Raw genomic sequence first — 57,671 nt, forward strand, 5'->3', positions numbered from 1 at the left:
GGCAAGCGCCAGGAGGAGCGCGGGCAGGGATTTCATCTTGGTCAGTTCTCCAGGGTCTCGGCGTCGACGCGGTAGGAGGTCACCACGAAGCCCAAGGGGTTGGCCCAGACGTCCTGAAGGCGCTGGCGGGTTTCGGGTTGGAAGTCGTAGCCGACGGTGGCCACGTAAGACCGGGTGACGGTGCGGGTGTCGCGGGGACGGCGCAGCGTGCGGGTGAAGCGGACCTGGGCCACGCCGCGCTCGATCTGGTTCACGGACTTGATGACCACCTCGATCTTGGCGTCGCGCCCGTAGACGGTGATCGGGTAGTCTTCATTGGTGGACGACCAGAGATCGCGTAGCGTGCGCGCGGCATCGCCGTCGGAGCGGTCGAGCACCGAGTTGATGCGCTGCTCGCCATCGGTCAGGTCATAGGTCTCGCGATCGTCGACGTAAGATACGAGATTGGCCTGGATGATGGCGTCGCTCTCAGAGAGCGTCAGTGCCTGCACCGCCGCGACCCGGTCCATCTCGCCGGTCTCCTTGTCGACCACGACCACGAAGGTTTCAGTCGATTTGAGGGGAAAAAGACTCGCGCCCGCGACCATGCCGGCCACGCCGACCAGCACCCCTGCTGCCGCGACAAACCATGCAAAGCGCTCGCGTCGCCTTGGCCCGTAGATGAAATCCGCCTCGAAAGCGTCGCGGTCAGGCGAGGTGGAACTGGTCACAAGCTTCTTCACGTCAGTCGTCTTTCACATCAGGGTTTGCGGAAGGATTTGGCGGCGGAGAGGAGCGCGCCGGGGCTTTGGCGAATCATCTCGCCGGTCTTCACCACGCCCGCATTGGCCATCTGGTTCAGCTCATGTGGGGATTTGCCGGTGACAAGACGTGAGGTTGCGCCAGTGCCATACTCCCGCGTGTTCACAAAACCCTGGCGGGCGAGACCGGTCAGACCCGCGGCGTTGGAGGCAATGCCGACGACACCGGTGAGGTTTGAGGCGATGTAGGGCACCGAGGCCATGATCCCGGCGCTGAGGATTAGGATCACGAGAAAGGGCAGAATGAGGCTGACGGTCTCGACATCGCCCGGATCGGCGGAGGCGTCGCCTATGGCCTCGGCGATGGCGACGATGATGCCCGCGGCCCCGGCGGCGGCGACGGGCATGAGCGCGTAGCCGATGGTGGCGCGGGTCCAGGCCTCGAAGAGGGACTGGGTCGGTTTGAAGAGCGAAGTCACGATCATGAAGGGGGCGATCACGATCATCAGCGCGAAAACGATGCGGGCGAAGGCGATGATCCCGGCGGTTACGGCGGCAAAGACGGCGGAAAGGACGAAGAAGATGGCACCGAGGACCGCGCCGAAGACCCAGCCTGCGCGGTCGCCGATCGTATCGCCATAGGCGGTGATGCGGGCAACCATGTTGTCGAGGCTCTCATAGACCCCGGCTTCGTCGCCCGAGCCGGTGAGCGCGAGGATCGAGGCGCCGACGGAGTCGGGGACTTCTGTGACGATGCCATAGATGACGCTGAAGTTGTCCCAGCTCTGCGCGAAGATCCCTACGAGTGCCACCTTGATCCCGAAGGCAAAACCGGTGCCGAAGGGCAGGGGGCGGAGCTGCATCACCGCGTTGATCCCGAGAAGGACGACAAGGAGGGTCGCGCCCGCCGAGATGACATTGCCGACCGAGGCCGCCGAGGAGACAAAGCCGTCCTGCGCCACGGTGTTCACCGCAGCGTCGACCTGGCCGAGGATGTCGCGAATGACCCCCATTTACTCGGCACATGCCTCCGTAACCTGGGCTTCCAGCGCATCGGCTTTGGCGTAGAGATCCAGCACTTTGAACGGCAGGCGTGGGTTGTTCGAGGTCTGGAACCGGGGCAGGGCGGTGAGCGCCTGATGCCAGGTGAACTGACTCAGCAGGCAGGTGCAGGTTTCCGAAACGAGCGCTTCTTCGGCGATCAGGATGCGCAGGATGGCGCGGTAGCCATTGCGCAGGTACGCGGTCTCGGCCAGATCGGCGGGCGGTTTCGGGACGCGGCAGTCGTCGGCCTCGTCCCGCGCGACGACCATCGAGCTGAAGGGCGTGTCGCCGGATGGTTCGGTGTTCGGGGTCTTGGCCAGTGCGGCACTGTGAAGTGCGGCCAAGACAAGAGCGGCAAGACCAAGAGCCCGAACTGAAGCCAACTTGTGGGTCATGGACATTCTCATGGATCCACCGCCATCGAGCGGAACTTGCGCTCATCGGCGAGGGTCGCAGCATCGACGACGCCGAGCTGGCCAGCGCTGACGCCTTGCGCCGCTTCCAGCCGCCAGATCTGGGTCAGGATGATGCCAAGCTCGGCGGTGACGCGGGTGTTGAGATCAACCGCGGCTTTGAGGCCGTCCTGATCATCGATCAGCCCGACCATGGTCTCGAGCCGCTCGAGGCTTTGACCGGCCTCTTCATGACTTTCCTGCGCGGCGACCGACAACATGGCGCTGGCCCCGGCCGAGGCGGCAATCCGGTTGTCGGTAGGCTGGTCGGAGCCTGAGAGTGTCCCCAGGCGTTCCGACGTGAAACCGCTGCCAGAGAGCACCCGCTCGACCGAGGCCGAGAGTTCCGCGCCCGGATTGAAGCCGCTCAGGAAATCGCCGCTGGCCAAAGACTGCGCGGTATTGAGGGGCGCGACCAGCTTGCCGCGCAGCGCGCGGAACTCTTCGACAGTGGCGAAAAGTTCACCTAACCCGCTGCCCTCGATCAGCGAGGTCAGTTGCGCCTCGAGGTTGGTAAGCTGCGACAGCTGGGTTTCCAACTCCAGCCGCATGGTGGCGAGCTGCTGCATCTGGACGTTCAGGTCCTCGGCCATGTGCTCGAGCTGGGCCACAAGCTGACCAAGCTGCGATCCATCGAAAGTCGGGACACCTTGGGCTGTTGCGGGCGAGGCGAGCCTGAGTGCTGTGACCGCAGCCACGGTCAGGAGAAGATGTCTCATTCGGGAACTCCCATCTGCATGAAGTCGCGCTCGGCCAGCCGGTCGGCGACGAGGTGTTGCGCGTATGCCGCCTCGCGTTGCTGGTTTGCTGCCATCAGCCGGACACGAAGATTGAGGATGCGGCCGATCTCGGCCTTGGCGTAGGTATTGAGTTCCCAGGCCGCCTTGGCATTGGGCTGGGCATCGATCTGCAGGATGATCGCGCGCAGGCGATTGATGACCTGTTCGGTCGTGGCGGAACTGTCTGCGGCGTAATAGACGCCCGCCTCGGAGATGCTGGCATATTCGGCGAGGGCAAAGTCCGAGGGCGAGAGCGTGCCAAGCGCGTCGGCGCCCCCCACCACGGCCAGATATTCGTTGTAGAACTTTGAGATGTTGCGCACGTAGCCTTGGGTCTCGGCGAAGGGCGGCACGCCGCCAAATTCGATGACCCGGCCAGGGCCCGCGTTATAAGCCGCGAGCGCATGGGGGATATTGCCGAAACGGTTGAGCTGGGTCGTGATATAGCGCGCGCCGCCGCGGAGGTTGTCCTTCACATCATACCGGTCGACGCCGAGATCGGAAGCGGTGCCGGGCATGAGTTGGGTGAGGCCATAGGCCCCGACCGGGCTTTCGGCAGCGACGTTGAAGCGGCTCTCCTGCTTGATCAGGGCCTGGAAGAGGCAGCGCCACTGGGTGGCCGAGAGCCCGGCCCGGGCGACGCCGGGGGCGCCTGCGAACTCGCCGGCGACCTCGACGATCATCATCTCGACCGTCTCGCGGCCCTCGCCGAAGAGGCGGCTGTTCATCGGGCTTGGGTCGGTATTGGGATAGACAGCCGCCACCCCGAAATCCGCATTGCCCTCAAGCGCGCGGATATCGAAGCCGGGGCCGGTGATTGCAGAGGTCATCTCCTCGAGGACGCGGAGTTGGTCGGCCTGGACATCGGCCAGAGTGGACTCCGTCCGATCCTTGTCCTGCTGGACGCCCAGATCTTCGGCGAGCGCCGTCACCCGCGCTATGGCGCGGCCGATCGCGGAATTGTCCTGCGTCGGCACGCCTTGGGCGAGCGCGGGCAGCGCACCGAGGCCGAGGCAGAGCCCGGCGGATATGATCGCGGCACGGCTCATTCCGGACGCGGCAGGGGCTCGAAGCTGCAGTCAGACTTTGCAGCCTGCTGGACCGGAGCGCCTATGGTCGAGAAGGAAAGCGCGGAGCGCGTCACCTGTGGCTCGCCATTGCGCCCGAAGCAGGGCGAGGTCTGTTCGGTGTATTTCTCGCAAGCCGAGAGAAGGCCTGCGGCGGCGCAAAGCGCGAGAAGGTGTTTCGAACTCATATCACATGTCTCCAGAAATCGGGATTGGCGCGCCAATCAGCAGGCACGCGCGCCTCGCCGGTGGCGCCGCCGCCAAGGATGGGGAGGAGGTCGCCCAAGGCGGAGAGGTCCGCATCGACAAAGACGCTATCGCCCGCCGAGCGCACGAGCGCGATGCGCTGGCCGATGGTCGGCTGGATGAGTAGGGTCGCCTCCTTGGCGTTCACCCGCAGGAAGTCGTAATCCGAGATGGTGGCGCGGTCGTTCGGGAAGAGGATCTGGGTCGGCACCGTCTCGACGATGGTCTTGCCAACGCGGCTGTCGCGCAGCTGGCTCGGATACTGCGTCATCATGATCACGACGCAGTTCATCTTGCGCAGCGTTACCAGCCAGTTCTCCAGCCGTGCCCCGAAGTAGGGATCGTCGAGAAGCTTCCAGGCTTCGTCGAGCACGATGATGGTGGGGCGGCGATCCTCGACCACGCGTTCGATCTGGCGGAAGATGTAGGAGAGCACCGCCATGCGCTCGGTGGTCATGTCGAGGATTTCGGTCATGTCGAAGCCAATGATGTCGGAGGCCAGTTCAAGCCCGGCACCGTATTCCGGCTCATCGAACACCCATCCGTAGCGGCCGCCCGGGGCCCATTCGGCGACGCGGGACTGCAGCTCGCCATCGTCATCAAGCGACTGGAACAGCGTCTCGAAACTCGCGAAGCGTCTTAGCGAGCCCTCGGCATGGGCATTTTGCGCGACAGCACTCTGGATGTGTCGTGACTGCTCGCCGGTGAGGGTTCCGTTGCGTGTGAGAAGTGTCGCAAGCCAATCCGAGAGCCAGGCGCGGCCACGTTCGTCGATTTCGGTATCGAGCGGGTTCAGGCCCGTGGGCACGCCCGCGCGGATTTCGTTGTAGCGGCCGCCAAGGGCGCGGACCGCCATCTCGAGGCCGCGATCCTTGTCGAAGAAGAAAAGCCGCGCGCCGACCCGTTGCGCTTGGGCTGCGAGGAAAGCCGTGGTCAGTGTCTTGCCGGTGCCGGTGCGTCCCAGAACCAGCGTATGGCCGACGGTCGGTTCCTTGCCGGGGCTGCCCGCCTCGTGGAAATTGAAGCGATAACCGGAGGTGTCGACCGTCGGCAGGACCGAAATGGTATGACCCCAGGGCGACTGGTCACGTCCGCGTCCCTCGACGCTGCCATGAAGCGCCGCGAAATCCGCGAAATTGATCGAGGAGATCGGCGTCTTGCGCGCCCGGTAGCCGAAGTTGCCGGGCGATTGCGCGAAGTAGGTGGCTTTCAGCGCCATGTTCTCGCGCACGATGACAGACATGATCTCCTGGCCCACGCGTTTGATCTGGGCGGCGGCGCGTTCGAGCGTGTCGCGGTCTGGGGCATAGACGGCGATCGAGAGGTGATGATCGCCAAAGGCGATGCGCCCCGCCTCCTGGTCATCGGCGGCCTGACCCAGCTGTTCGCGCAGGGAGACGGCGGCATCGTCGGAAGCCTGCATCTGGCGGATGATCCGCTGTATCCGCTCGGCCATAATATTGTTCGGGATCGGGCTGAAGGAATTCGTCAGCACGATGTCGAGCGGCAGGTCGAGCGCGTCGAGCAGCGTCACATCGGTCAATGCCGGGTAGGTCTTCATCGAAAAGAGCGCGCCGTATTTGACCTGACCGGTCACGGCGTCGGTGAGGGTGACAACGTCGCCGTCGAAGGTCGCGCGGCAATTGCTCAAGGTATGCGAGAGGGGCAGGGCGCTTTGCCCGAAGGCGATGGGGGAGAAGCTGCCTGCGTTCAGCGTGTTGAGGTAGCCCAGCCACTCGCCGCCCGATTTCGTGAGCCTGACGGGGTTGGCCGAGGCAAGCGCAACCTCGAAGAAGCCCATGACCTCGTTCAATTCCTGCATCCGTGTCGCGCGGTCCTTGACCCAAGCCTTGCGGGCCAGCGCGCGCAGGAGCGGAATGCGCGCCGAAATGTCGGGCCGCCTGATGACGCTGAGATAGAGCTGGCGCTTGGCCGGTCGCAGGTCTTTGACATGGGCCTGCCAGCGCGCGTCGATCGCGGCTGCGAAACTGTCTCCCTCGATAGGGCGCATGCCGAGATCCTGCGGCACGGAGATCCGGTGGACGTAGAAACCGAAGGCGTTGCCGGTCTGGGCGACGATGGCTGCGACCGCGCGTTTGAGCGCATCGAGCCGGGCATCCTCGGTGGTCATCGGGTTCAGCCCGTCGAGGCGCAGGGTCGCCAGGAGATCGCCCTCGCGCAGGACCATGACATCGTCATCGGCGAGGGCAAAATACGGCAGGTGTTCGGCGAGATAGCTCTCCCGCGCGAACTCCCCGCTGCCGGCCTGGAGCAGAGCGGTTCCGTGAGTGGAAAGTGTGCCTGCATCAAGCGCCAAAGCTGTCGCCTCCGTGCAGGGCCCGGTTCTTTGTCGGGCGTACCGAGCCATAGGAGACGTGCAGCACCTCGAAAAAATGCGGCTCTCGGTCGGCGACGAACCAGAGGATCGGGTAGGCGACGAGCCCGATCAGGAAAAAGACCATCGACTTCGTCCAGATGAACGGCAGAACGACCCCAGTCGCCAGAACCACGAGGTATCCGACAGGGAGACCCAGATACTTGGGCGGACGGGCGAGGCCCAGAAAGAGGGGGGATCGTTCTGCCATTGGGTGATATTCCGGCTTAGAAGAAATTGTGTGTCCGGAGAGGGACCCGAGGCAGCGTTTGCGAAGCACAACGCGTTCGGGGCGCTCGTAGGACGCTATTTTGCCGGAATGTCACGAGAAGCCGTCGACGATGGTGCCGGCCGAGAAGATCAGCACGATCCCGATGATGACCGAGGCGAACCAGCCCCAGTTCAGCCGTCCCATCATACACATGAAGCCGGTGCCGATCACGGCGAGCGTGGCGACCGCGATACCGATCGGACCAGTCAGTGCGGCCTCGACGGTTTCCAGCATGGTCTGGATCGGCGACAAGTCTTGCGCGAGAGCGGGCGTTGCGAAAGCCGCCAGGGTTGTGGCGGCGGGCAAGAGGCGGCTGAGGCGATGTCGAAGCATGCGAGATTCCCTTGTTTTACTGAAGTTCGATGAGGACCGGCGCGCGGGCGGGCATCCGGTCTGCGATGCGGATGTCCGGAGCTGAAGCGGGAGGGCCTGCCAGCCGGGACCGGATCCGGTGGATGCGCGCGATGTAGTCGCGGGTCTCGGTGAAAGGCGGGATGCCGGAATACTCGACCACCCTGTGCGGCCCGGCATTATAGGCTGCCAGCGCCAGGTCGATGTCCTTGAAGGTGGCAAGCTGAGCGAGCAAATAGCGCGCCGCGCCATCGAGGTTCTGGGACGGATTGCGCGGATCGACCCCGAGTGCGCGCGCCGTGTCGGGCATCAGTTGCCCCAATCCATAGGCACCTTTCGGGCTCATGGCGGCCGGGTTGTAGCCGCTCTCTGCCTCGACCAGGGCGCGGAACAGGACCTGCCAGTCACCCGCCTCAAGGCCAACCTGGCGTAGAGCACGGTTACCTTCATGTCGGACTGCCGTAGCTTGGATCAGGGAGAGGATATCGTGGCGACCGGAAGGCGGCGCGGCTTCTAGTGACGCAAGTACGATCTCGGCCTCAGCCGGTTCGTCCAACCCAGCCCAAGCAGGGCGCTGGCCATGGAAGGTCCAGCCGGAGGTCCGGGCTGTGCCGTCGCGGCCGAAGGCGATGACGTCAGCCGCGCTCCTCGAGGGTAATACTGTAGTCAGGACCAAAGCGCAGATCGCGCCCGTCACCGAACTCGAGATGATGTTTGAAGAGCCCCGGCCATATGTTGAAATACCGCGGCTCAGGCCCGTGTGGGGTGATCCGGGTCGAGACCAGAATGGCTTCCGGTTCGCCCTCGCGCAGGTAGATGCACTGGTAGCGCGGCTTGCCATCGTCCGTGAACCCCACGAGTTCATACCGGCAGCGGTACGCGATGCCCTCCTCCTGGAGGTCTTTGACACCATCGATGGTGATCAGGATCTGGTTGCGCGCTATCGGCATGTTTGGACTCTCCCGTTGAGAGCCCTTCTACTTCACGACACTAAGGCCATAAAGTCATATAGAGTCAATACGACATATTGCAGAAAAATACAAATTGCACGATAGTTGCCGCAACTTTTGCGGGAGAGTGGCATGAAACGTCAGATGATGGCGGCGATAATCGGGGTGTTTGGTGCTCTTGGTGCCCCTGAGAAAGCGCAGGCCTATGATATCGACTGCGCCATCATGCTCTGTATGGCGGGAGGTTTCCCCCCGAGCGCGGTCTGCGCGCGGGCCTATCGCACCATGATTCGTCGGATCACGCCCTGGCCGAGTCTACCGCCCTTCGGGGTCTGCACCTTTGCCCATGTGCCGGTCGAGCTGGGTGGGCCTGGCGGGGAGGGCGAGCTCGACACCAACCTGCCGGAATACGAATGGCTGAACCGCACCCATGTGATCTGGTTCACCGGGCGATCCTACGAGCCGCGCGACGAGCCGCGTCAGTGGGATTGGTCGATCCGCTCCTGCGATCGCGAAAACCGGACCTGCCGCTACATCCAGCGTGTCTACGGCTCCCACACCCCCTGGCCCGCGACATTCGTCTCGGAAAGCGGTCAGGAGATCGCCTATCCGAACGGTGGTGGCCTCTGGCACTTCTACTCCCGCAGCATCATGGTCGAATACGGCGACTATGAGGGCAACTTGGGCCATTCGGAGTGGTTTTCCTACTGATCTGAGCTGTCACTGGGCGTCAGGGAAAACGGGCGCACGATGGCAAGACTGGCATCAAAGCGTTCCGGATCGACATGCCAACGACGGCTCACCGAGCCATCATTCCAACGGTAATCGGTGAACAGGTGAATCTTCTGCGTCCCGTCGTTCAGAAACCCTTCCTGGAAAGGCCAGCCTGTCTTTCTCTTCGCCATGTATCCGCGCCACTCGTACCGTTTTTGCCGTTATGTCTCTCGCGTTGGGGGACGGGATCAAAGCCTCAGGAAACGGACTTGCGCTTCGCGAAGAGTTCTTCGGGGTCGACATTGAGCGCCTTGGCGATGCGTTCGAGAAGGTCGAGGGAAGCCGCGAACTTGGCGTTCTCGACCTTGCCCATATGGCCGCGGCTCACTTCGGCCCGATGAGCAAGCTCCTCCTGGCTGAGGCCGCGGGCGCGTCTCAATTCCTGGATGTTCAGTGCTACACGGTCCCGCAAGTTCATGCCCGCGAAACGGGCACGATGCGCGAAATATCGCCACGCGATATATGTTACATTCGGAGGCGCAGAGAAGAAATGTTTGAGCGGCGCGAGATCGCCGAAATGGGATGCCTGCCGAAACGCAGGTCACGGGATTATCCGTCTCGCAAACATTTTGGGCCGTTCAATCGTTCTTTCTGAAAAGGGCGGCACCGGCAATACCGGTGCCGCCAGTTGGTCGTCCACAGGGAGGTTCAAGAGGACGAATTCTACAGCGAAATTTGAGGTCAGCCAAAAATCGCATAAGAGAACTTATGTTAGTTTTGTGGTTGTCGCGGCACCTCAGACAGCTTCGAGCGCGATTGCAATCCCCTGTCCCACGCCAATACACATGGTCGATAACGACTTTTCTCCAGGTTTGAGGTCCAGCATCGCTGAACCAGTGATGCGGGCACCTGACATGCCAAGCGGATGGCCGAGAGCAATAGCGCCGCCGTTCGGGTTCACGCGGGCGTCATCATCCGCGATCCCCAGGTGCCGTAGTGTGGCCAGACCCTGCGAAGCAAAGGCTTCGTTAAGTTCGATTACCGAGAAGTCTTCTTGTTTCAGTCCAAGTCGCGCCATCAGCTTTTCCGACGCCGGTGCCGGCCCGAAACCCATGATGCGCGGTGCGACGCCCGCGGTTGCGCCGCCCAAGACCCTTGCGATCGGTGTGAGGCCAAATTTTTTTGCGACGTCGCTGGTGGCAAGGATCAATGCTGCGGCACCATCGTTCACGCCCGAAGAATTCCCAGCGGTTACAGTGCCGTCCGCTTTTACGAAAGTTTTCAGTTGGGCGAGCGCTTCCAAAGTCGTACCCGCGCGAGGGTGTTCATCCTGTACGACGATCTTTGGCTCCCCCTTTCGCTGAGGAATCTCTACCGGGACAATTTCACGGGCCAAACGACCGTTCGCCATGGCATCTCTCGCCTTTCGCTGCGAACGCATGGCGAAGGCATCTTGGTCGGCGCGGTTGATGCTGAAGTCTTCCGCTACGTTTTCGGCCGTTTCAGGCATGCTGTCGACGCCGTATTGACTCTTCATCTGTTTATTGACGAAGCGCCAGCCGATGGTGGTGTCTTCAGCAGAATTTTCGCGCGAGAATGCAGTTGTAGCTTTTGGCATCACAAACGGAGCACGAGACATGCTTTCCACACCGCCAGCAACAATGAGATCGGCTTCTCCAGCTTTGATCGCGCGGGCGGCTGTGATTACGGCGTCCATACCCGATCCGCACAACCGGTTCATCGTCGTGCCAGGGACACAATCCGGAAATCCCGCGAGTAGCAGCGACATGCGTGCGACGTTGCGGTTGTCCTCGCCCGCCTGGTTGGCGCAGCCGAAAATCACTTCGTCAATGGCCGCTAGATCTAGCTTCGGGTTTCGGCTGGCCAGGGCCCTGAGTGGGATTGCACCAAGATCGTCGGCTCGCACAGAAGAAAGCGCGCCGCCATAGCGACCAATTGGTGTGCGGATGTAATCGCAGATGTAGACGTTTGTCATTCTTAGAGTGCCTTTGTCATATCCGGGACGGCGTCGAGCAGGTCTGCGACCAGGCCGTAGTCGGCGACCTGGAAGATCTGGGCCTCTTCATCCTTGTTGATGGCGACGATGACCTTGCTGTCCTTCATGCCTGCAAGGTGTTGAATTGCCCCGGAAATCCCGACCGCGATGTACAGCTCGGGCGCCACGACCTTGCCGGTCTGGCCGACCTGCCAGTCGTTCGGTGCGAACCCGCTATCCACCGCCGCGCGCGAGGCGCCGACCGCCGCGCCCAGCTTGTCGGCCAGGCCCTCGATGATCGCGAAGTTCTCCTCGGAACCGACGCCGCGACCGCCCGAGACCACGATCTTGGCCGAGGTCAGTTCCGGACGATCCGACGCCGCGACCTTGTCCTCGACCCAGGCGCTCAGGCCCGCGTTGCCGGCCGCTGCGATGGCCTCGACGGCGGCCGAACCACCCTGGCCAGCCGCGTCGAAGGCGGTGGTGCGGACGGTCAGTACCTTCTTGGAATCGTTGGACTTTACCGTCTGAATCGCGTTGCCCGCGTAGATCGGGCGTTCGAACGTGGACCCGTCCACGATGGCGGTGACGTCCGACAAAACCATCACGTCCAGCAGCGCCGCGACGCGCGGCAGGATGTTTTTCGCGCTCGCCGTGGACGGAGCAACGATATGTTCATAATTGCCTGCCAGGCTGACCACCAGATCGGCGACCGGCTCGGCCAGGCCGTTGGCATAGGCGGCGTCATCCGCCACCAGAACCTTTGCCACGCCGTCGATCTTCGACGCGGCCTCGCCTGCGGCAGCGGGGCCCGCAACCAGAACGGTCACATCGCCCAGCGATTTGGCAGCGGTCACCGCCTTGGCGGTGGCGTCCAGCGCCAGTGCACCACCGGCGATTTCTGCAAGGAGAAGAACAGCCATTACACGATCCCCTTTTCTTTCAGCTTCGACACCAGCTCGTCGACCGAGCCAACCATTTCCCCGGCCGAACGCGCGGCGGGCTCTGCCGTCTTGACGACGGTCAGGCGCGGCGTGACATCGACGCCGAAATCGGCGGCGGTCTTTTCGTCCAGCGGTTTCTTCTTGGCTTTCATGATGTTGGGCAGCGAGGCGTAGCGCGGCTCGTTCAGGCGCAGGTCGGCGGTGACGATCGCCGGCAGCTTCACCTTGATGGTCTGCAGACCGCCGTCCACTTCGCGGGTCACGACGGCATGCTCGCCCTCGATCGCAACCTCAGAGGCATAGGTCGCCTGACCCCAGCCCAGCAGCGCCGCCAGCATCTGGCCGGTCGCGTTCATGTCGTTGTCGATCGCCTGTTTGCCCGCGATCACCAGGCCCGGCGCCTCGGCGTCGATCACGGCCTTTAGGATCTTGGCCACCGCCAGCGGCTCGATATCTTGGTGCACGTCGTCGGCGGCCACGACGAGGATCGCCCGGTCCGCGCCCATCGCCAGCGCCGTGCGCAGCGTTTCCTGCGCCTGTTTCACGCCGATCGACACGACGACAAGCTCGTCCGCCTTGCCCGCTTCCTTCAGACGGATCGCCTCTTCAACCGCAATCTCGTCGAACGGGTTCATCGACATCTTCACATTCGCGAGACCAACTCCGCTACCGTCCGCCTTAACGCGAACCTTCACGTTGTAATCAATTAGGTGTTTTATAGGTGCAATTATTTTCATTGGCGTTTATCGTCTTGGAAATTTGCAATGGCAGTAACGGCCCGGGTTCCAGGCCGTTACTTGGGATGTGTCTCTGTCAATTCGCAGTATAACCGCCATCTACTACAATCTCTGCTCCGTGAACGAACGATGACTCATCCGATGCGAGGAACAGGACCGCATTCGAAACCTCTTCAGGTTTGCTTGGCCGCTTGAGCAGCGTGGCCCCCAGAATTGCCTGCCGGGTCTCTTCGTCGGCGTGTAGCAGATCTTTTGTCATGGGAGTATCGATGACACCGGGATGGATCGAATTGACACGTATGCCACTTTCGGCCAGGTCGACTGCGCAGGATTTGGTCAACATCCGTACGGCGCCTTTGGATCCAATGTAGGCTCCCGCCGAAGCGGCACCAACAATCCCATAGATTGAAGAAATATTGATAATTGATGCTTTTTCGGTCTCTTTCATCAATGGAACCGCAGCTCGGATACCGAGATAAACACCGCGTACATTGACGTTGATCGTCATGTCAAATTCGTCAGGCGAGGTTTCGTGGAGCGGCTTCAGAATGAGAATGCCAGCGTTGTTCACTAGCACATCAAGTCGACCAGCACTTGATTGCACCGTGGAGATGACATTCTTCCAATCTTCTTCAAGCGTCACGTCATGCTGAATGAATTCCGCCTTCCCTCCGGCTCCAATGATACCTTTTACTACGCTTTCACCCGCTTCCGTATCACGGTCGGTTACAAATACATGCGCGCCTTCACGTGCCAGCGTTTCACAATGGGCTTTTCCCATGCCCATGGCGCCACCTGTTACCAGTGCGACTTTTCCGGATACCCGTCCCATAGTTCTCTCCTGAGTGTTCATGAACAAATTTAATTGTTTCCGCCGGGTTTTCTTAATGCCCGACGGAATTCTTTACACCTTCTCGGCAGTGCGGTCGCGGATCAGGGATGTATAACCTTCCTCCTTAACCGCACTAATGGCATTGCGATAATTGCCAATCCCGGCCATGTAGAACATCACCGCATTCTTCTTTCCGGGGATATTTGCGCCGAAGATCCAGCTTTCAGCTTTGGGGAAGAGTGTCATGTCGGCGATTTCACGGCAGGTGCCAACCCAAGCGTCGCGCGCCTCCACGGTTGGCTCCACACTTTGAACCCCCTCTTCTTCCATTGCGCAAATCGTGTCAGCGATCCATTCAACTTGCGTCTCAATGCTGGGGGGCAGGTTAGTGAAGGGGCCATTAGGGCCAAGGATCATGAAGAAGTTAGGGAAGTCTACCTCCATCATGCCGAGGTAACCGAGTGGGCCTTCCTTCCAAGTGTCGCGCATGGTCACGCCTCCGCGTCCGCGGAGGTCCATTTTGACGTAATTGCCGTCGACCGCATCGAAACCAGTGGCAAAGATTACGATGTCAAGCTCATGCTCCTCGCCGCTTTCGAGACGAATGCCGTTCGGAGTGAACTCTGCGATCGGATCGGCCTTCACGTCGGCGAGGGTCACGTTGTCTCGGTTGTAGACCTCGTAATAGTTGTTTCCGCAAAGCGGGCGCTTGGCGTAAAGGTCCTTCGGCGTCAGTTTCTCTGCGACCTTGGGGTCCTTCACGATTTGCTTGATCTTGCCCTTGATGAAGTCAGCGGCCGCATCATTGGCCACTTGGCTGGTCGCAATATCGCAAAAGGTGCCAAACATGAAATAGAAACCACCGCCGCGCTGCCAGGCGGCTTCGAAGACCCGCTCCCGTTCCTCGGGCGAGGCGGTTTCGGCGGGTTCGGCGCTTTCTTCGAAGCCGAAGGCCACAACAGAATTCTTCACTTGATTCCAGATATTATCGTAGTTCGCCTTTTGCTCGGCGATGGTAGCATCGTCTTGCGGGGTGTTCCCAATCGGCACGACATATTGTGCAGAGCGCTGAAAAACAGTCAGGTGTTTTGCAATTGGTGCCGTTGCAGTGATAACCTGAACACCCGTCGAGCCGGTGCCGATAATGCCCACGCGTTTGTTGCTCAAGTCCACTCCCTCGGGCCAGGCACCTGTGTGTAAGATACGGCCTTTGAAATCATCGATGCCCTTGAATTTTGGAACATTCGTTGCGGACAAGAGACCGAGGCCAGTGACAAGGTATTTTGCGGTAACTGTCTCACCACTATCAGTGATCACGTTCCAGAGACCGGTTTTTTCATTATAGTGCGCGCCATCCACTTTGGTGTCGAACTTGTAGCTGCGTCGAAGATCGAGATGATCCGCTACCTCGTTCATGTATTCGAGGATCTCGGGCTGGGTCAGATACCGGGTTTTCCAGCGGCCTTTTCGAAGCAACTCTTTGTCAAAAGAATAGCGATAGACATAGCTTTCCGTGTCTGACAGCGCACCGGGATATCGGTTCCACCACCAGGTGCCGCCAACGTCACTGGCGCTGTCATAGCCCCGGACGTTCAGTCCCTGCTCGTTGCGAAGTTTGTGGACAGCGTAAAGCCCGCCGAAGCCCGCGCCAATGACGACTGCGTCAAAATCCGCTCCGACCGTTTTAGTATTCTCAGTCTGAATGTTCATATCACTCCTCCCAGAGTAAGACCGCTCCGCCCCGCAGATTGCGGGTGAGATGCTAGATGAATGTTTCGTAGGGGTTTGTCTCGCACCGCACCGCAATGCAGTGCGAGTACAGGTCTCAGAGGGCCCGATACCATGCGGCGATGCGACCAAGTTCCTCGTTTGCCTCGGGCGCGCGTCCCGAAAGCGCGGGAAAGACATGCTGCATGCCTTCGACGATAGACAGGGTCACGTTTACGCCCTGTGCCTTGGCCTTTTCGTGCAACCGTTCGGCATCGCTCTTAAGCGTCTCGGCCCCTCCGGCATTGATATAGAGCGGCGGGTAACCGGTGAAATCGTTCTCCAGCGGGTTGGCCAACGGATTAAGCGGATCCGTGCCTTCACCGAGGAACATCCCCGCCATCGCTTCGAGGATCGGTTTGCCGACTAGCGCATCGGTTTCCGCGTTGGTTTCCAGTGTTTCCCCGCGCATCGCCATGTCGAGCCAGGGCGAATAGGCGATGACCGCTCCGGGCAGTGGCAACCCAAGTTCGCGTAACTTCAGCACGCTGGCGATGGCAAGATTGCCGCCAGCACTGTCGCCAGCCGTCAGAATATTTCTTGCCTTGAAACCCTTATCCAGCAGCGCTTTGTATGCGGCTACTGCATCTTCGATCTGCGCCGGAAATGGGTGCTCGGGTGCGCGCCGATAGTGCAGGATCACCGACGTAACCCCAAGCACCTTAGCGAGGTGCCCTGCCATTTTTCGATGACTATCGGCTGAGCCGACGGCAAAGCCGCCACCATGAGTGTAAACAATTACACGCGAGGTATCTGCCCCGGCTGGTAGGGCCCAGATAGCCTCAACTCCTCCGACATGATCGCTTTTGTAGCTAACGTTTTCCGGCTCTAGTGCGGGCTGCCCCCATTCATCGAACATGCTGCGCAGGTTCGCGATCGTCAGGTCTGGGTTCTCGACCATCTGATCGGTCCAATTCTGATAAAGCGCCCGCAGCGTATCGGCTTCTCTACTGATTTCCATGTTTATCCTCCCAAGCATAACATTTGGCAAAGCCACCAACTGACGTCGCCAATCTCGAAGACGTCAAACGGTCAACGGCATACGCCAATTATCTCAGAGTAAGGGCGAAAAATGCGCCATGTATTGAACAATCCTGCTTTGGAAATAGTATGATCGTGCTCAGCCTGTCGTGAGGCAGATATGCCCGTTACTAGGCTCTGTTGATGGCGTGGATACCCCCTCCCGACGGCATCGCAATGTGCCACTATGATGAGCGTTAAAAGCCATCACAGAAGGAAGGAGCATCTATGTCCGAAATTAAAATTATCGGTGTCGACTTGGCAAAGCGCGTTATCCAGTTGCATGGTGCGTACAATGATGGGTCAGTCGCGTTTCGCAAAAAGCTTTCACGAGGCCAGTTTCTCGCGTTCGTGGCACAGCAACCCAAATGCATGATCGCCATGGAGGCGTGGCCACGGCGTATGGCTGGGGCCGCGAATTTGAGAAGCTGGGGTGCGACGTGCGGTTGATACCGCCGGTCTATGTGAAGCCGTTCGTCAAACGCCAGAAGAATGATGCGACCGATGCAGAGGCCATCTTGGAGGCTGCATTGCGTCCAACCATGCGCTTTTTCGCAGTGAAGACGGAAGATCAGCAGGCCCGTGCCATGCTGTTTCGCACGCGGCAGATGTTTGTCGGCCAGCGCCCCCAGATGATCAACGCTTTACGCGGCCACCTCGCCGAACACGGATTGGTCGCGGCCCGCGGGCCTGCCCATCTCAAGCGACTCGCGGACGCAATCGCAGGTGATGACACCGCGCTGCATGCTGAGGTTCGTGACCTCGGCCGGATGTATCTGGGGCAGATTGAGGGGCTGAATACGCGTGTTGCAGAGCTTGACGCGAAGATGCGATGTGCCGCCAAGAAAGCCGACTTGGTGCGCCGAACACAAACCATGCCGGGCGTGGTTCCTGTCACGGCGCTTGCGATCGAGACATTTGCCCGTGACCTGGCCACCTTCCGGCGCGGGTGCGATTTTGCCGCCTGGCTTGGGCTTGTGCCGAAGCAGCACTCGACGGGCGGCAAAGCCCGGCTCGGGAAGACCTCGAAGATGCGACAGCGCGACTCCGGACACTCTTGGTCTCTGGCGCTATGGCTGTCCTCCAGGCTGTCGAGCGGTTTGACACACCGAATAATGGCTGGCTGAAACGCCTACTAACCCGCAAGCCGCGCATGGGTCGCCGCGATTGCGCTGGCCAACAAGATGGCGCGTGGCCTCTGGGCCATCATAATGAAACAAGAGGATTACCGGAATCCGGTGGCGGCGATGGCATAGCGAAGACGGCATGCCACGACGTCCCGGTAAGTTGGGAGTGTGAGGAGGTCACTGAAAAGTAAGGGCAAAGGATCGATCAGATCCGGGTCAGAGAAAGCAGCATTTGTGCAGGAGCCACCGAGCTCGGTTTGTTGATATGCCTCTGGTCCGCGCATCGCCATACCGGCCCGCGGTTACATCAGCGCCGCACACAGAGGCCTGATACATGACCGCACCCGATCACACGCTCGCGCCGTTCAAAAAATCACTTGCACCAATGGGGGCATGCATGCACAAATCCCGTGTCGGACTCATCTTATGAATCCAGCGTGGTAGCTGAGGTGCATGAGCAGACCGACAACCCCGACATACAAGACCATGAACTGGCCCGCTTATAACGAAGCGCTCAAGCGCCGTGGCTCGCTGACGATCTGGTTTGACCCCGAGATGAGCTGGGAGGCCGTGCCGACAGGCAGAAGAGTTACAGCGACGCCGCGACCCAGACCTGTCTTTCGATGAAGGTCCTGTTCGGCATGGCCTTGCGACAGGCGACCGGGTTCGTCGAGAGCCTGTTGCGGCTGATCGGTCTCGACTGGACGGTGCTCGACTTCAGCACCCTGTCCCGGCGCCAGAAGACCCTGGCCGTGAACATCCCGTATCGCGGCTCCAAAGGGCCGTTGCACTTGTTGGTGGACAGCACGGGGATCAAGCTTGAAGGTGAGTGGCATGCCCGCAAGCATGGCGGCCCCAAGCGACGGGTCTGGCGCAAGATCCACCTCGGGATCGACGAGCAAACGTTGGAAGTGCGCGCTGTTCAGATCACCGGGAGCCACATCGGTGACGCTCCAGTGTTACCCAACCTTCTTGAACAGATCCCGGCAGACCAGCAGTGTCACGGCTGACGGTGCGTATGACACACGAAAATGCCAGGACGCGATTGCGGACCGTGGCGTCCACGCCGTTATCCCACCAGGTAAGAACGCAAAGTCTTGGAAGACCATCACCGCCTAAGCCGCGTCGAGACGAAGATGCACTGTGTTAAGTTGCTGGGGCAGCGCCTTATGGCGCGGGACTTTGACCGTCAGGTCGCGAAAACCCTTTCTAAATAACGAGGCACCCTCCAGTCGCAAGGGTCCTCTTTGACAAGCGCGCTAAACAGCGCGGCCAACCGATCCTTGCCGATATTTTTGGCGTGGTGCATCAGGCCTCCCCGCCAGCGGGGAAATCCGTAGCCGTGAATCATTACTAGGTCGATGTCTTGCGGTTTTTCTGCGACGCCTTCGTCAAGGATATCGCAGGCTTCCGCCACCATTGCGAGCAAGAGCCTTTCTACGATTTCGTCAGCTGAGAACTCCCGGCGAGTGAAGTTCATTTCTTCTGAGACACGGAGTATTTCGCTAGCGACCAGCTCCGAAGGTGAGGGTTTGCCGTCCGGCCCATAGTCGTACCATCCGGCGCCCGATTTGCGTCCTAGGCGTTTGTGCTTTTCGACCAGCCGCTCGACCAAGGGCATGTGACCACAGCAGTTCCCTTCTGCAGCGGCCTTGCGACGGATATTCGCGTAGGCGATGTCCAGCCCCGACATGTCCTGTGCAGCATATGGACCCATCGCCATACCGAATCCGCGCATAGCCGCGTCGATCTCGTCGACAATAGCCCCCTTCACCAGAAGGCGATTAGCGGCGTGACGGTAGCTAGACAAAATTCGGTTTCCGATGAAGCCATCGCAAACACCAGACAGTACCGGGATTTTACCAAGCCTGCGCGCCAGCACAAATGCTGCACCTAATGTATCGTCTGACGTTCGGTCGCTCCTGACGACTTCCAGAAGCTTCATAATATGCGCAGGACTGAAGAAATGAATCCCTACAAAGCGTGCTGGGTGCTTCAACCCATCAGAAAGCCGATTTACATCGAGATAGGATGTGTTTGTGGCAATAATCGTCTCGGGCGGCAGAGCACCTTCGAGTTCGGTCAAGATCGCGCTCTTGACCGCAAAATCCTCGAAGGCCGCCTCGATTGCTAGATCGGTTGGTGGCAGAGCGTCATAGCCTGAGACCGTAACCAGCCGGTCCTCAACCGCCTTTCCCGCATCGGGGGACAGAATGCCGCGACTGATACCCTGATCAATCAGCTTTTGCAGGTTTTCTCTGGCCCACTCTGCGGACGAGGCACTGCGTTCGACGACAGTCACCGAGATCCCTGCGGTCGCTAGCGTGTACGCAATAGCTGCTCCCATATTACCACCACCGACCACGATGGCGGTTTCAGCATCTCGGGAAGGTCGGGGGTAGGTGCGCCCCTTGTTGGTTGCGGTACGCTCGGTGAAGAAAACGTGCCTAAGGGCCCGCGCCTGATCCGAGGCACGAAGGTCCAAAAACGCAGCGCGCTCGCTGGCCAGTGCGTCGTGCAGCGGCGTCATCGCGCTGGCCGCGACCAGGTCCACCGCAACATGCGGGGCATTCTGGCCAGGCATACGCCGCGCTACCTGCGCGCGGGCGACTTCCGCTGCGAAGTGGTTTGGCATTGGTGAAGGAAGATTGTCGGGTGCCTGTGCCGCCTCTAGAACAGCGTCATCGAGAGCTATGGCCGCGCCAAGCGGGTCATCGGCTAGCAGCTGGATCAGTCCTATTTTCAGTGCCTGCTCGGCGGAAACAGCCTTCCCGGTGACGATCATGTCAAGCGCAGCTTCAATACCGATAAGTCGCGGCAGTCTTTGGGTTCCCCCTGCGCCAGGCACGATCCCCAAGTTTACCTCTGGCAGGCCCAGTTTGGTAGAAGTTGAGGCGATGCGATAGCAGCAAGCCAGAGCAATCTCTAGTCCCCCACCAAGCGCAGCCCCGTTGATGGCTGCGATAGTCGGAATCGGAAGGTGCGCAAGTTGCAACAGCACGTCATTTAGTTGTGGATCAACAGGCAACTGTCCGAATTCCTTCGCATCCGCGCCCGCGACGAACGTCGTTCCTGCGCCGGTGATAATCAGCCTGGTAGCGCCAGTTTCGAGGACTTGGAAGATACATTGTTGTATTCCAGCCCGAACCTCCGCGTTGATTAGGTTAAGCGGCGAATTGTCTATGGTCAGAATTGCTGCGCCATTTGAGAAGCTTAATTCAACAGGCATGGGCATCCTCACAGCACTGGCGCTCGATTGCGCGAGATAAATTTGGTATTGAGATAGCCTTCGAAGGTTTCTGTCCCGCCTTCAGTCCCATAGCCGCTGTCTCTTACGCCGCCAAACGGAGTCTCGGGCAGAGCCAGGCCGAACTGGTTGATGCTTACCATACCTGCCTGCAAACCCGCAGCTGCTTTATCTGCACGCTCCAACGAATTGGTAAAGACATAGGACGCCAGCCCGAAGGGTAGCCCGTTGGCCCGCGACAGTCCGTCCTCTATTTCACGAAAAGACGAGACGACAGCAATCGGGCCGAAGGGTTCTTCGCGCATCAAGTCGATGTCGTCGTTGGGCGTATCGACGACTGTCGGGGCATAGAAGTTACCATGATTCCCAACCCTTTTGCCTCCCGTCAACACCCGTGCACCGTTTTCGCGGGCATCCTCGACGAGCTTTTCCATCGCATTCACGCGTCCGCGATGACACAATGGCCCCATCTGTGTGCCCTCGGTTAAACCATCGCCCACCTTTACGCTCTCAAATGCTGAAACTAGCTCGGACAGAAATCGGTCGTAGATGCCTTGTTGTACGTAAAACCGGGTTGGGGCGATGCACACCTGGCCTGCATTGCGCAGCTTGTTGCCCGCCAAGGCGCGCGCCGCGGCCGTGGCATCGGCGTCGTCGAACACCAATACGGGCGCGTGACCGCCGAGTTCCATCGTCGCCCGCTTCATGTGGCGGCCAGCCAATTCTGCCAGATGCTTGCCCACCTCGACCGAACCGGTGAAGGTGATCTTGCGCACCTCGGGGCGCGCAATAAGAGTTTCCGAAATGAAGGCCGCATTACCCCAGACAAGGTTCAGACAGCCTTCGGGCAAGCCTGCATCCAGCAGATAGCGCGCAATTGCCATGCAGCCCGCCGGAGCCTCTGCCGGGGCTTTCAAGATCATCGTGCAACCTGACGCAAGCGCCGCCGCGACCTTGCGTACCGCTTGGCTCAGCGGAAAATTCCAAGGCGTGATGGCAAGGCAGACGCCTATCGGTTCGCGCACGACAAGCTGCTGTACCCCCGGGCTGCGCGATGGAATGATGCGCCCATAAATGCGCCGACATTCCTCGGCGTGCCAGTCGACGTGGTCAGCTGAGGCGCGGACCTCAGCCAAGGCCTCAGCCAGCGGCTTGCCTTCATCGAGAGTGATCCAGCCAGCGATCAGTCTGTCATTTTGGCGCAGCAGGTCGGCAAACCGTCGCAAAATTGCACTTCGTTCCATGGGAGAGCTGTTTTTCCATCGGCGAAAAGCTGATTCGGCCGAGTGAACCGCATGGTCCAGATCTGCGGCGCTAGCCTGCGGAATCTGTCCGATAGTTTGCCCGTTTGCAGGGTTTATGACTGCACGATCCTCCGGCGTGGGAGAAGCGATCCAGTCCCGTCCGATGAGGTGCTGGATGGTCGGATAATTCATTTCTTTCATGGCGTTATGCCCTCGCTCAGTTGTGTCATCCGCAGGATCCGGCACGAAGGGGACCAGATGGACGACTTTAGTTTTCCGCATAGCGGAAAAGTTTACCACAGTATTGACGCGGACGTTATCGATCGTTTAGATGTGTTTCAAGACGCATAATTCTTCCCGAGGAGGGATGTCGTGAGACCAAGGAAAGACCGCACCAAGGACGCCGAGAGACAGGACCGCGATTTTGTCACGGCGTTGGCGCGCGGCTTGGAGCTGTTGCGGGCCTTTCGGCGGGAAGGGGAAGCTCTGGGGAATGGTGAGTTGGCCGAGCGCACTGGCCTGAGCAGATCGACGGTCTCAAGGCTGGCCTATACACTGAACAAGCTGGAATACCTCAGCTACGATCCGGATACAGCACGCTATCGACTGGCCCCTCCAGTGCTTTCGCTGGGTTTCTCCTGCCTTGCAGGGATTCCGCTGCGGCAACTCGCAAAGCCCTTTATGCAGGAATTAGCCGATTACACAGGTATGCCGGCGGCCATGGCCAGTCGTGACCGACTATCGATGGTCTATCTAGAGCGGTGCAAGGGCACCAACGCCGTCACGCTGGCGATTGAGGTTGGTGCCCATATTAAACTGGCCACTACCGCGGTTGGTCGCGCCTGCATAGCGGCACACGGCCCGGATGAGCAGGCCAGAATTCTGGCCCTTGTGGAGGAACATGAGGGTGACAACTGGCCGAATGTGCAGCCCGGAATCGAAGCAGCTATCGAAGACTACCAACAGTACGGTTATTGCACGTCCTTCACGGAGTGGAAGCGTGATGTGAACGCAGTAGCAGTGCCCTTCGTGCCGACGGACGGCTCACCCATCATTGCCTTCAACTGCGGCGGTCCTTCGCAAACCCTTACGCGCGATTGGATCGAAAGCGACGTCGCGCACCGCCTTGTCGATCTTGTCCGCCGCGTTGCGGCGGTCGCACCCTGAACAATAGAGAGCATAATGGCCCTTGATACAGATACCCTTTCCCAGTTTCTCGACGCGCTCGACCGCTTCGTGAAAGAGCGACTAATCCCTTACGAGGATCGCGTCGCCGATGAAGATGTGATTCCGCCTATGCTGGTCGATGAAATCCGCACGATGGGCCTTTTCGGCATGTCGATCCCGGAGGATTTCGGCGGGCTTGGCTTGTCGATGATAGAGGAAGTGCAAGCCGCTTTCGTTCTTGGCCAGGCTTCGCCTGCGTTCCGGTCGCTAGTTGGCACAAACAACGGGATCGGCTCGCAGGGAATCATCATCGATGGAACCGACGAGCAGAAGGCGAAGTATCTACCAGCTCTCGCCTCCGGAGATATGATCGCATCCTTCGCCCTAACCGAGCCAGATGCTGGTTCGGATGCTGGCGGTCTGCGCACCACTGCGCGGCGTGATGGAAACGATTTCCTACTGAACGGCACGAAGCGCTACATTACCAATGCGCCGCGTGCCGATCTATTCACGGTTTTTGCCCGGACCAGTCCAGAGGTGAAAGGTTCTGCCGGCGTAAGCGCTTTTCTCGTCGAGGCAGGGACGCCGGGCATAACGCTTGGCCAGCCTGACAGGAAGATGGGGCAGAAGGGTTCGCACACATGCGACGTCATCCTTGACAATGTCCGCGTGCCTGCCTCGAACATCATCGGCGGGCCGGACCGTCTGAACAAGGGCTTCAAAACGGCAATGAAAGTCCTTGATCGGGGCCGACTGCATATTTCTGCCGTCTGTGTGGGCGCCGCCGAACGGCTGATCCGTGACAGCCTATCCTATGCGATTGAACGCAAACAATTCGGTGAACCCATCGCTGAAAAGCAACTGATCCAAGCCATGCTGGCTGACAGTCGCGCCGAGGCCTTCGCAGCGCGTTGCATGATCGAAGAAACAGCACGCCGCAAGGACGCTGGTCAGAACGTGTCGACTGATGCTGCCTGCTGCAAGATGTTTGCCAGTGAGATGGTAGGTCGAGTGGCCGATCGCGCAGTGCAAATCCACGGCGGTGCAGGATACATGGCCGAATATGCGGTCGAGCGCTTCTATCGCGATGTGCGTCTCTTCCGCATCTACGAGGGGACAACCCAGATTCAGCAAATACTGATCGCGCGGAATATGATCCGCACTGCAGCAGCTTAACAGGAGCGAAGACAAACTATGGACTTCAATTTCCTTTCCACCCCGAGGATCGTCTGCGAGAGCGGTGGGCTTGGCCGGATCGGCAGCCTGATGCAAGATTTGTCTTGCACCCGTGCGCTGGTCGTGACGGACCCGGGCATATTGGCCTGTGGTTTTGCGGACGAGGCAGCCGCCTCACTTAGGGCTGCTGGCATCGAGGTTGAGATTTTTCATAAAGTCAAAGCGGACCCCCCGATCGCTGTCGTCGAGGCCGCGGTAGAGGTCGCGCGGGCCTTTGGTGCTGACGGAATCATCGGACTTGGCGGCGGCAGTTCACTGGACACTGCCAAGGTCATCGCAGCGGCGGTAGCCAACGATCAACCGATTACGGACATGATCGGGATCAATCAGGTCACCGATAAACGCTTGCCACTGATTCAGGTGCCAACCACGGCAGGGACCGGATCAGAGGTAACATGGGTGTCCGTGCTGACTTCGGAAAGCCACGAAAAAAAAGCGGTATATGCACCGCAGCTTCTGCCTGACGTTGCCTTGCTAGATGCAAAGCTAACATTGGGAATGCCTCGTCACATCACAGCGGCCACGGCGTTAGACGCAATGGTTCACGCCATTGAGGCAGTAACCAGTCGCACCAGAAAGAATCCCATTTCCGATGGAATGGCGGACAAAGCGCTGGTGCTTCTCGGTCAGAACTTACCAATCGTCATGGAAACGCCTTCGGACCTGTCAGCGCGAGAGGCCATGCTGTTGGGGGCGACACTGGCTGGGATGGCCTTCATTAATGCCAGCGTGGGGGCGATTCATGCCTTGTCATACCCACTGGGAACAGGTTTCAAGGTTCCTCACGGGCACGCAAACGCTCTGGTCGCAGGACCAGTGATGAGGTTCAACATGCCCGTTGCAGAAGCTGAATATGCTCGTCTATCGCGGTTACTACTGCCCTCGCGGCCTTTTAACTCTGATGCGGCTGCGGCCCATGGCCTGATCGACGAGATGGAACGGATGCTAGTCGAAAGCGGACTTGAGTCTCGACTTTCTGGTGTCGGAGTGACCGAGGCAGCCATTCCCGGAATGGCTAATGAGGTCGTGACCGGTATCACGCGATTGCTGGAGACCAACCCGCGCGACATGACAGCCGAAGATGTGTCGCGCCTCTATCAGGAGGCGCTTTGATGGCTGGCTCATTGGACGGGATCAAGGTGGTCGACCTCAGCCGCGTGCTGGGCGGGCCTTACTGCACCCAAATGCTTGCGGATCATGGCGCTGAGGTCATCAAGGTGGAGCCGCCTCTGGGCGACGAGACCCGCAGTTGGGGCCCGCCTTTCAATGATGAACTCAGCGCCTATTTCTCTGGCGCCAACCGCAACAAGCGGTCCATCGCTATCGATCTGCAGCAACCGGAAGGGCGCGACCTGATATTGCGGTTTCTTCAGGATGCAGATGTTTTAGTTCACAATTTTAAGTCTGGTACTCTTGAAAAATGGGGGCTTGGTTATGATGATGTTCTCAGGGCACGTTTTCCTAGACTGGTACTCTGCCACGTGACTGGATTTGGTTCCGATGGCCCACTTGGCGGTTTTCCCGGCTATGACGCCGTGGTACAAGCTATGACGGGCCTCATGAGCATCAACGGCAATCCCTCCGAAGGCCCGACACGCATGGGTACGCCCATCGTGGACATCGGCACCGGTCTGATCGCCTGTAACGCTATTCTCGCCGCACTTTTGGAACGGGGCCGGTCCGGATTGGGCCAAGCCATCGAAGTGCCGCTATATGATTGCGCGATCAGCATGATGCATCCCCAAGCGGCTAATTCCCTCATGTCCGGACAGATACCAATGGCGACCGGCAATGGGCATCCAAATATCGTACCATACGACATGTTCGAAACAAGTAATGGCAAACTCTATCTGGCTATCGGTAACAATGGTCAGTTCGCAAAACTCTGTGACGTGCTTGGCCTACCTGAGGTGCCCTGCGATCCACGATTTGCCGACAATGCCGCGCGTCTTGCGCATCGGTCAGAGATGACAGAGGTCTTGTCAGAGTGCCTGGTGCAACATGACGCCTTCAAACTTGAGCCGGTGCTTTTGAAAGCTGGGATTCCCGCCGGAGTCGTTCGGAATGTGAATGAAGCGTTGGAGCATCCACACACCCGACATCGCGGCATGGTGGTATCAGTTGGTACCTACCGCGGCACCGGCGTGCCAGCACGCTTGTCGCGTACCCCCGGAGCGGTTCGCGCGGCACCGCCTCGCTTCGGGCAGCATAGTAGGCAGTTGCTTAGCGAGGCTGGACTGACAGAAGCTGAAATCGATAGATTGACTCAAGCGGATATCGTTCGAGAAGAACCGCGGATGCGCGAGACGACCTAAGCCGAAATTTCAGCTCAAGCGGACGATCGTGAAAAAGTTCAGGGAGGCCAAGATGGAAAGACTGCTCATATCACCGGACCGGATACCCGAATGGATTCCCGGCACGACTACGTTGGACAGTTCCGGGTGCAACTGGAACGGCATTACCCTGAAGGGCTATCGTTATGAGCGACAAGACGCGGCAATTCCCCCCATGCGCGACTATATGATTGTTGCATATGATGGCGCGCCAACCACTATGCGCCGCACGAGTGGCGGCCCATGGCAAAGCGCGCGCGTAGAGAAAGGTAGGATTTCCTTGCTCACGCGTGCAGAGGAATCCACTTGGAGTTGGTCCGAGCCTATCACGGTTAGACACGTCTATCTCAATCACAGCGAACTCGAAAACACGGCCCTTTCGGTCTTTGATCGTGACCCGAAGTCCATTGAGATCAATGATTGGCTATCTGCGAAGGACCCCTGTATCCTGAACTGCATCCAATTGCTAGAGAATGAGCTAAAGAACGGTGGAATCGGCCAGAGATTGATCATCGACGCCCTGCGCAGCCAGATCGCCGTTCACCTTCTGCGTCAGTACGCCAAGGTCTCTTTGACCAGCGACGCAAACTCGAACTTCAGCCCTGCTCAAAGGCAGAGAATCATCGATCTCGTTGAAAGCTGCTTAGGTGAAAACCTCAGTCTGGAAGACATGGCCGCATCTATCGGTTTCAGCCAGTTTCACTTTTCGCGTCAGTTCAAGGCGGAGTTTGGGTTGGCACCGTATGCATATGTTTTGCGCAAGCGAATATCGAAGGCCCAGGAGATGCTGAGAAAGGGTAATGCCCCCCTGAAAGTGGTCGCGCTTGACTGCGGTTTTGCAGATCAGAGTCATTTTAGTCGAACTTTTCGAAAAATGACAGGCGCGACCCCCGCCGAATTCCGGCGCATGGCATAATGACCGGAAAACTATTCCTTCCTATCGCTGTCACGCACCAGAGACAAAGAAATGTTGAGCCCGTAACGCTGCAATGAATGTACCAGAAACAGAATTTAAACCACGATTTGCCTTCGAACGCAGGATTTTCTTTGGCGACTGTGACCAGCTGGGAATCGCCTTTACTGGCCGGATTACGAATTTCGCGCTGGAAGCGATCGAGACTTTCTGGGACGATTTGCTTTCAGGCCGGGGCTGGCTTTTTCTACTCACGGAAAGAAACACGGCCATGCCTTTTGTCTCTATGGACCTACAATTCCATGCGCCGGTGAAAGCAGGCGCGAACCTAGCATGCGAGGTCTATGTGGTCCATGTCGGGGAAAGTTCAGTTGGTCTAAAAGTTGTCGGCCGTCAGCATGACTTGATTTGCTTCGAATGCGAAACGAAGTCAGTTTTCCGAGATGCTTCAACATTTGGTAAAGTCAAAATTGAAAGCTCAATTCGGCAGATTTTGCTCGCGGAAGTGGGTTCGGAAAATCAAACAGTGAGCTAGGCCTGTAGGCTTTGGAGACAGCAAAGCCTGTGCAAAACGATCTCATGTAAGGGAACACAAGAAAAAGCCAGAGAAAGGGAAGCCCGGGTGCCGGGCTTGAAAGGATAGAGAGAGGCTCTTCCGGGTCCGGCGTGACAAGGACCCTGACCATGGCCAAGACCACAACCCGCCCGAAACCCGCCACTGCGAAGAAAACCGAAGCCACTGAGTTGTCCGTGCCTGGCGGCGGGACCGACATCCGGATGATCCCGCTCGACCAGTTGGAGCCGAGCCCGCTCAACGTTCGAAAAGTTGCGGCCAGCGCCAGCGACGATGCTGAGCTCCTCGTCAGTATCCGCGAGACCGGAATTAAACAGAATCTGGTGGTTCATGCGCTGTCAGAGACACGTTTTGCAGTCGATGCCGGCGGTCGTCGCCTCAAGGCGCTGAAGCAGCTCGCTGAGGACAGCGTCATCCCCGCCGATCACCCCGTGCCCTGCCTCGTCGATGATAAGCGCAACGCCATCCTTACTTCTGCAACTGAAAACCTCCAGCGCGCGGCGATGCACCCCGCCGACCAGTTCGAGGCTTTTGAGGCGATGATCGCCGAGGGCCGCAGCGAAGACGAGATCGCGCTCAAATTCGGCGTCTCCGTCGACCTGGTGCGCCGCCGCCTCAAACTCGCCCGTGTCGCGCCCGAGATCATCGAGCAGTTCCGCGCGGGTGATCTGACCCTTGAATGCGTGATGGCTTTCACACTGACCGACGACCATGATCGCCAGCTGGCGGTCTGGAACGCAGTGAAGGGCGGCTATCACATCCATCCGCAAAGCATCAAACGCCATCTTACCGAGACCGCCCATTCGGCGAACTCGGCCATCGGGCGCTTTGTCGGCATTGAGGCCTATGAGGCGGCGGGTGGTGTTCTGCTGCGCGATCTCTTCGACGACCGCGCCAGCGCCCATATGGAGAACCCCGAACTCCTAGAGCGTCTCGCCATCGAAAAGCTGCAGGCTGCGGCGAAAACCTTCGAGGGAACGTGGAAATGGGTCGAGGTGCATCTCTCGGTGGATTACGGCGCGTTTCGCAGCTTCGGGCGGGTCTATCCGCAGGACATCGACCCCGATCCGGACCTGCTCACCGAAGAAGAACGTCTCATTGCGCGCGAGGAAGAACTGGCGGCGAAGAATGACGGCGAGGACTGGACGGACGCGGAGACGGAAGAATATTATGCCATCGAGCCGCGCCTGCGCGAGATCGAGGCCCTGCAACGCGAACGGCAGCCTTACGCGGACGAAGATCGTGCCATCGCGGGCGTGGTTCTGACCATCGGTCATGACGGCGCGCTGCGTGTCGAGAAAGGCCTCGTGCGGCCAGAAGATATCCCCGCTGCGGTCGTCCCGAGCGAAAATAGTGCTGACGCGGGTGATGCCCCGTCTCCTGTCCGCCCGAACGTGACGCCGCCAACCTCCTCGACACCGGTGCCCACCTCCGACCCGGCCGCGACCTTGCGCAAGGCGAACGGGATTTCGGCGAGCCTCGCCGACGATCTGCGCGCGACGCGTCAGCATATCCTTCGGGCGCATCTGGCGGCGGATTTCGAGGTGGCGTTCGATGCGATGCTCTACGCGCTCTGCGAGCAGGCTCTGGGGCGGTCCTACAACAACGAGGCGCTCGATATCTCGATCCGGCCCTTCCAGGCGCAGAACCGCGAGGTGCTGCATTCGGATACTGTTGCCCAGAAGATGCTCGAGGCGCTGGAGCAGGGCCTCGCCACCGACTGGATTACGCTGGAGAAGCCCGAAAACTTCCGGGCGATGTCGGCGCTGCCCATTGCCGCCAAGCAGGCGCTTTTCGCCTGGGCGACGGGTCTGGCAGTCAAGCCGCAGCTTTCCTCCGACAATCGCCCCTCCCCGATCATCGAGGAGATCGGCGCGCGTCTTGACGTCGATGTGGCGGCCTGCTGGCGCCCGACTGCTCAGAATTACTGGGGTCGGGTCAACAAGGGGCATGCGGTCGCTACCGCGCGCAAGCTCATTGGCGACGATTACGCCGAAGATCGCAATCGCGAGCGTAAGGGCGATATCGCGGCCGCGATGGAGCGGGCCTTCGCGGAAACGGCCGGCGAGACGGAAGGGTTCGACGCCGCAACGGTTGTCAGGACGACGCGCTGGCTGCCCGACGGGATGGTGTTTGCCGGTGCGGCGGAGGCTGTTGCCGACATGGCAGGCGAAGCGCCGGAGACCGAGGAGGGGGATGTGTCCGCCGAAGATTCTCTGAGCGACGCCGAGAGCGATGAACCGTCGTCCTTGCCCGCCTTCCTCAGCGAGGATGCGGCTTGACGAGCCGCACGCTGACCTGATCACGACATGAGCCTTGGGCCGTCCTCACATCGAGGGCGGCCCTTTCCGGCTGACGGGTTACCAACAGCCGATATCGGATCGGCGGGCCCGTCCCGGAGATATCCCATGACCACCACACTTGACCTCGATCCCGTTAAGGAAGCCGCACTCGTCGCTTCGCAGAATGACGCCTTTCGTCGCTCTATCCTTGGCAATATCCTCGTCACCGATGCCCCGCAGGGCCAGTTCGTGATGACCCGTGGCGTTGCAGCGCTTGGGCCCGATGCCCAGCTTGCTCTCACCCGCAGCGTGGCTTCATTTGACGCGTTCAACGCTGACAGCGACCCGCAAGGATGGCACGAGATGGGCGTCATCGACCTCGACGGCACGAAGGTCTGGTTCAAGATCGACCTGTACGACGTCGACTACACCTATGGCTCGCCTGAGCCCTCCGATCCTGATCAGACGCGCCGGGTCCTGACCCTGCTTCTGCCGTCGGAATACTGACGCCCCTTTTTCACCGACATCGCCACGGATCGCCCTTGCACAAAGGGCGGTCCTTTCGGGCTGGCGGGTTCCAAGGGGCGCGATGATCGTGTCCGGCCTGCCGCAGGAGACCAGAGATGGCCAAGACACTCGACTACCAGATCACCCTCTATCCCGCACATCGCGATGGCGCCTTCGTCGTCACCCAGTTCCAGATGCTGGCGAACTACCCCGAAAAGCGCATCGAGGCCGCGGGCATGGATGATCTGATCGACCAAGTGACGCAGTTCGCGATGGAGCACGGCGAGAGCTGCAGCGCCTCGGTGCGCTGCCTCGCTCCGCGCAAACCGCCGGGGTTCAAGCGCGCGACCGAGAATTTGTATTTCAACCTGGTTGACCGGACGGCTGAGAAACGCGGCGACGCTGCGGCCTGAAGCCCCCCAAAGGAAACCTCCGGGGCGCGGCCTGCAAGACGGTCGCCCTCACCCTCCCTCAATTCCAAAGGACCGAAGATATGACACAAGCAAATGATTTCTACGCGCAGATGCTCGAAGCCCAGAGACGGGCAGCCGAACAGCGGGTCGAGACCCGCGCAGCCCTTCTCACCGAACTGCGCGGCCTCGGCGTGACCGGCCTCGACGTGCAATATGAAGGCTATGGCGATTCCGGCAATGTCGAGGAGGTCGTCGTGACGCCTGACACGATTACCCTGACAGAAGAGCTGCGGCGACGGGTCGAAGATTTCGGCTGGGACTTTGCCTATGCGCTGAGCCCTGGCTTCGAAAACAACGAGGGCGGCTATGGCGAATTGACCTGGGCGCTCGAGACGGACAAGATCGATGTCAGCCACTCGAACCGCTTCATCGAGACCGACACCACAGAACATGAGGGGCTCTGACATGGCACATCCTCTCCACCACGCCGAAAGCTCGGCCCGTAGATTTGGCGGTGTTCCAGATGATTACCAACATGTGCATGACTGGTTTGACTCATCTAAAGAGCACCTAGGTCTCTTTGTTCACAGAGCCCAAAAACATCATACGGTCGGGATCTATGATGCCGAGCGGGTGTTCGGTCGCAGCCTGATCAACAGCGCGGGCCGGGTCGTTCCGATCCGCTGGATCGGCGAGCAGCATGTGCGCGAAGACTGCCAGGGGCGTATCCCGTCACTGGCTGACTGGCTCGGACGCATACAACCCGAACCGTGGATGGCCAATGGCCGGATCGACAACGACCCGACGCAGATCGGCAGCGATCCGCGTGCGGCCTGGGTCCAGGCGGTTGCGGGTCACCAGACCATTCTTGGCTTTGAGGATTGGCTTCTCAAGGTCTCTGTCGAGCACGTCCAGCATCGCCAGAATCGCGCCGCCGCCTGATCCGCCGGGCGGCAAACTCACCAACCATCTGATCCCATCCAGATCGACCCGCCTGCGCCACAACCGGCTTGGCGGGTCGATTGCGTTTCGAGAAAGGACATGGACATGCAAGATCCCGTCTACGAGGAGGTCCACCAGGGCCACACGATCAAGATCTACCACGACCCCGACGCTGAGGACCCACGAGAGTGGTGCAACCTCGGTACGCTGATCTGCTGGCACCGCCGCTATCGGCTGGGTGACAGCCATCAGTACGACAGCCCTGAGGCGTTCCTGCGCGATCTTGCGGGCGTCTCGGATCAGAGCGATCTCTCGATGGATCGTCTGCGGGACCGCGCCGAGCGGAAGGCAATCATTCTGCCTGTGTTTCTCTATGACCATTCCGGTCTCGCGATGAACACCGTCGGGTTCCACTGCCCGTGGGATTCTGGGCAGGTCGGTTACGTCTACGTGACGCTCGAAGCGGTCCGAAAGGAATTCGGTGTAAAACGCGTGACCAAGGCCCTGCGCGAACAGGCTGTAGACATCTTACGTGGTGAGACCGCCGACTACGATTCTTACCTTGGTGGGCGTGTCTATGGTTACATCGTCGAACAGGGTGGCGAGGAGATCGACGCTTGCTGGGGGTTTGTTGGCGCCTATGAGACGCATTGTTTGCCGGAGGCGCGGAATGCCGTTCCTCGGTCCGATCCCCATGCGCCACCCGCGACCGGTGCATTGACCGCATATCCATAGAATAACTCGCCGCCACACACCGGAACTATGGGCAGCACCCGATCGCGGACATGCATTGCTGCATTGCAGAAAAGTCATAGCCCGCCCATTGTGCGACTGCAGCATTGCTCCTATGTTCGCTCTTGTGATCGGTTCTCTCCTCCTCCCTGAGCCGATCCGGAATAATCGGCGGCATCCACCTCCTCCCGGATGTCGCCTTTTTATTTGCAGATCCCCATTCTGAGCTCTTGCGATTTCTCCTCGTTGACCATTCGGTCCCCGAGCTTGCTGTGTGTCGGGTCCGTTTCGCTGGAGGTGCCCAAAATGCAGGCACGGCCGTGTCCCAGCAGCCTGGCATGGGTTTGCGCGACAACGCCCACAGCGTCATCCCCAGATTTTGTGGATAAGTTTTCGCTGCCAAGACTTCAGTTTTCGAGGCCATGAAAGAGTGAGAGACAGGGCGGGAGGGGTGACCCCTCCCGGGTGAGAGAGTGCACGCGGGGCTCGGGGCCAACCCTCAACCCCGGAGATTGCCGATGAACGCTCACCCCCATTCCGTCCAACTTGCAACCGAGCCCGAAGCCCCTGCCCTGCCGGATGCCCCACGCTTCGCCCAAAACCTGATGCAGGCTGCGAAAATCCTCGTCCCCGTTTTCGAGGCAGGCAGGTCCATCGACGCCGCCGCACTTCGCGCCGCGATGGAAGATGCTTGCGGTGCCAGTGACACAAGTGGTGCCTGGGTCTGGAAAGACGCCTATGAGGCGGCCGAGGTCGCCCAAATCCTTATACTCTCGCGCTACGGCGCGCTGATGCAGCGTCAGGCACTGTCGCCGCAGGCCTTCCTCACCATGATCGAACGTTTCACGGCTCTGGCCCCGTCTCACACGCGCCGCTCCGAAGACAGTATCCGTCTGCAACAGTTTTCCACGCCTTTGCCCCTCGCGGCCATCGTCGCGCAGGCCGCCGGGTTTCGGGACGACGACCTGATGCTCGAGCCGTCGACGGGCACGGGCATGCTGGCCATCTTTGCAAAGATCGCTGGTGCACGGTTGGCGCTGAATGAACTTGCCGACACGCGCCGCGCCCTACTGGGGCAGTTGTTCCCCGATGCCGCCGTATCTGACCACGATGCTGCCTCGATCGACGATCGTCTTGATCGCTCGATCACGCCCTCGGTCGTGGTGATGAACCCGCCGTTTTCCGCTGCCAACCATGTCGAGGGCCGGTTTAGGCAAGCGACCAGTCAGCATGTGCTTTCCGCCCTGGCACGCCTCGCGCCTGGTGGGCGGCTTGTCGTCATCACCGGCGAAAGCTTCCGTCCCTCTTTGAAATCCTTCCAGTCGACATTTCAGCGGATCGGCCAGAGCGCCGATGTCGTGTTTTCGGCCCCCATCGACGGCAAGGTCTTCGCACGGCATGGCACCACGATCGACACGCGGTTGACGGTAATCGATAAGCGCGCGGCTGGTGCTGAAGAGACCGCACCGGCTGATATTGACGCCGCCTATCATCCGATCTGCGCGACCACGAGTGATCTTCTCTCCGTAGTACTCGCCCATTGCCCGGAACGCCGCAGCCCCCCGCCCTGCCCCACCACATCGGCCCTTTCGGTCCCGTCTCAGCCGACCCGCACCAACCTCCACGCCCTGCGCAACGCAGCACGCAAAGAAACCCGTGCGCTCGCCGAGGAACGCGCGAAGCATCCGTTCGACGACATCGAGACGGCCCCGCTCGACTACTTGCCAAAAGCCTGGAGCGAACCCTATGGCACGTTGCAGGACACGGTCTACGAGGTCTATGACCTGCAGGCGATCCGGATCGACGGCGCGGCGGAGCATCCGACAGCACTTGTGCAATCCGCCGCCATGGCCTCGGTGCCGCCGCCCGTGCCGAGCTACCGCCCCGTTCTGCCGAAGACCCTCGTTCGAGACGGTCTCCTCTCTGCGCCGCAGCTCGAAAGCGTGATCTACGCGGGCAATGCACACGAGACGCATCTCAAAGGCTTGTTCAAGCGTGGCGAGATCGAAGGCCAACTGATTGCAGCGGCTGAGGGTGACGAAGGCGCCTTCCGCCTGCGCAAGGGCTGGTTCCTCGGTGATGGCACTGGATGCGGTAAAGGGCGACAGGTCGCGGGTATCATTCTCGACAACTGGCTGCAGGGGCGTCGCCGCTCGGTCTGGGTCTCGAAGAGCGACAAGCTCATCGAGGATGCGCGACGCGACTGGATGGCGCTCGGCGGGCGTGAAAGCGATATCGTGCCGCTCTCAAAATTCCGCCAAGGCAGCGACATACGCCTGCCCGAGGGCATCCTCTTCGTTACCTACGCCACGCTGCGCTCGGCTGAACGTGAGGGCAAGGCTGCCCGCCTCGAGCAAGTGACCTCCTGGCTCGGCGAGGGGTTCGACGGGGTCATCGCTTTTGATGAAAGCCACGCCATGGCCAATGCCGCCGGCGAAAAGTCCGACCGCGGCGACAAAAAGGCCTCTCAACAAGGCCTTGCGGGCCTCGCGCTGCAAAACGCCGTGCCCGACGCCCGCGTACTCTATGTCTCGGCCACCGGGGCGACGGTCGTTGGCAATCTTGCCTATGCTTCGCGCCTCGGTCTCTGGGGCACGGGAGATTTCCCCTTCGTGACGCGGGCAGAATTTGTCGCCGCGATGGAGGCCGGGGGCATCGCCGCCATGGAGATGATTTCCCGCGACCTGAAGGCGCTTGGGCTCTATCTCGCGCGGTCCCTCTCCTATGCCGGGGTCGAATACGAGATGCTGGTCCATGAGCTGACGCCCGCCCAGGTCGCGATCTACGACAGCTACGCTGATGCCTACCAGATCATCCACACCAACCTTGAGGCTGCCCTACAAGCCTCTGGCATTTCGTCTGAGACAGGCACCTTGAACCCTCAGGCCAAATCCGCCGCACGCTCGGCGTTTGAGAGCAACAAGCAGCGCTTCTTCAACCACCTCATCACCGCCATGAAATGCCCCTCGCTGATCCGCGCCATCGAGGCGGACCTGGCGGCGGGACATTCGGCGGTGATCCAGGTGGTGTCGACCAGCGAGGCGGTGATGGAACGGCGTCTCGAAGAGATCCCGCCTTCGGAGTGGGATGATCTGCAGGTCGATTTTACGCCGCGCGAGAACATCATGGACTACCTGATGCATTCCTTCCCGACGCGGCTCTTCGAGCCTTACACCGACGAGAGCGGGGATCTGCGCTCGCGCCCGGCCGTCGATGGCGATGGCAATCACATCATTTGCCGCGAGGCGGAGCGGCGGCGGGACGAGCTTGTCGAGCATCTCGGTGCCCTCGCCCCAGTACAGGGTGCTCTCGACCAGATCCTTTGGCATTTCGGAGGGGAGGCTGTGGCCGAGGTCACGGGGCGCAAACGGCGCATCGTGAAGACGCGGGAGGGGCGGCTCAAGGTCGAGAAGCGTCCCGCTTCCTCCAACCTCGGAGAAACCCAGGCCTTCATGGATGATGCCAAGCGCATCCTGATCTTCTCCGATGCCGGTGGCACCGGGCGCAGCTATCATGCCGATCTCGGGGCCAAGAACCAGCGCCTGCGGGTGCATTACCTCCTTGAGCCCGGCTGGAAGGCCGACAATGCGATCCAGGGGCTCGGGCGCACCAACCGCACCAATCAGGCGCTGCCGCCGCTGTTTCGACCCGTCGCAACAGACGTGAAGGGTGAGAAACGGTTCCTCTCCACCATCGCGCGCCGCCTCGACACGCTCGGGGCGATCACCAAGGGGCAGCGCGAAACCGGCGGCCAGAACATGTTCCGCGCCGAGGACAATCTTGAGAGCCCCTACGCACGCGCGGCGCTGCGACAGTTCTTCTACAAGCTGCGGGCGGGCAAGATCGACGCCTGCTCATATGCCAGGTTCCAGGAGATGACCGGGCTGACACTCGATGAGGCGGATGGCACGATGAAAGAGAATCTGCCGCCTATCCAGCAGTTCCTGAACCGCTGTCTGGCACTGCGGATCGACATGCAGGACGCGATCTTCGAGGCTTTCGGCGGGTTACTTTCGGCCATCATCGAGGACGCACGGCAGGCTGGCACGCTGGACGTCGGGCTAGAGACCCTGCGCGCCGAAAAATTCGAGATCGTCGACCGCAAGGTGATCTTCGAACATGAGGCGACGGGGGCGACGGCCACCGCCCTGACCGTTGAGCGTACGGATCGAAACGATCCGCTCACCCTGTCCCGCGTGAAAGCCATCTGCGCTGATAACAAAGGCGCGACGCTCTATTGGAACAAGACCTCCAAACGCGCGGCCCTGATGGTGAAGGCGCCGGCCTTCATGGATGAGGATGGCGTACCGATCCTGCGGGTGAAACTGCTACGGCCCATGGCGACCGAGATCCTCGCCCTCACCGAGTTCTCGAAATCGCACTGGGAAGAGATAGACGATGCGATGTTCGAACAGCTCTGGCAGGCTGAGGTCGACGCGGTGCCGCAGTTCACCACATCGAAGATCACGCTGATCTGCGGCCTCCTCCTGCCGATCTGGGACCGGCTTCCTGCCGACAACATGCGCATTTACCGCCTGCAGGCCGAGGACGGGGAGCGCGCTATCGGCCGTCTCGTCAGTCAGGAGCAGCTCCTGAATGTCTATTCACGCCTTGGTCTCGATTGTCAGATCGAGATGTCGCCGCAGGAAGTGCTCAGCGCGGTGATGGAAGCCAGGACGACCCTGAACCTCCTCGGCGGCTACCAGTTGCGCCGGTCGTTGGTCATGGGACAGCCGAGACTTGAGCTGATCGGCGCGTCGGGCGCGGCCCTGCCCCGTCTGAAAGCGATGGGTTGTTTTGCCGAGGTGATCCAGTGGAAGACTCGGGTGTTCATCCCAGTGGATGGCACTGACGTGCTGGCGCGGGTTCTGGCTGAGCACCCGGTGGGTGCCAGCGCAGCGGATGTCGCCGCATGAGCGCGCGGCGCAGCATCGCAGACCTCTCGGCCGCTCTGGCAGACCGTGCCGAGAGTTTCTGCCGCCAGTATTTCCCCGAGGGTCGTAAGCAGGGCAATTATTGGCAGGTCGGCGACACGTCCGGTGCAAAGGGCCAAAGCCTCGCCATCCGTCTGCAAGCTCAAGGTGAGCGCAAGGCCGGATCCTGGCAAGATTTCGCGACGGGTGAATATGGCGACCTGATCGACCTGCTGCAGGAACGGCTTGGGTCGGTCACGCTCAAAGAAACGCTGAGGGAGGCCCGGTCCTTTCTCGGCGAGGCCCCCTGCCCTGCCGTACCTCGAGACACCCAAAGGGCTGAGCGCCCGGAGGCAGCGTCCAGCAAACGCATCGCGCGGGCGCGCAAACTCTTCGGCGCTGGTAAGCCACTTCTTGGCAGCCTGGCTGTCTCCTATCTGCAAGGTCGCGGGATCACACGTCTTGGCCCGGCCCTGTGCTATCACCCGCGGGTCTTCCTGCGGCAGGGCGAGGACGATCCCGATCCGCCGCAAAGAGCCCCTGCCCTGCTGGCGAAGATCACCGACATTCGCGGCCAGATCACCGGATGCGCAAGGGTCTATCTCGACCCGTCCACCGGCAGCTTGGCCGCGATCGAGAGCCCCAAGCGGATCCTCGGGCAGCTTCACGGCCATGCCATCCGTTTCTGGTCGGGCACCGGGCGTACTGATCTCATCGTCGCGGAAGGTCTCGAGAACACCCTCTCGGTCGGAACCGCCCTGCCAGAATTCGATCTCGCCTCCTGTCTCACCGCCACCCATCTCGGCCTCTTCATCCCGCCACCGGGGATCACACGCATCTGGATCGCGCGAGACAATGACGAAGCTGGACGTAACGCATCAACGAGATTGCGTAACCAATTGGAATCTAATGGAATTGCCTGTGGTGATCTCGTGCCGAACATGGGCGATTTCAACGACGATCTGCGGGCTTTTGGCAAGGATGCGCTGCGCCGCTCCCTGCTCGAGGCCATGAAGGCACAAGGTCTGGAGATCGAGGACGGCTGACCGCCAACCTCCGCGGGGATGTCCGACTGGGCAAAGGGTCCGCAGGTTCGATCTGATCCCGTTTGGAAAAGGGGAGCGATGGACCGGCGGGTCGGAGCAGAGTGCTCCTCGCCCGGGCAGCAATGCGCCCCGCACCAGAAAATTCCCCTGCCCCTCCGGGCCATTCCTCGCGGGAACAATTTTCCGGCCCTGGGCGCATTCTCCGCTGCGCTCCGATCCTGACGGATGCGGCCCGGTCGCCGCCGGTCCTGGTATCGCCCCATCCAAATCGGGTCAGATCAAACAGAGGAACCAGACAATGCCCCATCAGACAGACATCCAAGAGGAAACCGGCGTAACCTCCGCCATCCTCGACCACCTGGCACTTCACGGCGCAACGCCCGGGCCCGGCGAGACTGATCATCGCCCCCTGCCCCAGCCCGACGAGGTCGAGCTCGCCATGGCGACCCTCTTTGACACCACCATTGGCCTCCTTACCGGTAGCCAGTTGGAAGACAATCTCGAAGAGATGCTCTGGTCCCTCACTTCGATCTTCCATCGCCGGCTCACCCATATCCAGAAGCTCCTCGATGACAACGAATTCGAGCTCCGGGAAAGTCTGGCCGTCCAGGACGGCTCCGAGGTCGCCTCGGTCGAACTCGAGCGCCTCCAGATGGTCGGGCTGAAGCTCTGGGACCATCGTGACGCCTTCGAACAGATGCGCGATCTGGCCGTGGACCACTTCTCGGCCGCCACCGGTTCGCCTTGGCTGCCCCGCACCGGTTCACGCGTCTCGCATCGCGGCCTGACCTCCGCCGTGGTGGACAGCCGGGCCTATCTCTCGGCCAAGCGCCGCAAAGAGACCGAGGTGCACTGCCCCGAAGGCACGCGGATCGCTTTCTCGGGCGGGGATTATCACGCCTACGATCTGATCTGGTCCGTCCTCGATGCCACCCATGCGAAATATCCCGACATGGTGCTGCTGCACGGCGGTACGCCCAAAGGTGCCGAGATGATCGCGGCCCGCTGGGCAGATACCCGCGGGATCACCCAGGTGGTCTTCAAACCCGACTGGAAGAGCCACGGCAAGGCCGCTCCCTTCAAGCGCAACGACAAGATGCTCGAGACCATGCCCCAAGGGCTGATCGCCACCCCAGGTTCAGGCATCACCGAGAACATCGTCGACAAGGCCCGCAAGCTCGGGATCCGCATCAAGAGGATCGGGGCTTAGGCCCCGTACATTCCGACAAAGTGGTTTGAAAGCGGACGTTCGGTCTGAGGCGTGACGATGACCGGACTGCGGACGGAGTGGTCTTTCGCTGCGGCTGCGCAAATGGCTGTTCTCGAACGTCGACCCTCCACTTCAGGAGATGCCCAAATCTTGAACGACAGTTATTCCGGGTAATTCGGCAAGTGGTTCTCTTGCAAATAGATAGGTATCAATTGCCTGCCTTATTCTGCCAATCGCTGCCGTTGATGACGCGGTCAAGCTATCGTAGGCCTGAAAATCATGCGGCATGTCCGGCCACAGATCGAGCATCACCTTGGCGCCGTTTTCTTTCTGAACCTGTGCAAATTCAATGATCATGTCGCGCAAAACCTCGCGCCCGCCGGCCTGCAAATATAGAGGGGCAAGACCACTGTAGTCGTAGCAGATCGGAGACAAGGTATCGCGCCCGAATACCTGATCGGGATCGAGCCAGCGGCCGAACTGGAGCGCCATCCAACCCTGCACGAGATCGGTGGCGTTATTGTTGCGCAGGCTTGCACCCCGGTCGCCGATGTCAGTCCAGGGGCAAAGCCCGATACACAGTGCAGGCTGAGGTTTGCCTTGATCCTTGAGTGCCTGAAGCAACATCAGCGCCATGTGCCCACCCGCGCTATCGCCAATCACGACAATCCTTTCCGCAGGCGTTTCTGCCGTCAGATGATCCCACGCGGCCATGGCGTCCTGAGCCTGTGCAGGATGGGGATGCTCGGGCGTCAGGCGATAGTCGGGCGCAAACAATCTGGCGCCGGAGTGGTGCGACAGCATCTGTGCGAAACGGTCGCTCACCCCGCCGTGGAAGGTATAGCCGCCACCGTGGAAATACAGCAGGACGGCCTCGCTATCGCAGTGCCTTGGGACATGCCACCGCCCATCGACCCCCCGCGAAACGGTGGAGGTGACGTCGTAGACATCATCCGTCTGCGTCTGAACGCTATCGAACAATCTGCGCCCCTGCGCGATGTCACGATGGCGCATCGCCGCTGAAAACTGGTGGCGGACAAATCGGATGCCGGTTTCCATGTTGGCGTCCCAATCCTCGGCCATCTTGCGCCCGAACGCGTGTCGGATCGACGTTGCGATTGCGATCTGGCTGAGTTTGGCGAGGCTGCACAGGCGAAGGGAGAGCGGACCTGAATAGACCAATTTGACCATGTTGATTTCCTCAGTGGTGGATTTGGCCTTAGTTGCCTCGAACGGCGTTGGGAAATATAGAAAGATTGCGTCAAAAGGAGCCCGGCATGCCGCCAACCTCAAAGTTGTTTCTGCCGCTGACCAGCCTCTCGGGATGCCTTATGGCGGGGATCTTCCGCGATACTCGGGGGGCTGATTTGTCGGCTGCGGACAGGCTGAACCATTTTCCGGCCTCGCCGATTGTTGCGATCACACTCGTTCAACACGGCACGCTGCACATTCTGCCGCCGGAAACCAGCTGGCGGACCGCCTCGGAGGCTCCGAGCCTTCCACGGTCATCCGTACTGGCGCCGCAGGATGTGCCGGTGACCAGTTGGTCGGAGGGGAGCGTCGTTGCCTTGACAGTCGGAGTCTATCCGGACGCGTGGCGCAGGCTTGGGGGTGATGACAGCTATCAAGCAATGTTGCCCATTTTCGATGAGGCTTTGGGAAACTTTGATGCCGAAAGCGATGCCGCCGACGGATGGGACAGGTTCTGCACAACACTGGTAAGCGGTTGGCGCAAGGCGCGCCCGCAGGGCTGGGAGCCCGTCACTCGCGTGGCGGACTGGTCCAAGGCGCTTGCGACGCGGGCGGCGCTTTCGGGGGGCGGGCGTAGCCTTCGCAGCATCGAACGCAGGATCATGCGCTTTTCCGGCCACACGCGACGCAACCTGGCCTTCTATTCGGCATTCGAGAGGCTTCATGAATGCGCGACGAATGCGGCGGGGCGATCGTTGGCGGAAATCGCGATCGAAGTGGGGTATTCCGACCAGTCCCACATGGGGCGCGCGGTCCGCCGAGCGACCGGGTTCTCTCCGGCCCGGCTCAATCGAGCGATCGAGACCGAGGAGCCTTTCTGGTGCTATCGCCTTCTTGGTGAACGCTTCTGAGAGCTGCCCGAGTGCGGACATTCGAAATTCGTGCCGTTTCCAGCGGTTAGGGCTCTGAACTGTTGCTCGTCGCGCCTTGTTCAAATGTCCGCTTCTGAGGTCATTGTTGTCTAGCGTGCAGGTGAACCAAGACTAGATTTATGGGCGGCAACCCGAGGTCTCGAGAGATTAAACTTGCAAATCTTCCGTATCGTGGAGTAATTGCAAGGTATGTACAAACGCAAGACCCAACAATTCGTTCAGTCTTCCTTGGAGAGCCAAGCGGCTGTGGTCCTTCTCGGCCCCCGACAGGTCGGAAAGACAACACTTGCACTCGACATCGCATCAGAGCGCCCGTCTGTCTATCTCGACCTTGAGCGTGAGGCGGACAGGCAAATCCTGACTGAACCAGATCTCTATCTGGACGAACAGGCGGGCAAACTCGTCATCCTCGACGAGGTACAGCAGATGCCTGACCTCTTCAAAACTTTGCGCGGCCAGATCGATCAGCGTCGGCGGGCCGGGTTTCGGACGGGACAGTTCCTGCTATTGGGATCGGCTTCCAATATCCTCTTGCACCAAACGGCGGAATCCCTCGCCGGTCGTGTTCGATATGTTGAAATGCCCCCCTTGCAGCCTGACGAGGTGGGGGCCGATCAGTTGAACTTGCTCTGGCTGCGCGGCGGCTTTCCCGACAGCTTTCAGGCCGCGAGCGATCGGGCAAGTATGGACTGGCGTCTGGACTTCCTGCGCACCTATCTGGAGCGAGACATCCCTGCCCTCGGACCTCGGATTCCGGCAGCGACCTTGCGGCGGTTCTGGACGATGCTTGCGCATGTCCAGAGCGGCCTTCTGAACGCCGCGGCCCTTGCCGAGGGATTGGGCGTGTCCGGCCAGACCGTTGGGCGCTACCTCGATCTGCTCGTCGATCTCATGCTGGTGAGACGCCTGCAGCCCTGGCACGAGAATGTCGGCAAGCGTCTGGTGAAATCGCCAAAGGTCTATGTGAGAGACAGCGGGATCGTGCATGCGTTGTTGGGCATCGGCACGACAGAGGGCTTGCTCGGGCATCCGGTCGTCGGTGGCAGTTGGGAGGGGTTCTGTATCGAGGCGCTTCTTGCTGCCGCCCCTTTAGGCACCGAACCTTTCTTCTATCGCACTTCGGCCGGTGCTGAACTCGACTTGGTTTTGCGTTTGCCAAGCGGTGACATCTGGGCTGTTGAGATCAAACGAACGACTGCACCGAAGGTTTCGAGAGGATTTCACACAGGGGCCAAGGACATTGGAGCCAACCGAAAGCTCCTGGTCTATGCCGGTGCGCATGAGGTTCCCATCGCGAAGGACATTCGAGCGTTACCACTGGCACATGCAATCGAGTTGTTGAGCACGCTATGACTTCGTTTTGATCTCTGGCTCAGGACACGTCCATTGGTCCGAGGATAACAGCGGCACGCGAAGCATTTCATAGCCAGGCCTGGCCATTTGTCGGGCACCAGAGCGGATGAGTGTCTGGCAACTCGATGGTATCTGGACGCCTGCATCTCCGAATGCGAACGCAAACGCCCCTGTGAGGCCACGGAAGGATGGGCGAATGCCCTGCCGTTGCTATCGATTTATGATCTGACGGCTTTGGTCTTCAAAGAGTCTTGAAGTTTGGATGGGTGAGAAGACGATCCCTACTCCTTGCGGCATCTCCCTCGGCTGTTCACCCACCTTCCTTCGCGGCCACCGCACTTCTCCCTTTGTCTGAGTTGCATGACATGCTGGTCGCAGCTGTCGTCCCGTCCACAAAGGTTGTCGCCGATCTTTTTCCCCTGACCCTGCGGGTCATTCCGCGCGGATCAAAAAGACCGGCGTCGGCCCTTCTCCGCTGCGCTTCGCCTTCGGTGTGGCCGGGCCTTGGCCAGCTGCAAGGTGACCATCATTGCAACGCAAACAAGGAGAAGAGCAATGACCACGAACTGCATCAAATTCACCAGCGCCGACATCGAAACCGCCAAGGGCGTCGGCTCCATCTCGACCCTGACCTTCGACCTCGACATCACGGTCGAACCCGTCGCGAGCACGAACCCGATGGCCCCCACGCACCGCGTCCTCGGCCGCTCCCCGCGCGGCAAGCTGGTCGAGTGCGGCGGCATCTGGAAGAAGCAGAACAAGGAGACCGGCGCCGACTACTACACGCTGACCATCCGCGATCACGGCTTCAACGCCAACCTCGGCAAGGCCGCGAACCAGGACGATCTGTCCCTGCAGGCCGTCATCCCCTGGGGCCCCAAAGACGCCGCCTAAGCCAAAGTTGGCGGGGGCTTGCCTCCGCCAATTCGTTTACAGCTGTAAAATCGACCAAGATCGCGGTCGTGGATATAGTCTCTTCAAGCGTTGATAGACACTATATAGAGGAAAAATCTTGACTTAGCCGCGTGAATCACTGCTTTTATCCCCAAGTGGCGCGAAAAAGGCCACATTTTCGAAATTGGGGCAACCAGATGATTCCTGTGACACCATTGGCAAATGAGCGCCCTTCGGCTCTTGCAACGGAGATTTCCGAACGACTCAACGCTGCCATCAGGGAACATCTGCTCTCTGCTTTTGCCCCAGACAACACGAAGACGCTACGCTCTTTTTCGGCACCTGAGGCCGCTGAGCTCTTGGGAGTATCCGGACAGTTCATGCGAAAGGTTCACGCTGAGGGCACAATCCCTGAACCTGACGATATCCGGGGTGGCCGACGCTACTACACAGCCCAAGAGATATGGGACGCGCGCGAAGTTCTAGAGAAGACCTCTCGGAAGAAAGGCCGTTATCTGCCTCGCCGCTCGGGAGAGGAGCAGTTGCAAGTTTGGCAGCTGATGAATTTCAAAGGTGGTTCCAGTAAGAGCACGACGAGCGTCCACCTCGCTCACTACTTTGCTCTTCGAGGTTATCGGGTCTTGGTTGTTGATCTGGATCCTCAGGGATCTCTCACATCAATGTGCGGGATCAGCCCTGAAATCGAGTTCGATGGACTGACTGTCTATGATGCGATCCGCTACGACGAGCCGGTGAACATGGCTGATGTCGTCGTTCCAACATACTTTCCAGGGCTCTCGATTGCGCCGTCCCGCTTGATGCTGTCCGAGTTTGAGACTGAGTCGGCCGTTCATTCGAACCCAGACCAACCATTCTTTACTCGTATCCGAAATGCTTTGGCACAGGTAGAAGATGATTTTGATCTGGTGTTGATGGACAGCCCGCCACAGCTTGGTTTCTTGACCATTGCTGGGATGGCTGCCGCTAGTTCTTTGATTGTCCCTCTAACGCCATCGATGTTGGACGTTTCGTCAACTGCTCAGTTTCTTGAACTAGCAGGAGCGTATATGGGTGTGATCGAGGATGCTGGCGCAACTCTCCAATATGATCACTTCAAATTTCTGATCACGCGAGACGAACCGACGGACGTTCCCTCTCAGCAGCTAACGTCTTTCATGCGGGCTTTGTTTCAAGACCGTGTCATGTCGGCAACCGCCTTGAAGAGCACAGCAATCAGTGACGCGACCATGCTAAAGCAGTCGATTTATGAGGTGGTCCGTTCCGAAATGACACGGGCCACATATGACCGCGCTAAGGGCTCCATGGATGCTGTGGGGCATGAAGTCGAAACGATGATCCAACAATCGTGGGGGCGTAAGTAATGGCTAGGAAATCACTTCGCGATATGTCCGGAATTGCAAATACGATCGCTCGTTCTGGCGGGGCGCCGTCAGAACGGCCGTCGAAGACCAGTGCTCCGGCTTTGGGGGCCCTTCAAGGATCTCTGGCATCTATCCGAGAAATTGATCCCAATATGATCGACGATTGGGGGCCAGTAGATCGCCTTGAAGAGTTTACAGCTGTAAACGTCGAAGACGATGACGAGAGCCTCGAAGGACTAAAGAACAGCATCCGAGAAGGTGGTCAGCAAGTGCCCATTCTCGTTAGGCGATCAAAGGCGGCTGAAGGGCGCTTCGAGGCGATTTATGGGCGGCGGCGCTTAAAGGCCTGCCGCGAACTCGGCATCAAGGTTCGCGCGAACGTCCAAGATATCGACGATGCTACAGCTTTGCTGGCGAAAGGATTGGAAAATGCTGCGCGCCGAAACCTCTCTTTCTACGAGAAGGCGCGGTTCGCCGTGGCCATCCAGACAGCGGGCCACGACGCGGCAACTGTTCGGCAGGTTCTCAATCTCTCTGCGTCGGGTCATTCGCACCTTACAAAGGTAACACAAAACGTCCCGATCAAGATCGGCGACCTGATTGGCGCGGCACCAAAGTCCGGGCGTCCAAAATGGACGGAGCTGGCTGAGTTATTTCTCTCAAAGAAGCTAACTGAACGCGCGGCGCTCGATATCTTGGCCAGAATCAGCGCCTCATCGGGTTCGGATGATCGCCTCGAATTTCTCATTAGGGAAGCGACTAAGCGCGGTGCGAAGACGTCGAGTGGGGTTAGAGAGATGACGCCGTTGGAAGGCGTGACTATCAGAGCTGGCCGCGGAGCATTGTCATTGTCAGTCAAGAAGTCCGGCACAAACGCTGAGTTTGCAACCTGGCTTGAGAGCAATCTCGCAGAGATAATCAAAAAATCCTATGCCGAATTTACAGATGTAAATTCGGTGGATGACAACTGAGGACGAGCAGAAAGGAGGAACGGCAAACAAAGAAAACCCCCGAAACCGGAGCTTCGAGGGCTGCTGCGCAGAACGCAATTCTTAGATTAGACACCTAGAATCTAGCAGCCAACGAATCACCACACAAGAGAAAACGCTTCTGAGCGAACGGGATTTCTTTGTCGCTGGCATAAAGATGGAAAAATTTAGTGATGCTCCACAAGGAGCGGCTGAGACAGGCATGTCTCAGAACAAGAGAGTTATGTCCAACATAAGCCAACGCTCAGGGTGGCGAAAAGCAACGGCCGGGCTGGCTACGGCTGAGCAACTTGCCCAAGCCGGTGAACGGGTAGCAGTACCCAAAACACGGGCCTTCGTGGCACTCAAGCGCGTGGGGGCACATATCGGCTTAAAGGCAGGCGACGTGATGCTCCTCGATACCCTGGGGGCCTTCACTCAGGCCCAGGATTGGGAGGAGGGGCAGCGTCCGATCGTCTGGGCGTCGAACGCTTATCTGATGGAGCAGACGGGCTTTTCGCTATCGGCCCTCAAGCGCCACGCGCGGCGTCTTGCTGAGATCGGCGTGATCTCCTTCCAGGATAGCCCCAATGGCAAGCGGTGGGGCCGCAGGGACGCTGAGGGGCGTATCGTCGAGGCCTATGGCTTCGATCTGTCACCGCTTTCCGCCCGTGTCGAGGAGTTCGAGGGACTTCATACCGAGTTGCAGGCCGAGCGCGAACTCTGCCAGCGCCTGAAGCGCCAGATCACTGTGGCGCGCCGGATGATCCGAGCCCGGATCGAGGCAGCTCTCAGCAGCGCGCTGCGTGGGCCCTGGAGGCAATTCACGGGTCTCTTCGAGGAGCTTCTCGACCGGCTACCGCGCCGACACGAAGCCTCTGAACAGCTGGTGCGCTTACTCACATGGTTCAAGGAGCTCCAGGAACGGGTTGAGGCGGCCTATCTCAAAGCGACTGGCGCGGTGAAACCTGTGGAAAACACCGGTGATAACGATACCCAAGTCACGAAGAAGACTCAAGAAATGAACCCCAGGGAGGTCATTTCTGACCCTCACATACTAATTACAAATCAACTTAATCCTGTAACTAGTAATTCCTCTGAAAAAGAGGAAGCGGCGGGTGTGGTGCCCAATGCCCAACCCGAAGAGCGGGTTGACAGGGAGCTGGAAGACTGGGTTGCCGAGGTGCGCAAGAAGCGCACAGCGCTCGACCTGCCGACAATCATGCAGGCCTGTCCGGAATTCGCGTCATGGGCGCGCAATATGGGTGGATTCCTGAAGGATTGGGGCGATTTGCACCGGGTTGCGGGGCAACTCAGGCCGATGATCGGGATCTCGGAGCATGCCTGGAACGTGGCGCAGGACCGAATGGGCACTCAGGTGGCCACGGCCGCGTTTGCGCTCGTCTTCGAAAAGCACAGTGCCGGTGAGGTTTCCTCGCCGGGCGGATATCTGCGCGGCATGGTCGAGAAAGCCGGGGCAGGGGAGCTGCATCTCGAGCGCAGCTTCTATGGTAGGCTCAGTGGGCAGGCGGCGTGATAGGGCAGGGGCTCAGAGACCGGCGGCTTTGGTCAGGTTTACCCGGAACCTGTCGCGGCGCCGCTGATAGCGGCGGGTCATCTCGGCCGAGGCGTGGCCAAGCTGCTTCTGGACGTAGCGCTCGTCGACTTCGGCGGAGCTGGCGAGACCGGCGCGCAACGAATGGCCGGAGAACAGCGCCAGGCGGTCTTTCTCAGGCAGGTCCGACCGAATGCCAGCGTCCAGAACCGTGCGCTTGATCAGGCGCGCGACATGCTTGTCGTTCAACCTGGTTTCTGAGGCGCGTTTGCCATCGCGTGAGGTGCCGACGAAGATTGGACCGAAGTCGATCTTGGCGAAGTGCAGCCATTGTTCGAGCGCATGCACGGGGCAGGTTTGATCCTTCGAGCCGCGTCCGATCTCGACCTCACGCCAGCCGGTCTTGGCATTGAGGGTGAGCAGGGCGCCCTTGTCGAAGATCTCGATCCAGCCGCCCGAGTCCGGCGTGTCGTCCTTGTGCACGTCGAGGCTGACAATTTCAGAGCGGCGCAAGCCTCCGGCGTATCCCAGCAGCAGGATCGCCCGATCCCGCAGCCCGCGCAGATCGTAGGGCAGGGTGGCGACCATCGCGAGGATGTCCTCGGCCAGGATGGCCTCCTTCTGCACCGGTGGGCGCGCGTGTTTGCGCTTGATCCCGGCCAGCACCGTGGCGATGTGCCGGTTCTTGCGATCGAGGGAAAAACCACGCTGTGTGTAGTTCCAGGCGAGACCGGACAGGCGGCGGTCGATGGTTGAGACGGATAGGGCAGGGGAGCGCCCAGAACCGGACGCTAGATCCGTTAGGTAAAGCCCGATCATCTCGGGTGACGGTGGCAGCAGCTCGGCGCCCTTCATCCGGCACCAGCGGGCGAAATGCGCCCAATCCTTGGCATAGGCCTTCAGCGTATTGTCAGAAGCTGCGGCGCGGGCATAGTCGCGGGCCGTATCGACGAGGCGATCCAGGCTGCCGGAGCCCGCGACGTGGGCGGGTAGGGAGATATCGTCGCTTTTTTCTTGATCTATCTCGTCGTCCTGAGCGATACTAAACGCACCAGAGTTTGATGATGTCGATTTCTCGTCCTCTGCGGCCATTTCCAGTGAATCCAGCGATGAAATTGAACTGTCTCGCAGCATATCTTTTTATGTCCGATAATGCAAACTTATTGGACATATAACGGTTCAGCAAAGAGGGGCGGTTTCTACACTATATGGTAGCCAAAAGCGCCGCCGCAAGATAGTGTTGTGGCATGACATATGCCCGCTCAACCTTCGACAGCGACCCTGATAGCTTACCCCGGATGCCGTCCTGGGTCACCTCCGGTCCTGTCGAAACCCTTGAAACTGTGGCCTTTCGGTCGGGAGCCGCGCTGACGGTGCTCGATCAGCTGGTTTCCGATCCGCGGTATGGCGTGCCGGTGAAGCTGCTCGCCAATCGACTGGCGCTGAGAGCCGCAACCGCCACCTCGAAACTGGAAGGTCGCCTGGCGCGGGAGGCCGATATCCGCGACGCCTACCATCTGACGCCACCCGGCGAGGCGCGGGGGCCCGACGGCGATCTTCTGGTGTTCTGGCGCGAGAGTTCGCGGGCGCGCCCGGGTGAGATCGCTGACTTGGTTGGAGCGGAGTATGCGGGCGAGGTGGGTGTCTGGCTTGACGTGGGATTGGAACGCGCACGGACCCATGGTCCGTTGTCGGGTTGCGTCGCAGCCCTGGGCGCCGTGCTCGAGGCCGACGACCGGGCAGAGCGCACCGCCTGCCTGTTCTCGGACGTCGTCCTTGCGCGGGCGCTGAACTGGAAGCAGGTGCTGCCTGTGACTGCGCAGCGTTTGACAAAGGCCGTTCTGCGCGACCTGACTGCAGAAGGGCAGGGGGCCGATCTGGCGGTCGAGGTGCGGGTCCTCGAGGCTATCGAAGAGTCGATCCGGGTGGCGCGGGATCTGGCCCGACGCGCCGAGACCCTTCGCGCCGTTGCGCCGAAGCTACGGGCCAAAGGATCGGACGCGGCGGTCGCGCTGTTCCTGACCGAGGATGCCGTGGCGCCTGCGTCGATGCTGTCTCCTTGCATTCGCGGCACCTCGATCCCCATGACTGACCGCGCCGCGCGGCGGTTTTGCGACCGGCTGGTCGAGCTCGGAGTTGCACGGGAACTGACTGGACGACCGACCTTCCGGCTCTACGGGATCGCATCATGACGACCACGACCAGGAAACGGAAACCGGCGAAGGAGGGCGGCGCTGTCTTTGACCGGGAGCTCGACGACCTCCCGCAGGAGCTCCGCTGGCGCGAATGGATGGGTCGGGTCGAGGCGGTGCTCTTCGCCAGTGCGTCGCCGGTCGGCCGCGACGAGCTGGCCCGCGTGGTAGGGCAGGGAGCCTCGGTCGAGATGGTGATCGACGACATCCAGGCCGAGCTGACCGGTCGTCCCTACGAACTCGCGCAGGTGGCCGGCGGTTGGATGTTCCGAACGAGGACGCAGTTCGCGGACGCGATCAAGGCTGCTGCCGATCTGGGCGAGCAGTCGCTTGCCTTCACCGAGATGGAGATGGGTTTACTTTGCGCCATCGCCTATCATCAGCCGATCGACCGGGCGGGCCTGGCCGACATCTTCGGCAAGGAGGTCAGCCGCGACCTGTTGGCCCGGCTGCGCTACAAGGACCTGATCGCCAGCGGACCGCGCTCGCCGCGGCCGGGCGCGCCGCATACCTTCGTAACCACGGAGACCTTCCTGGTGACCTTCGATCTGCAGAGCCTGCGGGATCTGCCGGAGCTGGAAGTTGTCGAGCCGTCCAATCTTGCTGGTTAGATGAGGTCGTCCAGATCTCGATTATTTAGTTCGCTTTCAGAAGCGGACTCCACGCGTGCTTCCAATGCCTCTTGAGATTCACCGACCGCAGCCGGTTTGAGATAGGGTACGATATCTGCGAATTGTCGATGGACTTCACGCCGCGACCATTTGGCTGACCACATAAGTGATCCAAACGAGGCCATCTCAGCATTTGAAAATCCCCGCCTCACGCAACGATTGGCGAACGCCATCGCTGTACACGGTTCCGTCTTTTCCTCGGAATGCACGTTGACATGACCCTGAAGGATTTGAAGCGGCGCCCCCATGAGATGGGCGAGATCAGGAACAAGCCTAATCACGAATTTTCGGGCACTGGTAGAACGTTTTTTGTCGCGTGTTTTGTCTGAAAGCCGCTTCTGAATTTGCATGAGAGGTGCGCCGTTCATCCAGTCCTGCAAGGCTGCGCGAAGCTTCGGAAGAGAAAAGGATGCACGGGAACGATCATCTTTGAGCTTCTTGATTTCCGTTCCGAAGAGATACTCTAGGGTTTCCAACTTAACCAAGCGAACGAGGTATTGCGGTTTAACCATCAGCCACTCAAAGACCCAATCGCACAGGCTGTCGACTGTTTCGAAGTTTCGAAAACCGTGCATGTCGAGCGCCTTTGACATGTCGTCCAGGATATCCTCCGGCAACCCCAACATGGATGCAGTGTTGCGCAAAGACAGCTGCTCGACGGGCAAGTCTCCGTCATCACTCTTCAGCAGTGAAAGGGCTGCGGAGGTTCTGCTCTCAACCCAGTCTTCATCCGCATCTTGACGTTTACGATAAGCCGCGAAGCTCCTAGCGAGGCCAAGTCGTATGTCCACTTTTCCATCGTCGCCTTGATCAGTTTCAGCCAAGCGCGCGACGACGTAGCGCTCCAGGTCACCGATGTCTGTTGCGCTGTCGTGGATGCGGTCCATCAGGGCCGTGAATGGATCGTCCAATACCAAACACTGATCGGTTTGCCCAAATATGTCTCGCAGCCTACTCCATCTTGAACCGATCCTGTTCTCTGCATCGTCCAGGCCAACGACCTGGCCTGGAATGACTAGAACGATACCGGTTGCGCTTTCACCGGCCCGCCCGGCACGGCCGGCTGCGTTCAGCAGGTCCTCTGGATTCAAAAGGTCCTTCCGACCGGAAGATGCGTCGAACTGGCTGTCCTCCGCAATGATGACCAGGTCCGCAGGCAAGTTCATACCCTGGCCGAGCGTCGGGGTTGCTGCGAGCACCGCCAACGTACCCTGGCGCTTGTACAGTGCCTCCACCAATTGGCGCTCCTCAGGAAGCAATTGTCCATGGTGGGTCGCAGCCTGGGATGCCAATTTTCCATCCACTAGAGTCAAGTACAGCTGATCAGCACCACCCATTTCATCGACGGAAATCTCATACAGACGCTGCTCAGTTTCAGTCAGTTCGACACTACACTCATCAAGTGCTGCCCCAGCCTTTTCTGATATAGAAAAGGCATTCGGTATGGATTGAGAAAAGACGAGAGTTCGTAGCCCTGCTCCAGCGGCTGCAGCAGCGACTGAAGATGCAACGACACCGGAGTTGGGCGTCACTTTCCAGAACTTGTTTGTCGAAAGCTGAAGTGTTTCGTTCAAGAGTGGTACAAGAGCATAGTCGCGGCGAACCTGTGACGCCCATGTCTGCTTCACGCTGAAGAACGCGTTTGGTTTTGCCGTCAGCTTGCGCTTTACCGCAGCAGGAACCCCCGCAGTGGAGCTTTTTGCGCGAGCATTCCGCAAGAGTTTTCGCAGGTCAGCAAGTCTCTTTTCATCGTAAACGACGCATCCCCTTAGTTGCCGGGTTGGTTTCCATGCATTGTCGAGAGCAAGAGAGTTTCTACCTGTCAGCTCCGCCAGCCAACCGCTCAGTTCATATGTGTTCTTCATCATAGCCGACATCAGGACGATATCGGCGTCCGGTACAACGCGGGTAAACCCCAAGATGCATAGCATCGCGTCGATTGCTCTCCGGTCTCCGTCAGTGCTCGGATGCATCAGATGACATTCATCGAAGATCAAAAGACCGACGTCATCAAACCGCTCTGGTTCCATATGACTGGTAAGGAGACAGGCTTCTGGAGTCATCACCATGACGTCCGGCAACTCGTCGCTATCCCCAGAAAACCCGAATTCGTCCATACGTTCACCGCGAACGGTTGCCCGCGGAAATGCACCGCGCAGGTCCCGTGCTGTCTGATCAACGAGAGCGTGCGTAGGAGCTAGGAATACCGCCTTGCGCCCGGATAACAAAGTTGCATGAATTTTGAGTTGTGCGGTCGTCGACTTCCCGGCTCCAGTGGGGAACCCTATCGCAGCAGATGTGCCAATCTTGAGGTACCCTTGGGCGACGGCGTCCTTGTGATTACGCCACAGATACGGGCGCGTCTCGGCAACCGTTTTCATGGCCTCGGTCCAACGATCCTCAGGTACGCCATCCGGAGGCGGTAGGTTAACGACGGCGCTTTCCATCAGGGCGGAGCCTGCAGCGATCAAGAGACTGGCCAAATGGAACGGTCCGGGAAAGACAGCGATTGCACCTTCGGGGAATGTATCCTCCAGATCTGATGCGCCGGCGGCGAGCGACTTTACTTCAGAGAAGACTGCAATTGGATCGACCATCCCCCTCACTCGACGCCCTTGCAGCACGAAGGCCAAGGCTCGCACACCTCGCAAGAGTCGATAGTAGAGCGCTGCATTGGCTCGCTCGCCACCGGTACCCGAGACGAGTCGGTCTTGGGGCGGTCGCTTTCGATTCCGAATACGACCAACTTGTCCTTTTGCGAGCATGATCAAGTGAAGAATCAGTTCCGACTGCAGCCAATCGCCGCTCGGGATGCGGATAGAGTCTGCCACCTCAGCAGCATCAGCCGATGCCCCGGCTACCAAGAACAGGAGCATTGCCGAAACATCCGGACTGATCGCATTCGGCGATACAAATGAAACTGGCTGGTCCGAGTCCCGTAGAGCGATCGCTTGATGAACCAACTGATAAGCCGTTGCGGCAACAAAGCCTGCCGCTGCCCGGTTTTCTCTATCGGGATTAATGGCTACCAATGCTTCATTGGTCTGCGCCAACCGGCGTGCAAATCGAATTGTGTCCTCGAGAAGCTCTTCCCCATTTTCACTCTCGCGAAGCAGTACCCTTGCCGATACGATCTCGGCGAAAGCACGTGCAAGTCGGTCAGGCAAACCTTCGCGGTCCAGGTCGGGCAAGTCTGGGGTGGACCTGATGAGTTCGGACGTTGCGGGATCATACATTGGCTGCCGCCTCGGCACTGTCGATCTTGACGAGCGCTTTCTCCGCTACACAATCTATCCAGTCGCGAACGTCTTCCAAAACTAAGGTTTCGGCGCGCCGGCGTGCTACGTCACCCAGTACAGACTTCTCATACCCTTCGAACAAGCCCTTGCGTCCCTTTGCCGATGCATATTTGCCACCAACGGTCACCGCCACGCGGTATGCCCGTTTTTCATTCCATAGAATATCGGCAACAGTCCCGTCGGGGTCTGGGTCTCTGGATACCTCAAGTAGCGAAGTTACCGACGCAATGAGTTCGTTGTCTCGTCCGCCTGTTTCAAACTGCTCAAACTCCGGCCAGACCTTTGATTTAACTTGGTTCCGAGGGTTCTTGGTCGCCTTCTCTTCGCAGATGACAACATGGGCAATGCCGTCGCTGTCGAACTCAATAATGAGGCCATCCAACCCTTTGTCCGCTTTAATCATCTGTGGAGCCCGTATGAGAGCCTCATCGTCGAAACGGTGAGCGGCGATCCACGCAATGACCTGAAAAACCCAACCATCCCGATGGTAGGTCTTGTCGCCAGTGCCGACGGTCAAAAGCTTTCGCGCACCTTCGAAACCGCCTTTGGGATAGCGCGCGGGCAAATCGCCTGTGGCGCGCAATATGCGCTCCACTGTTCGCGACTGACCTATTGCGACGCGGGCCAGGAGCTCAGCAAGCTGGTCCTCGTCCTCAATCGTCCAAGTGGAGCCCGACCAACAATCTTTCTGCCGTATTGGGGTTAGGGTTACTGGCATGAGCTAGACGCGCAACTCAGCGATGTCGATCAGGCTTGGCGTCTTAACGGTAGCTGCAGAATGAGTGTTTCTCATCGTCGGACTCGCTCAAATGTAGAACTTGAATGGCTGGCGTTCGGCGTCATTGGCGCTTCCCATGACCAGAACATATTTATTTGTCATTGCGCTGCCCTTGTCTCGGCCAGAAAAGCTGCAAACGGTCGAATATCTTCCCTCACGCTCGCTGTCTCTAAAGCGGCCATGTAAGCCGCGCGCTGTTCGAGCTTGATGACTGTCCATGGTTGCCCGGCAGCGGCCATCATGACGTTCATCAGAAAGCGCGCTATTCGACCGTTCCCGTCCAGGAACGGATGGATAAATACGAAGATGAAATGTCCAAGGACGATCCGAACAGTCGGGTCATCTTCCGCCTTGAGTAGGTCGAAGAAGACCGGCATGCAGTCTCGAACTGCCTCAGGACTCATTGGGACATGCTGGGATTGCCGAATGTACACAGGGGACGATCGGTAGCCTGCAAGTTGAGAGGCCTTCAGGATGCCCGCTGTGACAGACGGTGCGAATAGGTTGCGATACCAATCACTCAGATCGCGCTCAACAACCTCACCCGCGTCAGCACCTTCCAGAACTGCCCGAATGCTTTCCTTCACTCTCTGAAATGCTTCCCAATATCCACGCGCTGCAAGGGCGTCTTTCAGCGCTCGGTCTTGCTCATCTGTTTCTGGGTTCCAGGTCCCCGAACGCACTTTGTCAATCAGTTCCGGCGAGACACGATAGCCCTCAATGGAGAGCGAATGATACGCATCCGTGACATAGATTTCGTCGATCTGCTTGAGATAGGCGTCGATGTCATTGGTGATGGGTTGGGCCTTTGGAAAGAGATCAATAACATCGTCGCGCATGCTCTCCCACTTCAAGCGGATGCGATGCACGTGGGGCGAGGTGATCCGCCCGGCGTTTGGCACAAGAATCGACTGCTCAAAGGGGTTGATCTCGCGAACGTCATGCGAAGCGGCTTTCATCGCCGCAAGGATTTCGTCTGCGACCTTTTCGGACCCGATGCTTCTAAAAGCACCAGCAAGCCTGCCGGCCGCTCGCGTGTGCCCCCCGTCCAACAGCTTGCCAAGCAGCCGTGAGGCATCCGGCATCATAGCAAGCACAGTGCGCGCTTCTGTCGGATGGTTTTGGAAGAAGACCTCGGGAACGAGGATTAGGGCATCCTCGACGGAGAATAGGCGTAAATTGTCGACGATTTCGAGCGCCTCATCTGACGCGATCGTTGCGCGCGTCTCAAAAAGCGACGTGTTGTGGGGCAGATCGGTCTTAGAGTTTCCGCCCTTGACCGCTCTTACCAATAGCTGAGCAGGAACTGTCGTGTTTCCAGCATGTATGATGAGGGACTGTTCAGGAGACAGAGACCAGTCAGTGCCAAACCGATCTGACAGGTATTGTGCGCAGAATCCCCAAAACGATGTGTACCATGCTGTGCTCTCACCGGCGTTTTCATCGGGGCGTGATGGGATGTACCAGCCCTTCATGACTTCCTTCAGGAAGCCTGCCTTCAGCAGCCGTTCGCGGTGAGTGCGTGACATGTCTTTGGAGCGAATGGCAATCGAACCACCAGACTGTAGTGTCTCGAGCTCTTCCAAGGAGCTTGCAAGCTTCTCTGCGGCACTCGGCATAATTATTCGGCTCCGTTCGAGATTTAGGTTTTAGCGTCGTACATGATTTAGGTGTATGTGTCGAACGATCTTTAGGGTTTTGTGATGCGCAAATCTTAGGTTTTAGTGTTATTGGCCCCTCCTGCCCTTTGGTCAGGACCGCGCCCTACTCGGTCGGCTGCGCGCAGCCGCCCTCCCCGAGCTGAAACGCCGCCTCTCCCTGCGACGTGCCGCTGGCCGCGCCGTCTCCTCCGGAGCCAGCCCGACCAGCCGTCGCACGGTCGTGGTAACGCTTCATCTCGGCCATTCGGTAACGGTCGCTGGGGCGGGCGTGTGACATCAGTGATCACGTACCTCGCGTCTCGGCCGCTGTTGGTCCTCGCTTTGCCGGACACGCAGCTCCGCGCCGCGATCATGGGTCGCAAACGATGTCCGACGACCGCCGGATTGCATTGACCGAAGCTGGCAGAAGGCCGGTGATGGTCGTGCTGTGCAAACCCAAGCTATCGGGTTGCCGTAGAGGGTCAGTTCGAAATCCCGGTGATCCGAACAGGTTGTCGAAGCTTCGACGTTCTCCATGCTGCGCTTCAAGACAACACACATCGGGTTGCCACGGAAACCAGCCGTCGTGGCACGTGAGGCAGGGACAGCAAAGCTCTGACTGGTCGGGATTCGGATCGGGGCAAGA

49 protein-coding genes and 2 pseudogenes are annotated in these 57,671 nt (G+C 59.6%); 26 read left to right on the forward strand and 25 right to left on the reverse strand.

From position 1 onward, the window contains the following. Window positions 1–41: 41 nt before the first annotated feature. The 10 genes from BUC08_RS22440 to BUC08_RS22490 all read right to left on the reverse strand — a co-directional run bounded on the left by BUC08_RS22440 (window position 42) and on the right by BUC08_RS22490 (window position 8,274). The gene (locus BUC08_RS22440) at window positions 42–722 is read right to left on the reverse strand and encodes a VirB8 family type IV secretion system protein (protein WP_040181300.1); all 681 of its coding nucleotides are present in this window, start codon (window positions 720–722) and stop codon (window positions 42–44) included. A gap of 17 nt (window positions 723–739) precedes the next feature. Then, complete coding sequence (locus tag BUC08_RS22445) at window positions 740–1,753, reverse strand: TrbL/VirB6 family protein (RefSeq protein ID WP_037931017.1); 1,014 nt, start codon at window positions 1,751–1,753, stop codon at window positions 740–742. Further along, window positions 1,754–2,179 carry a hypothetical protein gene (locus tag BUC08_RS22450; RefSeq protein WP_081855478.1) on the reverse strand — a complete coding sequence of 142 codons (426 nt, stop codon included), beginning with the start codon at window positions 2,177–2,179 and terminating at the stop codon, window positions 1,754–1,756. 8 nt (window positions 2,180–2,187) lie between these two features. After that, window positions 2,188–2,955, reverse strand: a complete 768-nt coding sequence (locus BUC08_RS22455) for a type IV secretion system protein (protein ID WP_037931015.1) — start codon at window positions 2,953–2,955, stop codon at window positions 2,188–2,190. Then, window positions 2,952–4,064 (reverse strand): transglycosylase SLT domain-containing protein, encoded by a 1,113-nt coding sequence (locus tag BUC08_RS22460; RefSeq protein WP_037931012.1) that lies wholly within the window; start codon window positions 4,062–4,064, stop codon window positions 2,952–2,954. The genes BUC08_RS22455 and BUC08_RS22460 overlap by 4 nt, the downstream gene beginning before the upstream one ends. A gap of 202 nt (window positions 4,065–4,266) precedes the next feature. Continuing rightward, the gene (locus BUC08_RS22470) at window positions 4,267–6,696 is read right to left on the reverse strand and encodes a VirB4 family type IV secretion/conjugal transfer ATPase (protein WP_224769586.1); all 2,430 of its coding nucleotides are present in this window, start codon (window positions 6,694–6,696) and stop codon (window positions 4,267–4,269) included. Continuing rightward, window positions 6,635–6,913, reverse strand: coding sequence for a VirB3 family type IV secretion system protein (locus BUC08_RS22475; protein ID WP_037931006.1), 279 nt, complete (start codon window positions 6,911–6,913; stop codon window positions 6,635–6,637). Before BUC08_RS22475 ends, BUC08_RS22470 begins: the two co-directional genes overlap by 62 nt. A gap of 111 nt (window positions 6,914–7,024) precedes the next feature. Beyond that, the gene (locus BUC08_RS22480; protein ID WP_009574106.1) at window positions 7,025–7,306 is read right to left on the reverse strand and encodes a TrbC/VirB2 family protein; all 282 of its coding nucleotides are present in this window, start codon (window positions 7,304–7,306) and stop codon (window positions 7,025–7,027) included. A 16-nt stretch (window positions 7,307–7,322) separates the two neighbouring features. After that, complete coding sequence (locus BUC08_RS22485; protein ID WP_037931001.1) at window positions 7,323–7,880, reverse strand: lytic transglycosylase domain-containing protein; 558 nt, start codon at window positions 7,878–7,880, stop codon at window positions 7,323–7,325. A 79-nt stretch (window positions 7,881–7,959) separates the two neighbouring features. Continuing rightward, window positions 7,960–8,274: a hypothetical protein gene (locus BUC08_RS22490; RefSeq protein ID WP_037930998.1), complete on the reverse strand. Its 315-nt coding sequence runs from the start codon at window positions 8,272–8,274 to the stop codon at window positions 7,960–7,962. A gap of 132 nt (window positions 8,275–8,406) precedes the next feature. Between BUC08_RS22490 and BUC08_RS22495 the strand changes: the two genes are divergently transcribed. Next, the gene (locus BUC08_RS22495) at window positions 8,407–8,985 is read left to right on the forward strand and encodes a hypothetical protein (RefSeq protein WP_037930995.1); all 579 of its coding nucleotides are present in this window, start codon (window positions 8,407–8,409) and stop codon (window positions 8,983–8,985) included. Here the strand turns inward: BUC08_RS22495 and BUC08_RS22500 are convergent. The 8 genes from BUC08_RS22500 to BUC08_RS22535 form a co-directional block, all read right to left on the reverse strand. Beyond that, complete coding sequence (locus tag BUC08_RS22500; RefSeq protein WP_009804208.1) at window positions 8,979–9,179, reverse strand: hypothetical protein; 201 nt, start codon at window positions 9,177–9,179, stop codon at window positions 8,979–8,981. The two genes, BUC08_RS22495 and BUC08_RS22500, sit on opposite strands and share 7 nt — an antisense overlap. A gap of 65 nt (window positions 9,180–9,244) precedes the next feature. Beyond that, complete coding sequence (locus BUC08_RS22505; protein WP_037930992.1) at window positions 9,245–9,466, reverse strand: helix-turn-helix domain-containing protein; 222 nt, start codon at window positions 9,464–9,466, stop codon at window positions 9,245–9,247. 318 nt (window positions 9,467–9,784) lie between these two features. Further along, window positions 9,785–10,984, reverse strand: coding sequence for a 3-oxoadipyl-CoA thiolase (gene pcaF, locus BUC08_RS22510; protein ID WP_009804213.1), 1,200 nt, complete (start codon window positions 10,982–10,984; stop codon window positions 9,785–9,787). A 2-nt stretch (window positions 10,985–10,986) separates the two neighbouring features. Further along, on the reverse strand, window positions 10,987–11,907 hold the full coding sequence (locus BUC08_RS22515) for an electron transfer flavoprotein subunit alpha/FixB family protein (protein ID WP_009804214.1): 921 nt from the start codon (window positions 11,905–11,907) through the stop codon (window positions 10,987–10,989). Continuing rightward, window positions 11,907–12,665 carry an electron transfer flavoprotein subunit beta/FixA family protein gene (locus BUC08_RS22520; RefSeq protein WP_009804215.1) on the reverse strand — a complete coding sequence of 253 codons (759 nt, stop codon included), beginning with the start codon at window positions 12,663–12,665 and terminating at the stop codon, window positions 11,907–11,909. Before BUC08_RS22520 ends, BUC08_RS22515 begins: the two co-directional genes overlap by 1 nt. A 76-nt stretch (window positions 12,666–12,741) precedes the next feature. After that, entirely contained in the window at window positions 12,742–13,497 is a 756-nt protein-coding gene (locus BUC08_RS22525) for an SDR family NAD(P)-dependent oxidoreductase (protein ID WP_009804216.1), read from the reverse strand. A gap of 72 nt (window positions 13,498–13,569) precedes the next feature. After that, window positions 13,570–15,207: a flavin-containing monooxygenase gene (locus tag BUC08_RS22530; protein ID WP_009804217.1), complete on the reverse strand. Its 1,638-nt coding sequence runs from the start codon at window positions 15,205–15,207 to the stop codon at window positions 13,570–13,572. Between the two features lie 115 nt (window positions 15,208–15,322). Next, window positions 15,323–16,225: an alpha/beta hydrolase gene (locus BUC08_RS22535; RefSeq protein WP_017468330.1), complete on the reverse strand. Its 903-nt coding sequence runs from the start codon at window positions 16,223–16,225 to the stop codon at window positions 15,323–15,325. Window positions 16,226–16,512: 287 nt separating this feature from the next. On the opposite strand from BUC08_RS22535, the pseudogene BUC08_RS22540 reads away from it, so the two are divergent. Next, window positions 16,513–17,540: pseudogene (locus BUC08_RS22540) on the forward strand (IS110 family RNA-guided transposase). Between the two features lie 324 nt (window positions 17,541–17,864). Next, window positions 17,865–18,613: pseudogene (locus BUC08_RS22545) on the forward strand (IS5 family transposase); the annotation flags it as partial. Here the strand turns inward: BUC08_RS22545 and BUC08_RS22550 are convergent. Both BUC08_RS22550 and BUC08_RS22555 read right to left on the reverse strand, forming a co-directional pair. Beyond that, window positions 18,601–20,640, reverse strand: coding sequence for an FAD-dependent oxidoreductase (locus tag BUC08_RS22550; RefSeq protein WP_037930989.1), 2,040 nt, complete (start codon window positions 20,638–20,640; stop codon window positions 18,601–18,603). The pseudogene BUC08_RS22545 and the gene BUC08_RS22550 overlap by 13 nt on opposite strands. An 8-nt stretch (window positions 20,641–20,648) precedes the next feature. Then, entirely contained in the window at window positions 20,649–22,094 is a 1,446-nt protein-coding gene (locus BUC08_RS22555) for an NAD-dependent succinate-semialdehyde dehydrogenase (RefSeq protein ID WP_073194559.1), read from the reverse strand. 180 nt (window positions 22,095–22,274) lie between these two features. Here BUC08_RS22555 and BUC08_RS22560 point away from each other — a divergent pair, with 180 nt between their 5' ends. From BUC08_RS22560 to BUC08_RS22630, 15 genes are all read left to right on the forward strand, one after another. Further along, window positions 22,275–23,069 (forward strand): IclR family transcriptional regulator, encoded by a 795-nt coding sequence (locus BUC08_RS22560; protein WP_037930983.1) that lies wholly within the window; start codon window positions 22,275–22,277, stop codon window positions 23,067–23,069. A 15-nt stretch (window positions 23,070–23,084) separates the two neighbouring features. Then, the gene (locus BUC08_RS22565; protein WP_037930980.1) at window positions 23,085–24,245 is read left to right on the forward strand and encodes an acyl-CoA dehydrogenase family protein; all 1,161 of its coding nucleotides are present in this window, start codon (window positions 23,085–23,087) and stop codon (window positions 24,243–24,245) included. Window positions 24,246–24,263: 18 nt separating this feature from the next. Further along, a complete protein-coding gene (locus BUC08_RS22570; RefSeq protein ID WP_037930977.1) occupies window positions 24,264–25,418 on the forward strand; it encodes an iron-containing alcohol dehydrogenase in 1,155 nt (384 codons plus the stop codon). Then, window positions 25,418–26,620, forward strand: a complete 1,203-nt coding sequence (locus BUC08_RS22575; RefSeq protein WP_037930974.1) for a CaiB/BaiF CoA transferase family protein — start codon at window positions 25,418–25,420, stop codon at window positions 26,618–26,620. The genes BUC08_RS22570 and BUC08_RS22575 overlap by 1 nt, the downstream gene beginning before the upstream one ends. A gap of 52 nt (window positions 26,621–26,672) precedes the next feature. Further along, on the forward strand, window positions 26,673–27,554 hold the full coding sequence (locus BUC08_RS22580) for a helix-turn-helix domain-containing protein (protein WP_227511477.1): 882 nt from the start codon (window positions 26,673–26,675) through the stop codon (window positions 27,552–27,554). A 73-nt stretch (window positions 27,555–27,627) separates the two neighbouring features. Beyond that, complete coding sequence (locus BUC08_RS22585) at window positions 27,628–28,086, forward strand: acyl-CoA thioesterase (RefSeq protein WP_007120589.1); 459 nt, start codon at window positions 27,628–27,630, stop codon at window positions 28,084–28,086. Window positions 28,087–28,235: 149 nt separating this feature from the next. After that, window positions 28,236–30,407, forward strand: coding sequence for a ParB/RepB/Spo0J family partition protein (locus BUC08_RS22590; protein ID WP_009804227.1), 2,172 nt, complete (start codon window positions 28,236–28,238; stop codon window positions 30,405–30,407). Between the two features lie 126 nt (window positions 30,408–30,533). Then, on the forward strand, window positions 30,534–30,914 hold the full coding sequence (locus BUC08_RS22595; RefSeq protein WP_009804228.1) for a DUF3768 domain-containing protein: 381 nt from the start codon (window positions 30,534–30,536) through the stop codon (window positions 30,912–30,914). A 116-nt stretch (window positions 30,915–31,030) separates the two neighbouring features. Further along, window positions 31,031–31,327, forward strand: coding sequence for a hypothetical protein (locus BUC08_RS22600; RefSeq protein ID WP_009804229.1), 297 nt, complete (start codon window positions 31,031–31,033; stop codon window positions 31,325–31,327). Window positions 31,328–31,407: 80 nt separating this feature from the next. Next, window positions 31,408–31,791, forward strand: a complete 384-nt coding sequence (locus BUC08_RS22605) for a DUF6878 family protein (protein ID WP_009804230.1) — start codon at window positions 31,408–31,410, stop codon at window positions 31,789–31,791. A gap of 1 nt (window position 31,792) precedes the next feature. Continuing rightward, window positions 31,793–32,269: a DUF6915 family protein gene (locus BUC08_RS22610; protein WP_037930962.1), complete on the forward strand. Its 477-nt coding sequence runs from the start codon at window positions 31,793–31,795 to the stop codon at window positions 32,267–32,269. 105 nt (window positions 32,270–32,374) lie between these two features. Beyond that, window positions 32,375–33,004 (forward strand): hypothetical protein, encoded by a 630-nt coding sequence (locus BUC08_RS22615; RefSeq protein ID WP_037931030.1) that lies wholly within the window; start codon window positions 32,375–32,377, stop codon window positions 33,002–33,004. 515 nt (window positions 33,005–33,519) lie between these two features. Continuing rightward, window positions 33,520–37,917 (forward strand): strawberry notch-like NTP hydrolase domain-containing protein, encoded by a 4,398-nt coding sequence (locus BUC08_RS22620; RefSeq protein ID WP_037930959.1) that lies wholly within the window; start codon window positions 33,520–33,522, stop codon window positions 37,915–37,917. Then, window positions 37,914–38,960 carry a DUF7146 domain-containing protein gene (locus BUC08_RS22625; protein WP_037930956.1) on the forward strand — a complete coding sequence of 349 codons (1,047 nt, stop codon included), beginning with the start codon at window positions 37,914–37,916 and terminating at the stop codon, window positions 38,958–38,960. Before BUC08_RS22620 ends, BUC08_RS22625 begins: the two co-directional genes overlap by 4 nt. A 298-nt stretch (window positions 38,961–39,258) precedes the next feature. Then, a complete protein-coding gene (locus BUC08_RS22630) occupies window positions 39,259–40,170 on the forward strand; it encodes a DUF2493 domain-containing protein (RefSeq protein WP_037930954.1) in 912 nt (303 codons plus the stop codon). Window positions 40,171–40,302: 132 nt separating this feature from the next. Here BUC08_RS22630 and BUC08_RS22635 read toward each other — a convergent pair whose 3' ends face one another. Further along, the gene (locus tag BUC08_RS22635) at window positions 40,303–41,361 is read right to left on the reverse strand and encodes an alpha/beta hydrolase (protein WP_051694670.1); all 1,059 of its coding nucleotides are present in this window, start codon (window positions 41,359–41,361) and stop codon (window positions 40,303–40,305) included. An 86-nt stretch (window positions 41,362–41,447) separates the two neighbouring features. On the opposite strand from BUC08_RS22635, the gene BUC08_RS22640 reads away from it, so the two are divergent. The 6 genes from BUC08_RS22640 to repC all read left to right on the forward strand — a co-directional run bounded on the left by BUC08_RS22640 (window position 41,448) and on the right by repC (window position 48,427). Then, the gene (locus BUC08_RS22640; protein WP_037930951.1) at window positions 41,448–42,272 is read left to right on the forward strand and encodes a helix-turn-helix domain-containing protein; all 825 of its coding nucleotides are present in this window, start codon (window positions 41,448–41,450) and stop codon (window positions 42,270–42,272) included. Between the two features lie 210 nt (window positions 42,273–42,482). Then, entirely contained in the window at window positions 42,483–43,646 is a 1,164-nt protein-coding gene (locus BUC08_RS22645) for an ATP-binding protein (protein WP_037930949.1), read from the forward strand. Window positions 43,647–44,201: 555 nt separating this feature from the next. Continuing rightward, the gene (locus BUC08_RS22655; RefSeq protein WP_017470241.1) at window positions 44,202–44,540 is read left to right on the forward strand and encodes a DUF736 domain-containing protein; all 339 of its coding nucleotides are present in this window, start codon (window positions 44,202–44,204) and stop codon (window positions 44,538–44,540) included. 197 nt (window positions 44,541–44,737) lie between these two features. Continuing rightward, window positions 44,738–45,922, forward strand: coding sequence for a plasmid partitioning protein RepA (gene repA / locus BUC08_RS22660; RefSeq protein WP_037930947.1), 1,185 nt, complete (start codon window positions 44,738–44,740; stop codon window positions 45,920–45,922). A gap of 23 nt (window positions 45,923–45,945) precedes the next feature. Next, complete coding sequence (gene repB / locus BUC08_RS22665; RefSeq protein ID WP_268794421.1) at window positions 45,946–46,893, forward strand: plasmid partitioning protein RepB; 948 nt, start codon at window positions 45,946–45,948, stop codon at window positions 46,891–46,893. A gap of 241 nt (window positions 46,894–47,134) precedes the next feature. Continuing rightward, window positions 47,135–48,427, forward strand: a complete 1,293-nt coding sequence (gene repC, locus BUC08_RS22670) for a plasmid replication protein RepC (protein ID WP_073194562.1) — start codon at window positions 47,135–47,137, stop codon at window positions 48,425–48,427. Window positions 48,428–48,439: 12 nt separating this feature from the next. Here the strand turns inward: repC and BUC08_RS22675 are convergent, their stop codons facing one another. Continuing rightward, window positions 48,440–49,537 (reverse strand): tyrosine-type recombinase/integrase, encoded by a 1,098-nt coding sequence (locus tag BUC08_RS22675; RefSeq protein ID WP_037931022.1) that lies wholly within the window; start codon window positions 49,535–49,537, stop codon window positions 48,440–48,442. Between the two features lie 155 nt (window positions 49,538–49,692). Between BUC08_RS22675 and BUC08_RS22680 the strand changes: the two genes are divergently transcribed. Both BUC08_RS22680 and scpB read left to right on the forward strand, forming a co-directional pair. Beyond that, window positions 49,693–50,637 carry a DUF1403 family protein gene (locus BUC08_RS22680; protein ID WP_037930940.1) on the forward strand — a complete coding sequence of 315 codons (945 nt, stop codon included), beginning with the start codon at window positions 49,693–49,695 and terminating at the stop codon, window positions 50,635–50,637. Continuing rightward, window positions 50,634–51,248 carry an SMC-Scp complex subunit ScpB gene (scpB, locus tag BUC08_RS22685; protein ID WP_037930937.1) on the forward strand — a complete coding sequence of 205 codons (615 nt, stop codon included), beginning with the start codon at window positions 50,634–50,636 and terminating at the stop codon, window positions 51,246–51,248. Before BUC08_RS22680 ends, scpB begins: the two co-directional genes overlap by 4 nt. Here scpB and BUC08_RS22690 read toward each other — a convergent pair. From BUC08_RS22690 to BUC08_RS22700, 3 genes are all read right to left on the reverse strand, one after another. Further along, on the reverse strand, window positions 51,245–54,544 hold the full coding sequence (locus BUC08_RS22690; protein WP_037930934.1) for a DEAD/DEAH box helicase: 3,300 nt from the start codon (window positions 54,542–54,544) through the stop codon (window positions 51,245–51,247). The genes scpB and BUC08_RS22690 overlap by 4 nt on opposite strands. Then, window positions 54,537–55,190 carry a hypothetical protein gene (locus tag BUC08_RS22695; protein WP_224769587.1) on the reverse strand — a complete coding sequence of 218 codons (654 nt, stop codon included), beginning with the start codon at window positions 55,188–55,190 and terminating at the stop codon, window positions 54,537–54,539. Before BUC08_RS22695 ends, BUC08_RS22690 begins: the two co-directional genes overlap by 8 nt. Before the next feature lie 293 nt (window positions 55,191–55,483). Next, entirely contained in the window at window positions 55,484–57,004 is a 1,521-nt protein-coding gene (locus tag BUC08_RS22700) for a Fic family protein (protein WP_009827239.1), read from the reverse strand. Window positions 57,005–57,671: the final 667 nt, after the last annotated feature.

The sequence above is a fragment of the Pseudosulfitobacter pseudonitzschiae genome, assembly GCF_900129395.1.
Taxonomy (GTDB): domain Bacteria; phylum Pseudomonadota; class Alphaproteobacteria; order Rhodobacterales; family Rhodobacteraceae; genus Pseudosulfitobacter; species Pseudosulfitobacter pseudonitzschiae.

Excerpts from the sequence above, each read along its gene's own strand:
- BUC08_RS22490 (WP_037930998.1), bottom strand. The coding sequence starts at position 8,274 with ATGCCGATAGCGCGCAACCAGATCCTGATCACCATCGATGGTGTCAAA.
- BUC08_RS22640 (WP_037930951.1), top strand. The coding sequence starts at position 41,448 with ATGCCGCCAACCTCAAAGTTGTTTCTGCCGCTGACCAGCCTCTCGGGA.
- BUC08_RS22470 (WP_224769586.1), bottom strand. The coding sequence starts at position 6,696 with ATGGCTCGGTACGCCCGACAAAGAACCGGGCCCTGCACGGAGGCGACA.
- BUC08_RS22590 (WP_009804227.1), top strand. The coding sequence starts at position 28,236 with ATGGCCAAGACCACAACCCGCCCGAAACCCGCCACTGCGAAGAAAACC.
- BUC08_RS22500 (WP_009804208.1), bottom strand. The coding sequence starts at position 9,179 with ATGGCGAAGAGAAAGACAGGCTGGCCTTTCCAGGAAGGGTTTCTGAAC.
- BUC08_RS22525 (WP_009804216.1), bottom strand. The coding sequence starts at position 13,497 with ATGGGACGGGTATCCGGAAAAGTCGCACTGGTAACAGGTGGCGCCATG.
- scpB (WP_037930937.1), top strand. The coding sequence starts at position 50,634 with ATGACGACCACGACCAGGAAACGGAAACCGGCGAAGGAGGGCGGCGCT.
- BUC08_RS22630 (WP_037930954.1), top strand. The coding sequence starts at position 39,259 with ATGCCCCATCAGACAGACATCCAAGAGGAAACCGGCGTAACCTCCGCC.
- BUC08_RS22700 (WP_009827239.1), bottom strand. The coding sequence starts at position 57,004 with ATGCCGAGTGCCGCAGAGAAGCTTGCAAGCTCCTTGGAAGAGCTCGAG.
- repB (WP_268794421.1), top strand. The coding sequence starts at position 45,946 with ATGTCCGGAATTGCAAATACGATCGCTCGTTCTGGCGGGGCGCCGTCA.
- BUC08_RS22580 (WP_227511477.1), top strand. The coding sequence starts at position 26,673 with ATGGAAAGACTGCTCATATCACCGGACCGGATACCCGAATGGATTCCC.
- BUC08_RS22520 (WP_009804215.1), bottom strand. The coding sequence starts at position 12,665 with ATGAAAATAATTGCACCTATAAAACACCTAATTGATTACAACGTGAAG.
- BUC08_RS22620 (WP_037930959.1), top strand. The coding sequence starts at position 33,520 with ATGAACGCTCACCCCCATTCCGTCCAACTTGCAACCGAGCCCGAAGCC.
- BUC08_RS22655 (WP_017470241.1), top strand. The coding sequence starts at position 44,202 with ATGACCACGAACTGCATCAAATTCACCAGCGCCGACATCGAAACCGCC.
- BUC08_RS22555 (WP_073194559.1), bottom strand. The coding sequence starts at position 22,094 with ATGAATTATCCGACCATCCAGCACCTCATCGGACGGGACTGGATCGCT.
- BUC08_RS22585 (WP_007120589.1), top strand. The coding sequence starts at position 27,628 with ATGAATGTACCAGAAACAGAATTTAAACCACGATTTGCCTTCGAACGC.
- BUC08_RS22605 (WP_009804230.1), top strand. The coding sequence starts at position 31,408 with ATGACACAAGCAAATGATTTCTACGCGCAGATGCTCGAAGCCCAGAGA.
- BUC08_RS22565 (WP_037930980.1), top strand. The coding sequence starts at position 23,085 with ATGGCCCTTGATACAGATACCCTTTCCCAGTTTCTCGACGCGCTCGAC.
- pcaF (WP_009804213.1), bottom strand. The coding sequence starts at position 10,984 with ATGACAAACGTCTACATCTGCGATTACATCCGCACACCAATTGGTCGC.
- BUC08_RS22610 (WP_037930962.1), top strand. The coding sequence starts at position 31,793 with ATGGCACATCCTCTCCACCACGCCGAAAGCTCGGCCCGTAGATTTGGC.
- BUC08_RS22535 (WP_017468330.1), bottom strand. The coding sequence starts at position 16,225 with ATGGAAATCAGTAGAGAAGCCGATACGCTGCGGGCGCTTTATCAGAAT.
- repA (WP_037930947.1), top strand. The coding sequence starts at position 44,738 with ATGATTCCTGTGACACCATTGGCAAATGAGCGCCCTTCGGCTCTTGCA.
- BUC08_RS22690 (WP_037930934.1), bottom strand. The coding sequence starts at position 54,544 with ATGTATGATCCCGCAACGTCCGAACTCATCAGGTCCACCCCAGACTTG.
- BUC08_RS22495 (WP_037930995.1), top strand. The coding sequence starts at position 8,407 with ATGAAACGTCAGATGATGGCGGCGATAATCGGGGTGTTTGGTGCTCTT.
- BUC08_RS22570 (WP_037930977.1), top strand. The coding sequence starts at position 24,264 with ATGGACTTCAATTTCCTTTCCACCCCGAGGATCGTCTGCGAGAGCGGT.
- BUC08_RS22475 (WP_037931006.1), bottom strand. The coding sequence starts at position 6,913 with ATGGCAGAACGATCCCCCCTCTTTCTGGGCCTCGCCCGTCCGCCCAAG.
- BUC08_RS22675 (WP_037931022.1), bottom strand. The coding sequence starts at position 49,537 with ATGGCCGCAGAGGACGAGAAATCGACATCATCAAACTCTGGTGCGTTT.
- repC (WP_073194562.1), top strand. The coding sequence starts at position 47,135 with ATGTCCAACATAAGCCAACGCTCAGGGTGGCGAAAAGCAACGGCCGGG.
- BUC08_RS22595 (WP_009804228.1), top strand. The coding sequence starts at position 30,534 with ATGACCACCACACTTGACCTCGATCCCGTTAAGGAAGCCGCACTCGTC.
- BUC08_RS22680 (WP_037930940.1), top strand. The coding sequence starts at position 49,693 with ATGACATATGCCCGCTCAACCTTCGACAGCGACCCTGATAGCTTACCC.
- BUC08_RS22575 (WP_037930974.1), top strand. The coding sequence starts at position 25,418 with ATGGCTGGCTCATTGGACGGGATCAAGGTGGTCGACCTCAGCCGCGTG.
- BUC08_RS22615 (WP_037931030.1), top strand. The coding sequence starts at position 32,375 with ATGCAAGATCCCGTCTACGAGGAGGTCCACCAGGGCCACACGATCAAG.
- BUC08_RS22455 (WP_037931015.1), bottom strand. The coding sequence starts at position 2,955 with ATGAGACATCTTCTCCTGACCGTGGCTGCGGTCACAGCACTCAGGCTC.
- BUC08_RS22515 (WP_009804214.1), bottom strand. The coding sequence starts at position 11,907 with ATGGCTGTTCTTCTCCTTGCAGAAATCGCCGGTGGTGCACTGGCGCTG.
- BUC08_RS22600 (WP_009804229.1), top strand. The coding sequence starts at position 31,031 with ATGGCCAAGACACTCGACTACCAGATCACCCTCTATCCCGCACATCGC.
- BUC08_RS22450 (WP_081855478.1), bottom strand. The coding sequence starts at position 2,179 with ATGACCCACAAGTTGGCTTCAGTTCGGGCTCTTGGTCTTGCCGCTCTT.
- BUC08_RS22445 (WP_037931017.1), bottom strand. The coding sequence starts at position 1,753 with ATGGGGGTCATTCGCGACATCCTCGGCCAGGTCGACGCTGCGGTGAAC.
- BUC08_RS22625 (WP_037930956.1), top strand. The coding sequence starts at position 37,914 with ATGAGCGCGCGGCGCAGCATCGCAGACCTCTCGGCCGCTCTGGCAGAC.
- BUC08_RS22635 (WP_051694670.1), bottom strand. The coding sequence starts at position 41,361 with ATGGTCAAATTGGTCTATTCAGGTCCGCTCTCCCTTCGCCTGTGCAGC.
- BUC08_RS22645 (WP_037930949.1), top strand. The coding sequence starts at position 42,483 with ATGTACAAACGCAAGACCCAACAATTCGTTCAGTCTTCCTTGGAGAGC.
- BUC08_RS22460 (WP_037931012.1), bottom strand. The coding sequence starts at position 4,064 with ATGAGCCGTGCCGCGATCATATCCGCCGGGCTCTGCCTCGGCCTCGGT.
- BUC08_RS22530 (WP_009804217.1), bottom strand. The coding sequence starts at position 15,207 with ATGAACATTCAGACTGAGAATACTAAAACGGTCGGAGCGGATTTTGAC.
- BUC08_RS22550 (WP_037930989.1), bottom strand. The coding sequence starts at position 20,640 with ATGCCTGTTGAATTAAGCTTCTCAAATGGCGCAGCAATTCTGACCATA.
- BUC08_RS22505 (WP_037930992.1), bottom strand. The coding sequence starts at position 9,466 with ATGAACTTGCGGGACCGTGTAGCACTGAACATCCAGGAATTGAGACGC.
- BUC08_RS22480 (WP_009574106.1), bottom strand. The coding sequence starts at position 7,306 with ATGCTTCGACATCGCCTCAGCCGCCTCTTGCCCGCCGCCACAACCCTG.